53 protein-coding genes (2 of these 53 only partly in view) are annotated in these 57245 nt (G+C 66.4%); 44 read left to right on the top strand and 9 right to left on the bottom strand.

The features are described from left to right. Window positions 1-898, bottom strand: partial view of a MocR-like pyridoxine biosynthesis transcription factor PdxR gene (pdxR, locus tag G503_RS0103920; RefSeq protein WP_028026550.1) — the 5' portion only. The gene continues 500 nt to the left of window position 1, outside the view; 898 of the gene's 1398 nt are visible here — the first part of the coding sequence; its start codon is at window positions 896-898; its stop codon lies off the left edge, out of view. Between the two features lie 243 nt (window positions 899-1141). Between pdxR and G503_RS13595 the strand changes: the two genes are divergently transcribed. The 12 genes from G503_RS13595 (at window position 1142) to G503_RS0103860 (ending at window position 13003) form a co-directional block, all read left to right on the top strand. Continuing rightward, window positions 1142-1762, top strand: coding sequence for a 4Fe-4S dicluster domain-containing protein (locus G503_RS13595; RefSeq protein WP_051190892.1), 621 nt, complete (start codon window positions 1142-1144; stop codon window positions 1760-1762). Between the two features lie 79 nt (window positions 1763-1841). Further along, entirely contained in the window at window positions 1842-4382 is a 2541-nt protein-coding gene (locus tag G503_RS0103910; RefSeq protein ID WP_028026549.1) for a molybdopterin-dependent oxidoreductase, read from the top strand. A 4-nt stretch (window positions 4383-4386) separates the two neighbouring features. Then, a complete protein-coding gene (locus tag G503_RS0103905; RefSeq protein WP_028026548.1) occupies window positions 4387-4716 on the top strand; it encodes a nitrate reductase cytochrome c-type subunit in 330 nt (109 codons plus the stop codon). Between the two features lie 2 nt (window positions 4717-4718). Continuing rightward, complete coding sequence (locus G503_RS0103900; protein ID WP_235715485.1) at window positions 4719-4976, top strand: chaperone NapD; 258 nt, start codon at window positions 4719-4721, stop codon at window positions 4974-4976. After that, window positions 4973-5860 carry a 4Fe-4S binding protein gene (locus G503_RS13590; RefSeq protein WP_051190891.1) on the top strand — a complete coding sequence of 296 codons (888 nt, stop codon included), beginning with the start codon at window positions 4973-4975 and terminating at the stop codon, window positions 5858-5860. The genes G503_RS0103900 and G503_RS13590 overlap by 4 nt, the downstream gene beginning before the upstream one ends. A 135-nt stretch (window positions 5861-5995) precedes the next feature. Next, window positions 5996-7243: an ammonia-forming cytochrome c nitrite reductase subunit c552 gene (locus G503_RS0103890; protein ID WP_051190890.1), complete on the top strand. Its 1248-nt coding sequence runs from the start codon at window positions 5996-5998 to the stop codon at window positions 7241-7243. A 243-nt stretch (window positions 7244-7486) separates the two neighbouring features. Next, window positions 7487-8152, top strand: coding sequence for a cytochrome c maturation protein CcmE domain-containing protein (locus tag G503_RS0103885; protein WP_028026545.1), 666 nt, complete (start codon window positions 7487-7489; stop codon window positions 8150-8152). Window positions 8153-8155: 3 nt separating this feature from the next. After that, entirely contained in the window at window positions 8156-10390 is a 2235-nt protein-coding gene (locus tag G503_RS0103880) for a heme lyase CcmF/NrfE family subunit (RefSeq protein WP_028026544.1), read from the top strand. Next, window positions 10387-11100 (top strand): ABC transporter ATP-binding protein, encoded by a 714-nt coding sequence (locus tag G503_RS0103875; protein ID WP_028026543.1) that lies wholly within the window; start codon window positions 10387-10389, stop codon window positions 11098-11100. The genes G503_RS0103880 and G503_RS0103875 overlap by 4 nt, the downstream gene beginning before the upstream one ends. Beyond that, complete coding sequence (locus G503_RS0103870; protein ID WP_028026542.1) at window positions 11101-11859, top strand: heme exporter protein CcmB; 759 nt, start codon at window positions 11101-11103, stop codon at window positions 11857-11859. It abuts the gene before it with no gap. A gap of 175 nt (window positions 11860-12034) precedes the next feature. Beyond that, window positions 12035-12802, top strand: coding sequence for a cytochrome c biogenesis protein (locus tag G503_RS0103865; RefSeq protein ID WP_035021629.1), 768 nt, complete (start codon window positions 12035-12037; stop codon window positions 12800-12802). A 9-nt stretch (window positions 12803-12811) separates the two neighbouring features. Further along, window positions 12812-13003 carry a hypothetical protein gene (locus G503_RS0103860; RefSeq protein ID WP_028026540.1) on the top strand — a complete coding sequence of 64 codons (192 nt, stop codon included), beginning with the start codon at window positions 12812-12814 and terminating at the stop codon, window positions 13001-13003. Between the two features lie 365 nt (window positions 13004-13368). On the opposite strand, the gene G503_RS16270 is transcribed toward G503_RS0103860, so the two are convergent. Further along, the gene (locus tag G503_RS16270; protein ID WP_156891908.1) at window positions 13369-13686 is read right to left on the bottom strand and encodes a hypothetical protein; all 318 of its coding nucleotides are present in this window, start codon (window positions 13684-13686) and stop codon (window positions 13369-13371) included. Between the two features lie 303 nt (window positions 13687-13989). On the opposite strand from G503_RS16270, the gene G503_RS13585 reads away from it, so the two are divergent. Further along, complete coding sequence (locus G503_RS13585) at window positions 13990-14985, top strand: agmatinase (protein ID WP_051190889.1); 996 nt, start codon at window positions 13990-13992, stop codon at window positions 14983-14985. Window positions 14986-15173: 188 nt separating this feature from the next. Here G503_RS13585 and G503_RS13580 read toward each other — a convergent pair whose 3' ends face one another. Then, window positions 15174-16295 carry a DUF5692 family protein gene (locus G503_RS13580; RefSeq protein WP_235715484.1) on the bottom strand — a complete coding sequence of 374 codons (1122 nt, stop codon included), beginning with the start codon at window positions 16293-16295 and terminating at the stop codon, window positions 15174-15176. Between the two features lie 324 nt (window positions 16296-16619). Between G503_RS13580 and G503_RS0103840 the strand changes: the two genes are divergently transcribed. From G503_RS0103840 to G503_RS0103825, 4 genes are read left to right on the top strand one after another with little or no spacing between them, the layout of a single operon-like run. Further along, the gene (locus G503_RS0103840) at window positions 16620-17339 is read left to right on the top strand and encodes a cytochrome c3 family protein (protein ID WP_035021628.1); all 720 of its coding nucleotides are present in this window, start codon (window positions 16620-16622) and stop codon (window positions 17337-17339) included. Between the two features lie 10 nt (window positions 17340-17349). Continuing rightward, window positions 17350-17910 carry an FMN-binding protein gene (locus G503_RS13575; RefSeq protein WP_051190888.1) on the top strand — a complete coding sequence of 187 codons (561 nt, stop codon included), beginning with the start codon at window positions 17350-17352 and terminating at the stop codon, window positions 17908-17910. Window positions 17911-17915: 5 nt separating this feature from the next. Next, window positions 17916-19754 carry an FAD-dependent oxidoreductase gene (locus G503_RS0103830; RefSeq protein ID WP_028026538.1) on the top strand — a complete coding sequence of 613 codons (1839 nt, stop codon included), beginning with the start codon at window positions 17916-17918 and terminating at the stop codon, window positions 19752-19754. Between the two features lies 1 nt (window position 19755). After that, entirely contained in the window at window positions 19756-20520 is a 765-nt protein-coding gene (locus G503_RS0103825; protein WP_051190887.1) for a hypothetical protein, read from the top strand. 74 nt (window positions 20521-20594) lie between these two features. On the opposite strand, the gene G503_RS0103820 is transcribed toward G503_RS0103825, so the two are convergent. Both G503_RS0103820 and G503_RS0103815 read right to left on the bottom strand, forming a co-directional pair. Then, window positions 20595-21524 (bottom strand): MarR family transcriptional regulator, encoded by a 930-nt coding sequence (locus G503_RS0103820; protein ID WP_028026536.1) that lies wholly within the window; start codon window positions 21522-21524, stop codon window positions 20595-20597. 232 nt (window positions 21525-21756) lie between these two features. Further along, a complete protein-coding gene (locus tag G503_RS0103815) occupies window positions 21757-22731 on the bottom strand; it encodes an FAD:protein FMN transferase (protein WP_028026535.1) in 975 nt (324 codons plus the stop codon). Window positions 22732-22865: 134 nt separating this feature from the next. Between G503_RS0103815 and G503_RS0103810 the strand changes: the two genes are divergently transcribed. The 5 genes from G503_RS0103810 (at window position 22866) to alaS (ending at window position 31025) form a co-directional block, all read left to right on the top strand. Continuing rightward, a complete protein-coding gene (locus G503_RS0103810; RefSeq protein WP_028026534.1) occupies window positions 22866-23678 on the top strand; it encodes a UTP--glucose-1-phosphate uridylyltransferase in 813 nt (270 codons plus the stop codon). A 742-nt stretch (window positions 23679-24420) separates the two neighbouring features. Then, window positions 24421-25731, top strand: coding sequence for a replication-associated recombination protein A (locus G503_RS0103805; RefSeq protein WP_028026533.1), 1311 nt, complete (start codon window positions 24421-24423; stop codon window positions 25729-25731). Between the two features lie 144 nt (window positions 25732-25875). Then, window positions 25876-26718 carry a hypothetical protein gene (locus G503_RS13570; RefSeq protein ID WP_051190886.1) on the top strand — a complete coding sequence of 281 codons (843 nt, stop codon included), beginning with the start codon at window positions 25876-25878 and terminating at the stop codon, window positions 26716-26718. Window positions 26719-26755: 37 nt separating this feature from the next. After that, a complete protein-coding gene (locus tag G503_RS13565; RefSeq protein ID WP_051190885.1) occupies window positions 26756-28141 on the top strand; it encodes an AI-2E family transporter in 1386 nt (461 codons plus the stop codon). Window positions 28142-28388: 247 nt separating this feature from the next. Next, complete coding sequence (gene alaS, locus G503_RS0103790; protein ID WP_028026532.1) at window positions 28389-31025, top strand: alanine--tRNA ligase; 2637 nt, start codon at window positions 28389-28391, stop codon at window positions 31023-31025. A 303-nt stretch (window positions 31026-31328) separates the two neighbouring features. Here alaS and G503_RS0103785 read toward each other — a convergent pair whose 3' ends face one another. Next, window positions 31329-33077 (bottom strand): FAD-dependent oxidoreductase, encoded by a 1749-nt coding sequence (locus G503_RS0103785; RefSeq protein ID WP_028026531.1) that lies wholly within the window; start codon window positions 33075-33077, stop codon window positions 31329-31331. Window positions 33078-33402: 325 nt separating this feature from the next. Between G503_RS0103785 and G503_RS0103780 the strand changes: the two genes are divergently transcribed. From G503_RS0103780 to G503_RS0103690, 18 genes are all read left to right on the top strand, one after another. Next, a complete protein-coding gene (locus G503_RS0103780; RefSeq protein ID WP_028026530.1) occupies window positions 33403-34908 on the top strand; it encodes a helix-turn-helix domain-containing protein in 1506 nt (501 codons plus the stop codon). 149 nt (window positions 34909-35057) lie between these two features. Beyond that, window positions 35058-36665, top strand: coding sequence for a 5-bromo-4-chloroindolyl phosphate hydrolysis family protein (locus tag G503_RS15490; protein ID WP_156891906.1), 1608 nt, complete (start codon window positions 35058-35060; stop codon window positions 36663-36665). A 68-nt stretch (window positions 36666-36733) separates the two neighbouring features. Continuing rightward, complete coding sequence (locus G503_RS0103765; RefSeq protein WP_028026529.1) at window positions 36734-37882, top strand: toxic anion resistance protein; 1149 nt, start codon at window positions 36734-36736, stop codon at window positions 37880-37882. Between the two features lie 2 nt (window positions 37883-37884). Continuing rightward, complete coding sequence (gene ruvX / locus G503_RS0103760) at window positions 37885-38301, top strand: Holliday junction resolvase RuvX (RefSeq protein ID WP_028026528.1); 417 nt, start codon at window positions 37885-37887, stop codon at window positions 38299-38301. Between the two features lie 59 nt (window positions 38302-38360). Then, a complete protein-coding gene (mltG, locus tag G503_RS13550) occupies window positions 38361-39551 on the top strand; it encodes an endolytic transglycosylase MltG (protein ID WP_084636254.1) in 1191 nt (396 codons plus the stop codon). Further along, window positions 39526-40107, top strand: a complete 582-nt coding sequence (locus G503_RS0103750) for a YqeG family HAD IIIA-type phosphatase (RefSeq protein ID WP_235715483.1) — start codon at window positions 39526-39528, stop codon at window positions 40105-40107. Before mltG ends, G503_RS0103750 begins: the two co-directional genes overlap by 26 nt. Next, on the top strand, window positions 40104-41030 hold the full coding sequence (locus tag G503_RS0103745) for a shikimate dehydrogenase family protein (protein WP_028026526.1): 927 nt from the start codon (window positions 40104-40106) through the stop codon (window positions 41028-41030). The genes G503_RS0103750 and G503_RS0103745 overlap by 4 nt, the downstream gene beginning before the upstream one ends. Before the next feature lie 91 nt (window positions 41031-41121). Further along, window positions 41122-42561, top strand: coding sequence for an asparagine--tRNA ligase (gene asnS, locus G503_RS0103740; RefSeq protein WP_028026525.1), 1440 nt, complete (start codon window positions 41122-41124; stop codon window positions 42559-42561). A 93-nt stretch (window positions 42562-42654) separates the two neighbouring features. Continuing rightward, on the top strand, window positions 42655-43821 hold the full coding sequence (gene aroC, locus G503_RS0103735) for a chorismate synthase (protein WP_028026524.1): 1167 nt from the start codon (window positions 42655-42657) through the stop codon (window positions 43819-43821). Window position 43822: 1 nt separating this feature from the next. Beyond that, complete coding sequence (locus G503_RS0103730; RefSeq protein ID WP_051190883.1) at window positions 43823-44410, top strand: shikimate kinase; 588 nt, start codon at window positions 43823-43825, stop codon at window positions 44408-44410. After that, window positions 44392-45501 (top strand): 3-dehydroquinate synthase, encoded by a 1110-nt coding sequence (gene aroB, locus G503_RS0103725; RefSeq protein WP_028026522.1) that lies wholly within the window; start codon window positions 44392-44394, stop codon window positions 45499-45501. Before G503_RS0103730 ends, aroB begins: the two co-directional genes overlap by 19 nt. Before the next feature lie 63 nt (window positions 45502-45564). Beyond that, the gene (aroQ, locus tag G503_RS0103720; RefSeq protein ID WP_028026521.1) at window positions 45565-46002 is read left to right on the top strand and encodes a type II 3-dehydroquinate dehydratase; all 438 of its coding nucleotides are present in this window, start codon (window positions 45565-45567) and stop codon (window positions 46000-46002) included. An 80-nt stretch (window positions 46003-46082) separates the two neighbouring features. Further along, window positions 46083-47231 (top strand): M24 family metallopeptidase, encoded by a 1149-nt coding sequence (locus G503_RS0103715; protein WP_306812430.1) that lies wholly within the window; start codon window positions 46083-46085, stop codon window positions 47229-47231. A gap of 3 nt (window positions 47232-47234) precedes the next feature. Further along, entirely contained in the window at window positions 47235-47957 is a 723-nt protein-coding gene (locus tag G503_RS0103710) for a response regulator transcription factor (protein ID WP_028026519.1), read from the top strand. Window positions 47958-48056: 99 nt separating this feature from the next. Further along, entirely contained in the window at window positions 48057-48998 is a 942-nt protein-coding gene (locus tag G503_RS0103705; RefSeq protein WP_028026518.1) for an ABC transporter ATP-binding protein, read from the top strand. Beyond that, window positions 48982-49749 carry a hypothetical protein gene (locus G503_RS0103700; RefSeq protein ID WP_156891905.1) on the top strand — a complete coding sequence of 256 codons (768 nt, stop codon included), beginning with the start codon at window positions 48982-48984 and terminating at the stop codon, window positions 49747-49749. Before G503_RS0103705 ends, G503_RS0103700 begins: the two co-directional genes overlap by 17 nt. A gap of 57 nt (window positions 49750-49806) precedes the next feature. Then, window positions 49807-50616 (top strand): ABC transporter permease subunit, encoded by an 810-nt coding sequence (locus G503_RS0103695; protein ID WP_028026516.1) that lies wholly within the window; start codon window positions 49807-49809, stop codon window positions 50614-50616. Then, the gene (locus tag G503_RS0103690; protein WP_051190882.1) at window positions 50613-51545 is read left to right on the top strand and encodes a sensor histidine kinase; all 933 of its coding nucleotides are present in this window, start codon (window positions 50613-50615) and stop codon (window positions 51543-51545) included. The genes G503_RS0103695 and G503_RS0103690 overlap by 4 nt, the downstream gene beginning before the upstream one ends. Before the next feature lie 253 nt (window positions 51546-51798). Here the strand turns inward: G503_RS0103690 and G503_RS0103685 are convergent, their stop codons facing one another. After that, entirely contained in the window at window positions 51799-52686 is an 888-nt protein-coding gene (locus tag G503_RS0103685) for a LysR family transcriptional regulator (protein WP_028026514.1), read from the bottom strand. 211 nt (window positions 52687-52897) lie between these two features. On the opposite strand from G503_RS0103685, the gene G503_RS13545 reads away from it, so the two are divergent. Beyond that, a complete protein-coding gene (locus tag G503_RS13545) occupies window positions 52898-53878 on the top strand; it encodes a DMT family transporter (RefSeq protein WP_051190881.1) in 981 nt (326 codons plus the stop codon). A 98-nt stretch (window positions 53879-53976) separates the two neighbouring features. Here G503_RS13545 and G503_RS0103675 read toward each other — a convergent pair whose 3' ends face one another. Then, window positions 53977-54864: a DMT family transporter gene (locus G503_RS0103675; RefSeq protein WP_028026513.1), complete on the bottom strand. Its 888-nt coding sequence runs from the start codon at window positions 54862-54864 to the stop codon at window positions 53977-53979. Further along, window positions 54861-55631, bottom strand: coding sequence for a helix-turn-helix domain-containing protein (locus G503_RS15935; RefSeq protein WP_169628139.1), 771 nt, complete (start codon window positions 55629-55631; stop codon window positions 54861-54863). The genes G503_RS0103675 and G503_RS15935 overlap by 4 nt, the downstream gene beginning before the upstream one ends. A gap of 195 nt (window positions 55632-55826) precedes the next feature. Here G503_RS15935 and G503_RS16670 point away from each other — a divergent pair, with 195 nt between their 5' ends. The 3 genes from G503_RS16670 to efp form a co-directional block, all read left to right on the top strand. After that, window positions 55827-55982 (top strand): hypothetical protein, encoded by a 156-nt coding sequence (locus G503_RS16670; protein ID WP_235715482.1) that lies wholly within the window; start codon window positions 55827-55829, stop codon window positions 55980-55982. Between the two features lie 101 nt (window positions 55983-56083). Then, window positions 56084-56878, top strand: a complete 795-nt coding sequence (locus tag G503_RS13530; RefSeq protein ID WP_051190879.1) for a YczE/YyaS/YitT family protein — start codon at window positions 56084-56086, stop codon at window positions 56876-56878. Between the two features lie 126 nt (window positions 56879-57004). After that, window positions 57005-57245, top strand: the 5' end (the start) of a protein-coding gene (efp, locus tag G503_RS0103655) for an elongation factor P (protein WP_016308328.1). It continues 323 nt past the right edge of the window; 241 of the gene's 564 nt are visible here — the first part of the coding sequence; the start codon lies at window positions 57005-57007; its stop codon lies beyond the right edge, outside the window.

Genomic DNA, 57245 nt, shown 5'->3' with positions numbered 1-57245 from the left:
CGCGCCCGCGCCGGTCCATGGAGGCGAGCGGTGGCAGCGAGCGCTCGCGGTAGCGGAAGTCGCGGCAGTAGTCGTCCTCCAGCAGGTAGGCGTCGTGGCGCTCGGCCCACTTTAGCACTGCCTCGCGGGTGTCAGTGGGCATGACGCGGCAGGTGGGGAACTGGCTGGAAGGCGTGAGGTAGGCGAGGCGTGCGCCCGAGGCCTCCAGGTCGTCCAGAAAGGCGGCAGTGCCGAGTCCCACCCGGCATGGGGCCAGCGGGAAGCGCGATCGCTCGATGACCGTGCGCACGCCGTCGTAGCCTGGGTCCTCCATGGCCACTGCGTCGCGGACGGGGTCGAAGAGTGCGAGCAGGTTCTGCACGCTCGTCTGGGTGCCCCCCTGGACGACGATCTGCGCCGGGGTGCAGTCGATGCCCCGCTGGGTGGAAAGCCGCCAGGCGATGGCCGCGCGCAGGCTCTCCTCGCCGAGCGGGTCGTTGTAGGCGTCGCAGCCGGTGCTCTCCACCGACAGCAGGATGTCGTCGGTGATGGCGCGCCAGGTCATGGCCGGGAAGGTTCCGGGCTCCAAATCGCCGTAGGTGAAGTCGTAGCGGGCCCGGCTCGCCTTGGCGCCGATGAGCGGCTCGGCCAGCAGGGCGCCGCGGTCGGCATCGGCCTGCACGAAGGCGACGTTCTGCACGATGTAGCCCGAGCCTGGCCGGCTCTTCACGTAGCCCTCCTGGGCGAGCAGCGCGTAGGCGTTCTCCACGGTATTGCGGGCGCAGCCCAGATCGGCGGCCATGCTGCGAATCGGCGGCAGGCGCGAGCCCTCGGGCTGGTCGCCCTCCTCGATGCGGTGGCGCAGCTGGTCGAAGAGCTGTTGGTAAAGCGGCGTGTCCAGGCGGTCGTCCAGGTGCATGGCTCATCTCCTCGCAGGTTCGGCGGCGGCTCCATGATAGCAAAATGAGGAAATTTCATGAATGCGTCCCCATTGTTCAAAGAACCGTCCCCATTACTTTCGAGAAAATCGTCCCTAAACTCGTGTAGCGTCCCCAAATATTCAGGGCAGAGCGTCCCTTTCTCGAAAGATTGTCCCCCTTGTATGCTGGCAGCAGCAAGGGACGGAGAAGAACCGTCCCCAACACATCGGAGGGGGTGCGTTATGAGGATCGTCGCTGCTGCGGGAGCCGCCGCGGTGTTCGCCGCCGGCGTCGCCCTAGCTGCCGCCCCGCCGCCTCTGCCCCTGCTGCGGCCGCCGGGAATGGCGTCTCCGGCCGACTTCGCCGCGCGCTGCGTGCGCTGCGGCCGTTGCTTGGAGGCCTGCCCCTATCAGGCCATTCACGCCGCGCCGCTGAACGCGGGACGGGCGGCCTCCACTCCCTTCGTGAACGCCCGGGCCCAGGCCTGCCGGCTCTGCCGCGACTTCCCCTGTGCCGCCGTTTGCCCCACCGGCGCTCTTGCCGTGCCCGAGGAGCGCGCTGGCGCCGCCATGGGCACGGCCGTCGTGAACGAGGAGACCTGCCTGTCGTTTCAGGGCATGCGTTGCGAGGTGTGCTACCGCGCCTGCCCGCTCATCGACGAGGCCATACGCATCGACTACCGTCCGCGCGAGGGCGATGCCATCCACGCGGTGTTCGCGCCGCAGGTGAATGCCGAGGTGTGCCCCGGCTGTGGTTTGTGCGAGCAGCGCTGTCCGGTGGGCGATCCGGCCCCGGCCATCGTCGTGGTGCCCACGGGTGCCGACGAGGCGGCCTACCTGGCCCTGCGCAACGACGCCGTCTAGGGCGGCATCGGCGTCGCGGACGCCGCTGTTTCGGGAACCCGGGGCCGACGGCCCCTGAACCAAAGGGAGGAATCATTCTATGGAACTCACTCGACGCTCGTTTGTGAAGTCCACAGCCGTGGCCCTCGCCTCGGCCGCCGCCGCGGGCACCCTGGCCGGCTGCTCGTCGCTCGCCGGCACCGGCAGCGCCGCTGCGTCCGGCGAGGGCGTGAAGACCGTCGGCGTCTGCCGCTTCTGCGGTTGCGGCTGCGGGGTCATCGTGGAGGCCAAGGACGGTAAGGTGGTTTCGGTCACCGGCGACCCGGAAAACGGGTCGAGCCGCGGCCTGAACTGCGTGAAGGGCTACTACCTGGCCCGCGCCCTGTACGGCGAGGACCGCTTGACGGTGCCCCTTATCCGCGACGACAAGGCCACCAAGGGCACGGCGTCTGGCCTGCGCGAGGCCACCTGGGACGAGGCCCTCGATCTGGTGGCGACCAAGCTGCGCGACACCTGGAAGGCCGATAAGAGCCGCCTGGCCTTCTGGGGAAGCGGCCAGCAGCCCATCGTGGAGGGCTACTGCACGGCGAAGTTCTGGAAGGCAGGTCTGCTGTCCAACAACATCGACCCCAACGCGCGTCTGTGCATGGCCTCGGCTGTGGTGGGCTTCATGAACGTGTTCCAGACCGACGAGCCGGCCGGCTGCTACGCCGACATCGACGAGACCGACGTGTTCGTCACCTGGGGCGCGAACATGGCCGAGGCCCATCCCATGCTGTACTCGCGCCTGACGGCCCGCAAGCTGGCCGATAGCGCTGTGCGCCACTACGATGTGACCACCATGACCACCCGCACCTCGGCCTCGGCCGACAAGGTGCTCACCTTCCGCCCCGGCAGCGACATCGCCATCGCGAACGCCATCGCCAACTACCTCATCGTGAACGACAAGTACGATCACGCTTTCGTGGCCGATCACGTGCAGTTCAAGCAGGGCACCGAGAACATCGGCAACGCCACCGACGACGGCTACGACAAAAGCGAGATCGGCCAGGCTGTGGATAACGTGGAGCCCATCACCTTCGAGGCCTTCGCCACGCGTCTGGCCCCCTACACTCTGGAGTACGCCAGCGAGCTGTCCGGCGTGCCGGCCGAGGACATCCAGGAGCTGGCCGAGGTGTTTGCCGACAAGAGCCGGCGGGTGCTGAGCCTGTGGACCATGGGCGTGAACCAGCACAACCGCGGCACCTGGATGAACCACTGCATCTACAACATCCACCTGCTGACGGGCCGTTACGCCCTGCCCGGCGACGGCGCCTTCTCGCTGACGGGGCAGCCCACGGCCTGCGGTACAGCCCGCGAGGTGGGCACCTTCTCGCACCGCTTGCCTGCCGATCTGGTGGTGAAGAACCCGGATCATCGCCGTTACACCGAGGCCGTTTGGGACCTGCCCAACGGGTATCTGGACGCCATCGAGAAGCCCGGCTATCACACGGTGAAGATGTTCCGCGAGCTGTCGAAGGGCAACATCGACTTTCTGTGGAGCGCCCACAACAACTGGGCCGTGTCCATGCCCAACCTCACCCGCTTCCTCGGCAAGGGCGATCTCACGGGCGTAAACGACGCTTTCATCTGCGTGGCCGAGGTGTACCCCACCCTTTCCACCCAGTACGCCGACGTGGTGCTGCCCGCGGCCATGTGGGTAGAGCGCGAGGGGGCCTTCGGCAATGGCGAGCGGCGCACGGCCGTGTTCGAGAAGGCGGTGGACGCGCCGGGCGAGGCGAAGTGGGACCTGTGGATGCTCATGGAGATCGCCAAGCGCGTGCTCGCCGGCGAGCAGATCGGCGGCGAGGACGCCTTCGACCATCTGTTCGGCGCCTGGTACGACGCTGAGACGGCCGCCTTCAAGGGCACCGATCGGGAGGTGTGCGCGAGCATCTGGGAGGAGTACCGCACCTTCAGCAACCCCGACCTGAACCCCGATGCCGCCGCCATCAACGCCGAGGCGAAGCTGAAGATGGAGGCCAAGCAGCTGGCCCCCTACGAGGAGTACATCCACAACCACGGCCTCACCTGGCCCGTGCGCGAGGTGGACGGCCAGTGGCTGCCCACGCTGTGGCGCTTCTGCGACGGCAAGCAGGAGGACGGTTTCGACCAGTACGGCATCGAGGCCTACGGCGAGAGCGGCCTGGCCGGCGGCGTGAGCTTCTACAAGTCGGCCGACAAGAGGCCCTCGGTGGTGTTCCGCCCCTGGGAGCCGCCGGCGGAGGAGCCGAGCGAGGAGTACCCGTTCTGGTTCTGCACGGGCCGTCTGCTGGAGCACTGGCACACTGGCTCGATGACCCGTCGCGTGCCCGAGCTCGATCGCGCCCTGCCGGAGGCCCTGCTGGACATGAATCCCGCCGACTGCGAGCGTTTGGGCGTGACCGATGGCGACCGCGTACGTGTGACCTCGCGCTTCGGCACCTGCGACATCACGGTATCCACGGCCGGCCGCACCCGGCCTCCGGCAGGCATGGTGTTCGCGCCGTTCTTCGCTGAGGAGACGCTCGTGAACCTGGTGGTGCAGGACACCTACTGTCCGCTGTCCAAGGAACCGGACTTCAAGAAGACCTGCGTTTCCATCGAGAAGATTGAGGGGTAGACCGATGAAGAAGACCAATCTGATGGCCGCCGCGGTGCTGGCGTGCGCCTTGGGTGGCGCGGCCCTGGCGGGCTGCTCCGGCGCTGCCGAGGCCGGGCCTGTCTACAACCCCGGCGAGCCGCCGCTCATGCCGGCGCTGCATGAGGGCCGCTTCGAGAGGTTGGGCGCTAACGGCTGCTACGGTTGCCACGGCTCCAGCGATACGGCCGAGGTATTCTTGGCCCAGGCCGCGCCCCTGCCCGAGGATCACTATGCCGGCGGCGACAAGGCGAGCCGCCAGATCGACGGCCCGCGGGCCGAGTGCCTCACCTGCCATCCCGTGGCGGTGGACTAGCCATGGGGGCGCAGGGCGAGAAGGTGGTCGTCTCGTCGCTCGTGGTGGAGGCGCGGCCGCCGTCGGTGGAGGCCGTGGCCGCTGCCCTGGCACAGATGGAGGGTGTGGAGGTGCACGAGGTGAACGGCTACAAGATCGTCGTCACCATCGAGGCGCCCTCCACCGGCGCCTCCCATGAGATATCGAGCCGCTTCATCCAGATCCCCGACGTGCTGAACGTGAACCTCGTGTACGTGAACTTCGAGGATGAAGTGCTATGAGGATAACTCTGGTGCGGCGAGTGGTGCAGGTGCTTATGCTGGTGCTGTTCTGCCTGCCGCCGCTGCTGGCGGGATGGGGGCTCGCGGGGCTGTACGCGGGCGGCGATGGGGAGGTTGCCACACCGGCCGAAGGTGTGTTCTTCGGGAGTCTGTCGGCCTCCAGCTTGGGTCCCGTGCCGCTGTTCGACCCGTTGGCGGCCTTGGAGCTGCTGGCCGCCAACGGGGGCGCGGCGATGGCGGCCCTGGCGGGTGCGGGTACGGTCGCCCTCGTGTACGCCCTGGTGCGGGCCCGGGCTTTCTGCGGGTGGGTCTGCCCGGTGAACCTTATCGGCGAGGGGGCGGATGCCGCCCGACGCCGCCTCGGTATCGCGGTGCCCGAGCGCGTGGTTGACCGCCACGTGAAGATCGCCGTGGCGGCGGCCGTGGTGGCGGCATCGGCGCTTGTGGGCTTTCCCGTCTTCGAGACCGTCTCTCCCATCGGGGCGGTGAACAAGGGGCTCGCCTTCGGCGGGTTTGCCGGGGCGGGTACACTTGTGGCCATCGTGATCGCCGAGCTCTTCGTGAGCCGGCGCGTGTGGTGCCGCTCGCTGTGCCCGCTGGGCGGCCTCTTCCAGGTCCTCGGCCGCGCGGGCCAGGTGAACGTGCACATTAACCACGACGCCTGCGTGCACTGTGGTCGATGCGAGGAGGCGTGTTTGGCCGATCCCGTCATTTTGGCGCCCGCGCTCTCGGGCGACGACATCATCGTGCGCGCCGGCGACTGCATGGCCTGTGGCGCCTGCGTGGACACGTGCCCCGCTCGGGCGCTGAGCTTCTCTCTCGGCCGCCTTCCCGCGCGGGCGCAGACCCGGCGGGAGGAGCGCGATCCCGTGTCAGAATCCTAGGAAGCGTCGGGTTGGCCCTCGCTCCGTCCCCACCAATGAGCGGAGAACCGTCCCTTTTCGCGGGAGGCCCCCTCGCGGTAGTCTCGTGTCAACGGAAGCTGCGCCGATGAGCGCGGCCGATCAAAGGAGGGAACCATGAGAAAGTCGACGATGCGCATCGCTGCCACGGCCGTAGGCACGGTGGCGCTGGTGGCGGCCCTGGCCGCTTGCGCGCCCGCGGGATCCGGCAACCCGCAGGAGCCCGTGACAGGCGCCGCTCCGGTCGAGACCCCCGAGGCCGACGAGTTCGGCGTCGTGCTGGCCGACAGCTGGAAGGACATCTACCCGGGCCAGTACGCCACCTACAAGGCCAACGAGGCCAACAGCCCCGAGGGTAAGATGAACTACCTGGAAGAGTACCCGGAGCTGGCCACCATGTACGCCGGCTATGGCTTCGCCAAGGGCTACGACGAGGCCGCGTCCCACAGCTACACGCTGCGTTCCATCTCGGAGACGCCGCGCGTGAACGACAAGACCCTGGCCAACTGCATCACCTGCAAGACGCCGCAGTTCACGGCCATGGTGAACAGCGAGGGCGACGAGGTGTACGCCCGCCCCTTCGCCGAGGTGCTCGCGCAGATGAGCGAGCCCATCAGCTGCTACAACTGCCATGAGAACGACCCCACCCAGGTGGTCGTCACCCAGCGGCACTTCGCCCATGCCATGGGCTCCGATGCCGAGCAGGTGCCCGTGGAGGCCCAGACCTGCGGCCAGTGCCACAACGAGTACTACTTCGATCCGGACACTAAGGCCACGAGCAATCCCTACGAGGGGCTGGCGGCCATGGACGCCGAGGCCATCTTGGCCCACTACGACGAGATGGGCTTCAAGGATTGGGAGCACCCCGAGACCGGCGCGCCCATGCTCAAGGCCCAGCATCCCGAGTTCGAGACCATCTACGGCGCCGAGCAGTCTTCCATGGCCAAGCAGGGCTACAGCTGCGCCGATTGCCACATGGCCCCCGTCTCCGACGAGAACGGCGAGTACAGCTCCCATGAGCTGGTGAGCCCCCTGGAGAATCCCGCGATCACGGAGCAGTGCGGCAGCTGCCACAAGGACATCGCGGGCGAGGTGCGCGGCTGGCAGAAGGAGGTTACCGACCGCGAGCACGCTATCGCCGCCGACATCAAGCGCTACACCGACGAGCTGGCCGCCCAAAAGGACAGCCTGGATGCCGACAAGCTGGCCCAAGCCCAGCAGATTCAGCGCCATGCGCAGTTCTACTGGGACTACGTGATGGTGGAGAATTCCGAGGGTGCCCACAACTACAAGGCCGCCCACGCCAACCTCGACAAGGCCGAGGCCCAGTTGGAAGAGGGTTTCGCCCTGCTCGGCATCGCCTAGGTTCGGCTCATTCATCCACTCGCGCGGGAACCCTCCCTCCTGCGCTTCGGCCCGGCGCGCATCCTTCAACGGTGCGCGCCGGTGCTGTATCCGCCCCATTGCGAAAGTGTTGCGTTTGCGCTGATCTGCTGATTTTGGCGTAATTTATCTTCGCGCGCGCGAGGGCTTCGGCGATACTGGCCGATGGTATTTTTCAGACCGTCGGGGAGGCCGGTCTGGCTCATCGACGGAAACAGGAGGATTATGAACGCGAAGATGAAGAAGAGGATGATCGCCGTCTCCGGTGTCATCGTCATCGTGCTCATCCTGGTGCTCGCCTTTGTGGGCGGCAACACCGCGGCCACCACGCTTTCGGTGGCCGAGGCGGCCGAGAACCCCCAGGCCGGCCAGAAGGTGCAGGTGTCAGGCAATGTGGTGCAGGATTCCTTCAGCACCACCGACAACGTGCTCACCTTCAAGATCTACGACCCGGAGGGCGATCCGGCCACCCAGCTGGAGGTGCGCTACGACGGCGCCGCCTCGTCCACCTTCGGCAATGACGTCACCGCCATCTGTACCGGCAAGATCAACGAGGCCGGCGTGCTGGAGTGCAGCAACCTGGTCACCAAGTGCCCCTCGAAGTACGAGGACGGCGCCGATGCCCTCATGGTGTCGCAGCTGCTCGGCTACGGCGATGACGTCATCGGCAAGGTGGTGAAGGTGTCCGGCACCGTGAAGGCCGGCACGCTGAGCGCCGCCGGCCAGGGCGATCGCTTCGTTATCGTGGATACCGCGGACGGCTCCGAGCTGCCCGTCGCCTTCGACGACGCCCTGTCGGAAGACGTGGCCGACGGCACTGCCGTGGTGCTGACCGGGGCCCTGACCGAGGACGGCAAGTTCGCCGCCACCGACGTTGCATTGGAGGGCTAGGCCATGTCGATGATCGGACTTCTGGGGCTGCTCGTCGCTTTCGCGGGCTGCGTCATCTCCATCCTGTGCCTCGGGGTGGCCCATCTGCTGCACAAGAAGCGCTCCTTCGAGCGCGCCGAGACCCTCGCTTGGGGCGGTCGCGTGGCCGCGGTGCTCACGGCCGCGGCGCTCACGGTATGCTGCGCCGTGCTCGTGTGGTGCTTCTTCACCGGCGACAATTCCATCCAGTACGTGCTGGACAACCGCTCGAATTCTACGAGCCCCGAGGCGTGGCTGTACAAGCTGGCGGGCCTGTGGGCGGGGCGCCAGGGGTCGCTTCTGTTCTGGGCCTGGCTCATCGCCGTGTTCAACGCGATGCTGGTGTTCGCCACCCGCAAGGATGCGCGTCCGCTCGACAACGGCGCGCTGTGCATCTCCCAGCTCGTGCTGACCGCCTTCGTGTCGGTGCTGCTGTTCTCCGAGAGCAACATGCCCTTCCTCGTGACCGACGCCCGGTTCTTCAGCGAGGACGGCGCCTTGTCGACCATGGCCTCGGCCCGCTCCATGAACGCCCTTTTGGAGCACTGGGCCATGGCCATCCACCCGCCGACGCTGTTCATCGGCTACGCGGGCCTGACTATTCCCTTTGCCTACGCCGTAGCGGCCCTTATCGTGAACGACGACTCGGCCCTGTGGGTGAACCGTTCCACGAGCTACCTCATGTTCTCCTGGCTTCTGCTGGGCATCGGCATCGGCCTGGGGGCCGTGTGGGCCTACGTGGTGCTCGGCTGGGGCGGCTACTGGGGCTGGGACCCGGTGGAGAACGCGAGTCTGCTGCCGTGGCTTGTGGGCGTGGCGCTCATCCACTCCTTCACCGTGTACCGCCAGCGCGGCGCCTTCAAGCGCTGGAGCGTGTTCTGCGCCTGCCTCACCTTCTGCTTCGTGGTACTCGGCACCTTCATCACCCGCTCGGGCCTCGTGCAGTCGGTGCATGCCTTCGAGGGCGACCCGGTGTCGCTCGTGATGTTCGGTGCCCTTATCGTGCTGTCGCTTCTGGCCGGCATTGTGGGGCTGTTGCTGCGCCGTCGCAGCTTCGGCGCGGTGAACGCGGCCGACGACGACATCGAGTCCATGATGTCGAAGGAGGCGGCCTACTACGTGAACAACCTGATCATGGTGGTGTTCGCCGTGCTTTTGGCCTACATGACCGTGTCCTCGGCCCTGCCGAGCTGGCTGCCCTTCGGCGGCCAGTCGCTGTCGGCGGGCACCTACAACGCTATCGCCCGGCCGCTTGGCGTCGCGTACCTGGCCATTTTGGCCGTCTGCCCGCTTCTGGGCTGGCGCCGCACCGACAAGAAGGCCTTCTGGCGCGCCGCCCGCGTGCCCGGCCTGTGCGCGCTTCTGCTGTTCATCGTGCTGATGGTGTACTTCGCCACCTACCTGCTGCCCAGCTACAACGCCATGATCGCCATGGGCGGCACCACGGCCGAGGGTCTGCTGGAGCAGGGCGCCCCGTGGTACTACAACGGTCTGGCCGTGGTGGGATTTGCCGTGGCGAGCCTGCTGTTCTTCAACGCGCTGTTCATGGCCGTTCGCTCGCTGAAGCATGTCGGGGCGGGGAAGATTCGCCGTCGCCTCGCCCTGTTCGGCGGTTCGGTGGCCCACGCGTCCATGGGCATCATCCTGGTGGGCCTCATCGGCTCGGCGATGTACGTGACCGAGATCACCGGGTATTTGACCTATGACGAGGAGGCCGACGGCACTTCGGACACTTTCATCATTCAGGATTTCGAGCTGGTGTACAAGGATAACTCCATCGACGAGCTGGGCAACGGCAACGTGCGCTATGCCCTTACCTTCGATGCCTACAAGGACGGCCAGTTCGTGGGTACGGTGAATCCGGCCGTGCAGCTGGTGGGCGCCACCCAGCAGCAGAAGCTGGAGGCGAGTGTCATTGGCTTCCCGCTGGAAGATTTGTTCGTGGTGTACCGCGGTGTGAACGACGCGGGCGACTATTCCATGGACGTGCGCGTGAACCCGCTCATCTCCTTTGTGTGGGTGGGCTTCGGGCTGCTCATGGTGGGCTGCCTCATCCCGCTGTTCGCCAAGCGTGCCTCCAAGCGCGAGGATGCCGACGCCGATGACGCGCCGACGAGTGTCTTGGCCGCTACGGCCGGGGGGGACGCTGCCGCCGGGGCCGAGGAGGCTGGCGCGGCCGATGCTGCCGCTACTGCGGCCGATGCGGGGGAGGGCAAGTGAACCCCGCCATTACGGTCGAGCATCTAACGAAGTCGTTCGGGGGCCGCAAGGCTGTCGACAACGTGTCCTTCACGCTGCCCGAGGGGGCCTTCCTCTCGGTGTTCGGCCCCAACGGCGCCGGCAAGACCACGCTTCTGCGCATGCTGGCCACCCTGGCGCGTCCCACCGAGGGCGCCATCACCCTGGCCGGCATTAACCTGAAGGAGGAGCCCGAACAGGCCCGCGAGGCCATCGGGCTCATCTCCCACAACCCTATGCTGTACCCCGACCTCACGGCCGAGGAGAACCTGCTTCTGTACGCGAAGCTCTACGGGGTGCGCGACCCGCAGAAGCGCGTGGTGGAGCTGCTGGACGCCGTGGGATTGAAGCACCGCCGCCTCGATCGGGTGCGCACCTTCTCCCGGGGCATGACCCAGCGGGTGTCCATCGCCCGGGCCTTGGTGAACGACCCGTCGGTGGTGCTTTTGGACGAGCCCTATTCGGGTCTTGATCCTCACGCCATGCGCATCTTCGACGAGCTCATCGACAGCGTGCGCGAGAACCGCACCTTCGTCATGGTCAGCCACGATTTGGACAAGGGCCTCGCCCTGGCGAGCCACGTGCTGGTGCTCGCTCGCGGCCGCGTGGTGCACTTCGGCGAGAAGGACCAGATGAGCCCCGACGAGTTCGCCGACCTGTACCGCACCACCGTGGGAATGGGGGTGAGCTAGATGGAACGCGAATCGGAATGCCGCACGGCTGAGCGCGGAGGGACAAGAAGCACTCTTTGCAAAGCTCCCAGCACCTGGACGCAGTACAAGACCCTGCTCGCCAAGGACCTGAAGGCGGAGTTCCGCACCAAGGACATGGTGGTGTCCATGGGCATCTACGCCTTCTTGGTCATCGTGGTGTTCGGCGTGGCCCTGTCCTTCGCCCGTCCCGGGGCGGAGTTTCTGGAAGTGTCCGGCGGCCTTCTGTGGGCGCTCGTGGTGTTCACATCGCTTCTGGGCCTGAACCGCTCGTTTGCCAAGGAAACCGAGAACGGGTGCTTGGAGGGCCTGCTTTTGGCGCCGCTCGACCGCGGTGTGATCTTTCTGGCCAAGGCGACGTCGAATTTGGTGTTCCTTGTGCTGGTGGAAGTGATCGCCGTGCCGCTGTACTGGGTGTTCTTCTCCAGCTTCGCGGCCCCGGCCGAGACGGGCTGGCTGCTCGTAGCGCCGCTCGTGCTCGGCAGCATCGGCATCGCCGGCATCGGCACCATGCTGTCCACCATCACTGCCGCCACCCGCGGCAAGGACGTGATGCTGGCCCTGCTGTTCGTGCCTGTGATCTTCCCCTTGCTGTACGCCTGCGTGTCGGCCACCACCTGCGCGCTCGTGGGCGGCGATGTGTTCGCCGACGGATTTCTCACCTCGCTGGCGCTCGGCGCTGGCTACGATGTGGTTATGATTCTCGCCAGCTGGGTGCTCTACGATTTCGTGGTCAACTGAAGGAGACGACCTGATGCTGCGGTTCCGACAGGCACCCGCCCTTCGCGTTCAGAGCTTACCTTCGCGGCACGAAGGCCGCTCAGCCGCTCCTCAAGCGAATTGCAGGCACCTGTCGCAACCTCGCTGACTTATGCTCAACCGGTACTATGGGAAATAATTTTAGAGAGGAGAACGAGTGTCAAGTAAAACGTTGAAGCTGCCCGAGGCGGGGCAGTGGCCCGACAAGCTGGTGGCACCAGCGCTCATTGCGGGTGCGGTGCTGACCACCATCGGGTTCCTCATGGCGTTCTTCTACGTGGCCCCCGTGGGCGGTGCCACAGTGAACGGCGCCGAGCTCATCGGGGATGTGATGGTGTCCCAGAAGATGCTCCTGTCCCAGAAGATCTTCTACTTCCATATGCCCGTGGCCATCACGTCGTTTCTCGCCCTGGGCTTTGGGTGCTACTACGCTGTGCGCTTCCTCATGACGAAGAACCGGCGCTTCGACACCTGCTCGCGCATCTGCCTGGAAATCGCCCTGCTGTTCGTGGTGCTCACCATGATCACCGGCGAGATGTGGACGCGCTTCGAGTGGGGCGTGTGGTGGAGCTGGGAGCCGCGCCTGACCACCTACCTCATCCTCATGCTCATCGTGATCGCCTACTTCGTGCTGAGAAGCTCGGTGGACGAGCCGGAGCGCCGCGCCACCTTCGCCGCCGTGGTGGCTATCATCGCCACTATCGACGTGCCCATCTGCTTCATGATCACGCGGCTCATTCCCTCGTCCATCCATCCGGTGGTGCTGCGCGAGGGCGGCATGAGCCCCGAGATGGGCCTGTGCGTGGGCCTGTGCGCGCTCGGCATGATGCTTGTGGGCTTCGCCCTGTACCGCGCCCGCTTCAATCAGGTGCGCCTCACCCAGCGCGTTGACGCGCTCAAGGAAACCCTCGATGACGAACGCTAGGAGATAGCCATGAATCCCATTCTTGCCGATATCTATTCCACCATCCTGCCTTCGGCCCCCTATATCATCGCGGCCTATGCGCTTTTGTGGGTGGCCCTGCTCGCCTACGTGCTCATCATCTTCCGCGGTACGAAGAAGGCCACCGCCCAGCTCATGCTGCTGGAGGAGGCCGTGGCCGACCAGCAGGCGAAGGGGGAGTAGAGCCGCTTGCCCGCCATGGCCCGTTCGAGCGATGGCGGCACACGAAGACCAGCGTGTGCTCAGTCCGCGCGCTCGATGTTGGCCAAAAGTCGGGCAATGCGCAATGATTGCAGCCGGCTCAGGCTCCCTAAAACCCAGCTCCCGCTTCCAAGCGGGAGCGATGTCGATCGCGCCCGCTTCTGTTTTCGCCCCTACAGCCAGATAGCGTCAATGGGCGAAGCGGCGTCGGAGCCAAAAGGGGCAAGCGCGCCGCTGCAGGACGCCGCGACGATCCAGGCCCGGTAAAGGCCGAGCGCCCAGAACGGGCCCTCCTGTCGCAGTGTCATCGGATATGTTGCGGTCGTACCCTGCTCTTCTCTCAAAACTCATGGCGTTGTGCCGGTTTCAGGGGGACGGGCGCTGAAAACGGCACTGGATTGCGAAAAGTAAACGGGCGGTGCCTGCTTTTCGCAATCCAGTGCCACTTCCCCTGAGCGTTGCCGATGTTTTCCCTGGTGGAACGTTGCCCGCAGGAAGGGTGCCAGCGATTTGGGAGGAGCGCCGTGTACTTTTCGCAATCCAGTGCCGTTTTCGGCGATATTTATTTCAATCCGGCCAACCCGGCGGGCGATGACCGCTGACACATCCTCCACCAGCGCCAGAGCATCGGGCACGATATCGATTGCGTCCGCTGCTGCTTTCACCGCCCTTCCTCGCGCAGGGTGACACTTCTGAAAATATGGGAATGCAACGGCACGACTTCTCAAAATTTTTGAGAAGTTGCTCATGCATTGAAGATAATGCCTGGGGAAGGGAGGCGTTGCGCGGGGCGGCCGCTTGTGCCCGCGGTGGTGGCGGGCTACAATGGGGCCGGCTCGATCAGCGGGTCTGCCTTCGCTCCGTCAGGCACGGGCTCCTCCGGCAATGATGGGTGGGTGGGCCGCCCTTGTCCCGTCAGGTGAGACCTGGCCCTCTGGCGATGTCGACGGGCGGAAAGCGAGGGCACCATGGCCTTTGACGAGCGGTATTCCAGTACTTCCTTCACCACCGACCCCGGCAACTTCTTCGATCTGCCCTTTGCGGGCATCGCCACCTTCATGAAGGTGCGGCTGTGCCCGAGTTTGGATGACTTGCGTCCGGGCGATGCCGACGTGGCCGTTCTCGGGTTTCCCTACGATCTGGGAACGAGTGCGCGCTCGGGGGCTCGCATGGCGCCGCGGGCGGTGCGCGATGCCTCCACCGTCTACGCCGATGGGCTGCGGGGCCTTTACGATCCGGTGCTCGACGAGATGTTCCTCGACGAGGGGCAGATCATCGTCGACTGCGGCGATGTGGACGTGAGTCCCTGCGGAAGCGACCAGGCTTTCCGCAATTTGGAGACGGCGGTGCGAAAAGTCCTTGACCTCGGAGCGATGCCGGTGGTTATCGGCGGCGACCACGCCACGCCCATCCCCATCTTCCGTGCGTTGGACCGCTTTAGCGACCTGTGCGTGGTGCAGGTGGACGCTCACCTGGATTGGACGGACAGTTACGGTGAGTTTCGGGAGAGTCACAGCTCGCCCATGCGGCGGGCCTCGGAGATGCCGCATATCACCTCCATGGTGCAGTTCGGCCTGCGAGGGCTCGGCAGTTCGGGGCCGACCGCCTTCGCCGATGCGCGCCAGTGGGGTAGCGTGCTCGTGCCGGCGCCCCAGGTGCACCGTGACGGCGCGGAGGCGGCTTGCTCCCTCATTCCCCAGGCGCCCTGCTACTACATCACCGTGGATATCGACGGTCTCGATCCCTCCATCTGCCCTGGTACCGGCTCGCCCCAACCGGGCGGTCTCCTGTACGACCAGGTGCGAGAGATCATCCGTGCCGTGGCGACGCGGGGCCCCATCGTCGGATTCGATGTGTGCGAGGTATCGCCGCCCTATGACTGGGCGAACCAGACTTCCCTCTATGCGGCGCAGCTCATCTTGGACGCCATCTGCTTCGCGACGAAGGGGATGGCGTCCCGCTAGCCTGTCGGGTGGGAAAGGGGCGCCTCCGGAGAAGCGCCCCGGCTCCTCCAGAGGCGCTCTCTTAGCGGTCGAGTGCCTGACAGAAGGAGCGGTTTCCTTCGGTGACGAGGGCTCCTGAACAGCGAGGGCCCGCGACGGCGAACGTCGCGGGCCCTCGACATGGGGATGGAAACGGCTGGGAGGAGCAGCTATTTGCGCTGCGGGGTGCTGACTTCTTCGACGGCGACGTAGACGTAGCCCGGCTTGCCCTCGGTGGGCAGCTCGTTGTAGGCTACCATCTCGGCGATCTCGGCCGGGGTGGCGGAAGCGGGTTCGGTCTCCAGCAGGTAGGGGGTGGCGGCGCGGCGCTTCATGGCGGCCACGTAGTCCTTGGTGCCCACGAACACTTCCTGCTTGTAGGGGTTCACGCCGAGCTTCTTCGCGCGGTACATGATGTAGGCGAAGGCGGCGATGTTAGCGCCCAGAGCCAGGAGCGACACCACGAGATTCACGTTGGGGTCGTTCACGGAGTTCGCCGCGAAGATGGAGTCGTTGGCGAACATGGGCACCATCTGGCAGAACATGCACCACATGGACAGCGTGAAGGCGCGGTTCTGGATCCAGCCGCCCTTGTTCCAGATGAGGCCGGCGATGGTGGGGGCCAGCAGCAGGGCCACGCCGCAGTACCAAGAGTGGGTGGGCAGGCAGTTGTAGGTGTAGCAGAAGTTCCACAGGTCATAGGCGATGATGAATACCCAGGTCATGTCGGGCCACAGCATGTCCTGGCGCTTCTTCGAGATGTAGATGCCGAACCAGCCGGTCATGCACGCGATGTTGATGATGCCGGCCACGCCGTTGAACACGTTGTGCCAGCCGCCGTAGAGCGTGACGCCCTCGGTGGACACCCAGGTGGTGCCCCAGGCGCGAAACGCGCTCTCGAAGTCGCTGACCACGGCAATGAGGATGTTGATGGCCACGATGACGAAGGGGAAGGCCTTGAACCAGTGGGAGCGGCCGATCTTGCCCCAGGAGTACTTCAGGGCCATAAAGCCGATGCAGCCGGCCGTGGCGGCGTACACCTTCGCGTAGTGGAACCAGCTGTTCATGTCGGTGTGGGTGGGGTTGGAAAGCGCCCATTCGGCGCCGGCCGCCGCGCCGATCTCCACGGCGAGGCAGTAAACGGTCATGGCGCCGCAGACGCCGAAGAACATGAACATGCCGCCGGCCTTGGTGCGCCGGGCGAATTCGTTCAGCAGGATGAGCAGCACCAGCACCAGCACGAGGCCGAGCCATTGGTAGGCGGCGTTGGGGCCGTACACGTCGAAGAGCATGGGGATCCCTCCTTGATCGATGGGACGGAAAGCTCATCGCGGCTGGAGCACGGGTGCGGCGCCAGCGGGGTGACCCAGCCGCGATGGCTGCGCAAGTTCGTCTTGCGGTTGTTGAGGTGAACCATACTCGCCTTTGTTTCTTCAGTCAATATCCATAAATTATCAATTTGATAGTAATTGACGTATAGGGGATAGTCGTCAATATTTCCTTGATATACGGGTAAAACGCTGCTATGCTGCGCCCCAATAAGTTCATGAATGAAAATAAAAGAAAACTTTCATGAAGAAATAACAGTCCCGCACGAACGAATGATTGGAGGAATCATGAGTCAGGAAGAGAAATCCTCGGGCGCGCTGCGGGGCGCAGGGGAGGCGCATGCGGGTGGCTCCGGGACGTCCTTGGATGCGACGGGCGCGCCGGTCGGCTCGGGTGCCACGGCTGCCGCCGATGCCGGTGACCCGACGGCAGCGACGGCCCCGCGGCGCGCGCGGCGGAAGTGGCCGATCGTGGTCGGCGTGGTCGCAGCGGTGCTCGTGGTGGCCGGCGCGGGCTTCTGGGTATGGCACGAGCAGCCGTCGTTCTGCAACGCGGTGTGCCACGAGCCCATGGACGCCTACGTGGAGGGCTATTATGACGACCCTTCCCAGATGGCCTACGCCCATCAGTTGACCGACACCACCTGCCTTCAGTGCCATGAGCCGAAGCTGGACGAGCAGATCGGCGAGGCGCTGGTGTGGGTGCGCGGCGACTTCGCCCTGGGCGAGGACGGCAAGCTGGCCACTGTGGGCGTGCGCGCCGACACATCAATGTGCGCTACGGCCGACTGCCATGATCTGGGCGAGGTGGTGGCCGCCACCGAGAACTGGGGCGGCGAGGAGGGCGTGAATCCCCATAACTCCCATCAAGGTTACGGGCTCGACTGCAGCAGCTGCCATACGGCCCATGGCCAGTCCTATATGTACTGCAACACCTGTCACGACTACGAGGTTCCCGAGGGCTGGGCGGCGCCGGTGCGCAGCCAAGCCGCGGGGGACGCACGCTAAGGAGGGCGCGATGAGAACGAGCAAACTGACTGCAGTGGCCTGCGGGGCCTGCGCGCTCACGCTGGGCCTGTCCGGCTGCGGTGCCAGCTTCGAGGGAAGCGGATCGAAGGACGCCGCCTCGGCCGAGCAGCTGGCCCTGCGCGAGCCCGATCCGTGGGCCGTCGAGCTTCCCGCCGATGGCAACGGACGGGTGGAGGGTGACGTGGCCGATGGCGTGTATACGGGCACGGGCCGCGGCATGGAGGGCCTCATCACCGTGACGCTGCTAGTGGATGACGGCCGCATCCAGTGCGTGGGCATGACCCAGGAGGGCGAGAGCCAGTCACGCGGCGGCTACGAGGCCATCCGCGACGGGAAGTACGCCGATCTGATCGAGGCGGCCCAAGGGCCCGACATCGACGTCATCGCCGGGGCCACCATTACCACGGCCGGTGTGAAGCAGGCCACCGCCGATGCCCTGGCTCAGGCCGAGGCGGCCGCAGCGGGGGAGGCGGCCGGTGCCGACGGCTCTGCTGACGCCCCGACCCCTTCCGCAGATTCCCCCTCGTCCGATTCCCCGAAGGAGGCGTAACCGCTATGGATAAGAACACGGTATCCGCGCCTGGTCTCTCGCGGCGCGACTTCTTGGCCACGGGCGCGTTGGCCACCGCTGCCGCGGCGGCCGCGGCCCTCATCGGCCCTGATGCGGCCCACGGGGCCGAGGGGCGCATCGGCGACTGGTCGGCTGACGGCGCGCCCGAGGGCGTCCCGGCCAGCGACGTTACGAATGCCAGCGCCGCCGACGGCACCTACCGCGAACACAACCCGGCGTGCTTCCCGGCCAACGACGCGAGCCCCATTCCGCCGCGCGAGGTGCCCGCAGCCTGGGACTACGAGTGCGACATCTGCGTGGTGGGCGCCGGCGGGGGCGGCCTGAATGCCGCGGCCCGCGCTGCCGAGCTGGGGGCGGCCACCATCTGCGTGGAGGCACTGGGCCTGCACGGAGGCAACGCCCAAGAGGCGGGCATGTGCGGCATCCTCGGCGGCTATTCCGGCCAGAACGCCAAGCAGTTCGCCTTCCCGAGCTATCCCTTCGATCCCCAGGCCCTGACCGACTGGGCCATGGACGAGTACCACTACGCCGCCGACCCGAAGCTCATCTACCGTCTGGCCTCCGAGGGCGGCAAGTCCCTCGACTGGATGGCCGACTGCGGCGTGCAGTGGCGCCTCGGCGAGGTTCCCGTGTACGTGGCGCCGAAGAATGCCACGCTGGATCATCACGTGCTGAAGATGAAGGACGCCACCGACGCCATGTTCGCCTATGGCCAGCGCCACGGGGTGGACTACAAGTTCCAGAGTCCGGCCGAGGCCCTCGTGCAGGACGACGACGGCCGCATCGTGGGCGTGGTCATCAACGAGGGTTTCCAGCAAGAGCGATTCATCCACGCTAAGCGCGCCGTCATCCTCACGGCCGGGGGCTTCTGCAACAACAAGGCCCTGCTGGACAAGTACATCCCCACGGCGGCCATGGGCTGTGCGTCGAGTTATCTTACGGCGAGCGAGACCGGCGAGTGCTTCCGCATGGGACTGGGGGTGGGGGCCGACGTGTCCGGCTTCAACAGCTCGGCCTCCTTCGACGGCGGCGTGGACTGGCAGGCCGAGGGGGGCACCTGGGCGCGGTTCCTCTACGACGGCATGACCCAGCTGTCGCGCCAGCCGTGGCTGACCATCGATCGGTGCGGCAACCGCCTGCGCTACATGGACTCGCGGGTGGGTGAGGACGGCGCCAACGCCATCTACGCCCTGGGCGACTTGGCCACTATTCAAATGACCCCGCCGGGCCACCGCTCCTATATCGTCTTCGACGCGAACTACGAGGACCATCTGGCCGGATTCGCCCAGGAGCACTGCCGCAAGCTGCTGACTCCCGATCTGGAGCAGATCGAGAAGGTGCCCGAGCACTACCGCGACTGGCACCACGGCGTGGCCGACGCCATCGAGGCCGACGTGCTGAAGCGCCGCGACACCTTAGAGGAGCTCGAGGCCGATCTGGGCCTGGCCGAGGGCGTGCTCACCGAGGCGGTGGCGAAGTGGAACGAGGCGTGCGAGCGGGGCGAGGACGACTTCATGTACCCCATGCCGCCCGAGTGGCTGCACGCCATTACCACGCCGCCCTTCTACGGCTGCCGCATCGGCGGTAACCTCTACGGCACCAAGGCGGGCCTGCTCATCAACGACCAGATGCAGGTGGTGGGCACGAGTGGCCGCGTCATTCCGGGGCTGTACGCCGGCTGGCACACCGCGGGCGGCGCCTGCGGCGAGAACAGCTACATCGGCGACCCTATCTTAGGATCGCTCATGGGGGACGTGGGCCTGGCGTTCTGCGGCGGGTACCTCTGCGGCACCTTCGCGGTGGAAAACGAGATGGGAGACTAGGATGGATGACATGAAGAAGATGGCGCGGCCCTTTGGATGGCTGTTCGCCCTGGCGCTGGTGATCGCCGTGCTCGGCCGGGTGGGGCTTGCCATCGCCGGGGCCACGGGCGTGCTCGCCTTCGACTACATCTCGGCGTCGGGCGTGCCTATTTTGGACGTGATCTGCTCCATCCTCACGGGCTCGGCCTTCGTGGCCTTCCTGTTCGCGGCGGGGCTGGCACTCGTAGTGTCCACGGCCGGGGTGGTGCTCTACGGGGCCCTTGCGGCCCGTGGCGACGCCCGCCCGCGCCCGCTTTCGGCCTTCCTGTGGGGCTGGGCCACGGCCTTGGTGGCCCTGGTGTGCCTGGTGATCGTCGTGTTGGGCATCCTATCGGCGGTGCAGGTGGGCTCTATGAGCTCGAAGCTGCCGGGGGCGCTGGCCTTGGCAGGCGCCCTGGTGGCCTTCGCGGCCTTTTTGGGCACGCTGCTGGGAGCGGCCTCGCTCGTGGTGTGCGCCTGCGTGGCCCGGGCGCGGACCGGTCGCAGTCTGGGGGCGAGTCTTGTGGTGGCCGCTGCCGGCTGCGGTGCGGTGGTGATGCTGCTCACCGTGGGCACCTTCGGTGCCCTTAACACGGCGGCGGTGAGCTTGCCCGCGCTGGGTGCGTGGCTTGCGGCCGACGTTGCGGTGAACCTAGCCCTCCTGTTCGGGGCCGGGGCCTATCTGGGCAAGCAAGAGCGGCGGGAGACGGCCGAGAAGCCCCGCGCCGTCGCCGCGGCCCGCGGCTAGGCCGGGCTCGTCGCTGCGTTTTGCCGCGGGCTGCATTGGGCATCGGCGCCGCGCCGTCGTTGCTCCTTAGAGAGCTATATTTCCTGGAGCAGGTCGTAGGCGGCCTGCTCCTTTGCTTGACGGCGGGCGTCCAGCTCGGCTACGACCACGTGGCCGACGCGCTCGATGGCCTCGCGCTGGCCGGGGGTGAGGTTGGCCCACAGCTTCGTGGCGGCCAGTTCGTTCACCGTGGCGCTGATGAGGAATCCCTGGTAGACGCCCTCGTCGGTGAGGGCCACGTAGACCGCCTTCTTGTCGGCGGGCGACTTCAGGCGTCGGGCCCAGCCGCGGGCGACGAGGCGCTCGGTGGCTCGGGCGGCGTTCACCGGCGACAGGTGCAGGGCGCATGCCAGTTCGCCGACGCGCTCGGGGCGGTCGGTCTCGCCGAGGCGCTGCACGATGCGGCACTCGTTGAACGACGCGCCCGTGGCCTCGCGCAGGGTGCGCTCGGTCTCGGCGCGCAACAGCTCGATGGACACGAGCGAGCGGGTGGCCGGGAAGCGCTGAGCGCGGCCCGGGTCCAGCGGCGGCTCGATCTGGGCCGCGGCCGACACTGCTGCCTCCAAGATGGTGCGGTAGGTGGGGTCGTCGGTGGGGAAGTGCTCGTAGAGACTCGCGATGAGCGACTCGTTCACCGCCGCCACGTGGGCCTCGCCGGCCTCGGTGGCCGCGAGGAAGCGCGTGCGACCGTCGGCGGTGCCCGGTGCGCGGGTGACGAGCCCCGCGGCGGCCAGCACATCTACGGCCTGGGTGACCACGTTGGGCTTCATGCCCAGAAGCTTGCCCAGCTCGCCCTGGTTCACCGCCTTGCCGGCCTGCAGCAGTTTGGTGAGCACTCGGTACTGGGTGATGTTCAGGTCGCTGGCTGCGGCCAGGCCGCGGGTGAGGGCCTCGTGGGCCATCTCAAAGGCTACGAAGTAAGTGGAATCCAGGTTGAATTTGTCCTTGGCGGGGGTGGGCTGCACGGGCGAGGGCTCCTTCGGCCAACTAGTTCATTTCGGTAACAATCAGTGTAACGCCGCGGGCGGGCGCTGCCGGCGCTGGACGGAAAGCCCCAGAACATGGTCACAAATGGGAGGGGCGGTCGGGTGTGCGGCGGGGCGGCGCGGCCTGTTTGCGGGGGGGGCCTCTGCTGGGCACGGCGGGGTGGCGTGCGGCGCGCTCGGGGAGGGCTCGCGCGGCCCGCTGCCGAGCTCCCTAATTACGGGCCGCTGCGATGCGGCCGTCACCGTCGACGAAGAAGGCCTGGAGGATCTCGGGATGGCGCTGCACGAGGGAGCAGCCACGTTCGCGGTCCAAGGCGAGCAGGGTGGTGGAGAACCCCTCGGCGTCGATGGATCGCTCGCAGATCACGGTGACGCTGGCCACGTCGGTGACGACGGGCATGCCCGTGCGCGGGTCCAGGATGTGGTGGTAGAAGGTGCCGTCGGGGGCGGTGAAGCAGCGCTCGTAGACGCCGCTCGTGACCGCTGAGCCGCCGCGTAGCGGCACGGCGCCGATGAGGCGCGCCGGGTCGCGGGGGTCGCGCACGCCGACGTTCCAGGCCTCACCCGAGGGCTTGGTGCCGCAAACGGCCACGTTACCGCCCAGGTTCACGATGATGCCGTCCAGGCCGTGGGCGTCCATGGCCTCGATGAGCCGATCGGCGATCCAGCCCTTGGCGATGCCGCCCGCATCCACGGCCGCCGCCGGGTCGGCCAGTTGGGCGAAGTGGCCCGTGGCGTCTTCCCGCAGCTTCAATTGGCGCCAGTCGACGTGGCGCACGGCCTCGGCCAGCTCGTCGGCGTCGGCTACCACTCCCTCGTGGAAGTTCCACAGGCGCACGGCCGGTCCCACGGTGATGTCGAAGACGCCCTCGCTGGCCGCGCAGTAGGCGAGCGCCCGCGAGAGCAGGTCGAAGGTGAGCGGGTCGATGGCCACTTCCGCCCCGACGGCGCCGTTGATGCGGGCAATGTCGGAATGGGGCAGGGTACGACTGAACAATCGCTCGTAGGTGCGGCAGAGTGCCCGAGCCTCGCTAAAGGCCGCCTCGCAGGATGCCGCCTCGCCGTAGGCTTCGATATCGATCACGGTGTTGAAGGCGAGAAAACGCACGCCGGCCGGCCTGCCGCCTGTGGCCGGCCGCATCTCGCAGAACGCCTCGTCGGGGATGACGTCGCGGGTATCTTCCATGTGTTCGCTCATGGTGCCAGTATAGCCGACCTGCGGCCGCGCCGACTGTAGTATCATGGGCCGCGACGAAATTGCGAGACATCGGGGCGGCGCCGGCGAGGCCGGCCCGCACCGACCGACGAGAAAGGCGCTCGATGAAGGCACTGATTCCCGCAGCGGGCCTGGGTACCCGCTTTCTGCCGGCCACGAAGGCCCAGCCCAAGGAGATGCTTCTGGTGGTGGACCGCCCTGCCATCCAGTACGTGGTAGAGGAGGGCCTGGCCTCCGGTGCCGACGAGGTCATCATCGTCAACAGCCGCGAGAAGAAGGCCATCGAGGACCACTTCACCCCCAATCCCGAGCTGGTGGCGCTGCTGCGCGAGCGCGGCAAGGACGCCTATGCTGACGCCGTGGAGGCCGTAGGCGACTACAACGTGAGCTACGTGTACCAGGAAGAGGCCCTGGGTCTGGGGCATGCGGTACATTGCGCCGCCGAAGCCTGTGCCGGCGAGCCCTTCTACGTGCTGCTGGGCGATGTGCTCGTGCCCGACAACAAGATGCTGCCGGCCATGAAGGCGGTCTCCGACGCCCATAACGGCGCGAGCGTCATCGCGGTCATGCCCGTTCCCGACGACCAGGTGAGCCGCTTCGGCGTCATCGCCGGTGCGGCCGTGGCCGATGACGTGTGGAAGGTGGACTCGCTCGTGGAAAAGCCGGCGCTTCAGGACGCACCGAGCAACCTGGCGGTGTTCGGCCGCTACCTGCTGAGTCCGCGCGTGATGGAGCTTCTGGCCGATGTGAAACCCGGCGTGGGCGGCGAGATCCAGCTGACTGACGCGCTGGACGCGGTGCTGCGCGAGGAGGAGATGTACGCGCTCGTGATCGATCCGGCCGACGGGTTCGACACCGGCACTGTGGAGAGCTGGCTGGAGACGAACAACATTCTCTTCCAGCGCAAGAACGGGTAGGTGACACCTCGTCAGCAGCGTGGTATCATAACGCTTTGACGCCTCGTTATGGCTGGTCGGAATTCTTCTCAAATCTGACAAATTGCTTAATGATGACCCTGTGAATCCACAAGTTCACCACCTTCGCGTCATAGGGAATTCAAGGGTGGTTGTTATACTGAGCCCAGCAAGTGAGACAATCCCCTCCGATCACTTGCCTGCTTTGTCTCTGAAAAGCAGAAAGCGGCTCCTGAGAGAGTCGCATCCCCCCTCCTTCTGGCCCGGCGGCCCCCTCCGCCGGGCCGCTTCTTTTTTTGCGCGAGCTGCGCGCTGGCGCTCGCAGCTCGCGGCCGATTCTGCTTCGGGCGCGGGCGGCTCGCCCTGGTTCCGGCGGGACGTCGCTCGGGCAGGCCGGCTGTATGCGCTGCGGCGGCGGAAAAGTTGGCGCAAATGCTCGGTTTGGTCCCCTCGGCGCTGTCGCAAAGGGGCACTTTGGTTCCCTCGGGTGGCAAAATCCCAGGTCGGAATTTCTCTGTGACGGAAGCACGGGAACCAAACCGCGTATTTGCGCCATGTTTTCGCTCGGCCTTACTCGCGGCTCGCTGACGCTCGCGGCTCGCTGACGCTCGCGGCTCGCTGACGCTCGCGGCTCGCTGACGCTCGCAGCTTGTGGCCGATATCCCCAACCATCTTCTAATACATTTGTTCGAAAAATCTCGCATTTGACTCGAGAGCGAGGCGGGCTTGGTGGTACCATAGGCCCATGGATACTTTATTTACTGCTATGGAAAACGACAAGCGCAGCGCCGTGGCGCCTTTGGCGGTGCGCATGCGGCCGCGCACGCTGGATGAGGTAGTGGGTCAGGGCGAGGCTGTGGGCGAGGGCAGCTGGCTTCGGGCCGCCATCGAGAACGATAGCCTCAGCTCGGTCATTCTGTTCGGGCCGGCGGGCACGGGGAAGACGTCGCTGGCCCACGTGATCGCCGAGTCCACCAAAGCCACTTTCGTGGAGGTCTCGGCCATCGGCGGCACGGTGTCCGATCTGCGCCGCGAGATCGACGCCGCCGAGAAGCGCCTCGTCATGAGCGGGCTGCGCACCATCCTGTTCGTGGACGAGATCCATCGTTTCAACCGCAGCCAGCAGGATACCCTGCTCCATGCCGTGGAGGACCGCCTGCTGGTGCTTGTGGGCGCCACCACAGAGAACCCTTTCTTCGAGGTGAACTCGGCCCTGATCTCGCGCTCGCGTGTCGTGGAGCTGCATTCCCTGGCCGACGATGAGATCGCCGAGCTTACGGCCCGCGCGGTGGATGACGACCGTGGTCTGGCCGGCGGCTACGTGCTGGAAGAGGCCGCCCGCGAGGCCATCGTCACCCTAGCCGGGGGCGATGGGCGCGGGGCGCTCACTACGCTAGAGTTGGCCGCGGGCATGGTGGCTCCGGGTACGCGCGAGGCGCCGGTCACCATCACCGAGGCCATGGTGCGCACGGCCACGCCCCATCGGGCACTGCCCTACGACAAGAATAAGGACATGCACTACGACATCATATCGGCGTTCATCAAGAGCATGCGCGGCAGCGACCCCGATGCCGCCGTGTACTGGCTTGCCCGTATGATCGACGGGGGAGAGGACCCGAAGTTCATCGCCCGCCGTATGTTCATCGCCGCCTCGGAGGACATCGGCAACGCCGATCCCCAGGCCCTGCTCGTGGCCGAGGCCGCTTTCCGTGCCGCCGAGGTCATCGGGTATCCCGAATGCCGCATCAACCTGGCCCAGGCCGCCATCTACCTGGCCCTGGCTCCGAAGTCCAATGCCGCCGAGGCCGCCATCGACGCGGCGCTCTCGGAGGTGCGCCACGGTCCGGCCCGCAAGGTGCCCGACTATCTGCGCGACCGTCATCGTCCCGGCTCCGAGAACTACGGCCAGTACAAGTATCCTCACAGCTATCCGGGCGGCTGGGTGGACCAGCACTATCTGCCCGAGGGACTCGAGCGCGGCTGCTTCTACCAGCCCAGCGAGCGCGGCTGGGAGGCCTGGCGCATCGATGCGGCGGCCCGCGATCGTCATAGCTAGGCTTTCATCGGGTGTGACGCGCGGTCAACACCCGTTTACGGAATGGCTACTGTGTGGGTGCCTTCTGTGAAATTTCGGACGGCCTTATTAGAATGGGCGGGGTAATAGTATAGTCAGGTCTTCGGAAATATAAGGAGGCTCATCATGGATTTCGCTGCTATCATCGATGTGGCGCTGCCCGTTGTCTACGTGCTCGTGGGCGCGGTGCTCGTTTGGTTCGTCGTGGAACTGGCTTTGACCATCCGCTCCACCCGGTCTACCATCGACGATGCCCATAAGGAACTGACCCCCACCCTGGAAAACGTGGAGAAGATCACCGCCCAGGTCGAGCCTTTGGTCGGTAACGTGAACACGCTCATCACCGAGCAGGTGACCCCGCTCATGGAGAAGGCCAATGCCATGGCCGAGGAGGCGCGCCCGGCTGTGGGTCGCGTCGATCCTCTGGTCGAGCGCCTGTCGCTGACAGTGGATGCGGCGAACTTGGAACTGATGCGCGTCGACCAGATCCTGGAAGACGTCACCCAGATCACCGATTCTGTCTCGAAGGCCGCTGGTGCCGTGGATACGGTGACGAGCGCCCCCATCGATCTGGTGAACACCCTGACGGGCAAGCTGCGCAACCGCTTCAAGCCGCGCTACGCCTCCGATGAGTCGGTGCGCCTCGGCGGCGGCTCCAAACCCGAGGGCGCCCCCGACCGCTCGGCCACCGTGGCCGATGCCGTGAACGCCGTGAGCGGCGCGGCCAGTGCCGTGGTGTCCGAGCAGAAGGCCCGCCGCGCGGCCCGCAAGGCCGACGCCGCTGCCCGCGAAGCTCGCGACGACGCCTTCGAGAGCCAGCTGGGCAGCACTGCCGAGACTCTGACCAACGCCGCGGTGTCCGCCACCGATGCCGACACCGATGCGCCCGCGGCTTCCGATGCCATCGATCCCAATGCCGCGGCCGCCCACGCGGCACCGGCCGAGAAGGGCCCTTACACGGTTCAGTAGTTCCGCCTCCCTCTGAGAGTTTGCCAGGTGATTTAACATGAGCGATCCTACGCGCCCGACGCCTTCGACCCCCTGCGGCCCCGAGGCCGCGCCGGTGGCCCTCACGCCGCGCGAGCGGATGGCCCGGGTGCGCTTCCTCGATCTGTGGTCGGTCATCGCCGCCCTGATACTGCTCGGCGGCGTGGTGTGGCTCATGGGCGTGCTCGCCGTGCCCGTGGCCATCCTCATCTGGACGCTCATCATCGTGTTCTGCCTGCGCGGCGTGGTGAACGGGCTGGAGAAGCACCGCGTGAACCGCGCCGTGGGTACCACGGTCGCCTACCTGTTGATGGCCTTGGTGCTGTTGGTGGTGGGCTTCTTGCTGTTCTCGCCTATGTTTGGCCTGAACGCGCAGTTCAACAACTTGCTCACCAGCATGCCGCACTACGTGGACGCCATTACCGCCTGGGGCAACGACCTGTACTCCCGCTATGCCCAGTTCTTCGAGGACGACACGGTGAGGGACCTCATTCTCGAGGCCCAGAAGGCCGCTGCCACCTGGGCGGCCGGCATCGCCTCGGGCGCGGGCAGCGGGGTCATGGCCTTCGGCACCACCTTGGCCAACGGCCTTATGGCCCTGGGCTTCGGCCTCGTCATCGCGTTCTGGGTGCTCATGGAGCTGCCGGCCATCGGCCGCGAGACGCGCCGCCTCATCGGTCCCAAGCACGCGGAAGACGCGGAATTCTTCCATGCCACCTTCACCCGCGTCATGGGCGGCTACATCAAGGGAACGCTCTTGCAGTGCGCCATCATCGGCGTGGGCTGCGGGGTGCTGTTCGGCTTCATCGGCGTGCCCAACGCTGCCGTGCTCGGCCTCATCACCGGCGTCATGAACATCATCCCCATCATCGGTCCCTGGATCGGCGGCGCCCTGGCCGCCATCGTGGCCATCTTCACCGGTCCCATGACCGCGGCCATCGCGCTCATCGGCACCATCGTCATCCAGCAGCTGGTCTACACCTTCATCTCGCCGAGGATCATGGCGAACTCCGTGGACATTCATCCGGCGCTGACGCTGCTCGCCTTGATGGTGGGCTCGGCCCTGGGTGGTGCCATGAGCGGGCTTCTGGGCTCGCTTGTGGGCATGCTCGCCTCCATTCCGCTTGTGGCCGTGGCCAAGTCGGTGTTCGTATACTATTTCGAGAAGAAGACGGGCCGGCACCTGGTGGCCGAGGACGGTGTGTTCTTCAAGGGCACGCCCGAGAGCACCGATAAGGTGAATCCCATTGCCGATGCCACCTCGCCCACCAACACCACCGGCTCGATGAAGCCCATCCGCCTGGAAGATATGGCCGGCATTACCGACCGGCTGCCCCGCATTCGCCGGGTGCATCCGGGTGATACCGGCGGCAGCCATTCCCGTCACCACAAGCGGCGCAGGTAGAACCCTGCCCTTGCAGTCCATCCAGCGGCCCCGCACGCAGAGTGCGGGGCCGCTGGCGTTGGGCTCGGCTCCGGGCGGGTTCGCGGCGGCCGCGGCGCTGAGGTGTCGCGTGTCCTGCGACCGAGCGCCGGCAATCCCGGGCGTCCCAGGGCTGTGGAGATGGTGATGCGCGGCCAGGCGTCCGCATTTGCGCTATAATCCTCGGTTGGATATTTTCGGCACTCCGTAAAGGACGGATGGAACATCTATGCAGTACATGACAACCGCTGAGATTCGCGAGAAGTACCTCGCTTACTTCGAGGAGAAGGGCTGCAAGCGCATGCCCTCGTCCTCCCTCATTCCCGATGACCCGTCGCTTCTGCTGACGAGTGCGGGCATGGTGCAGTTCAAGCCCTACTTCCTTCAGCAGAAGCAGCTGGAGGCGCCCTATATCGGCACGACCACGGTGCAGAAGTGCGTGCGCACCAACGACATCGACATCATCGGCACCACGGGCCGCCACCTGAGCTTCTTCGAGATGCTCGGCAACTTCTCCTTCGGCGAGTACTTCAAAGAGGAGATGTGCGCCTGGGCCTACGACTTCTCCGTGAACGTGCTGGGACTGCCTCCCGAGCGTCTGTACTTCACCGTGTTCGAGGACGACGACGAGACCATCGAGATCTGGAAGAACCTGGGCGTGCCCGATGACCATATCTCCCGCCTCGGCGAGGACGACAACTTCTGGCGCGCCGGTCCCACGGGCCCCTGCGGCCCCTGCTCGGAGATCTACTACGACCAGGGTCCCGACTTCGGCTGCGGCAGCCCCGACTGCGCGCCGGGCTGCGACTGCGACCGCTTCCTGGAGTACTGGAACTGCGTGTTCACCCAGTACGACGGCCAGGAGGACGGCACGCTTTTGCCCCTACCCAAGAAGAACATCGACACGGGCATGGGCCTGGAGCGCATGGCCGCCATCATGCAGGGCGTGCAGTCCAACTACGAGACCGACGTGCTGCGCAGCCTCGTGGCCGTGGGCGAGCGTTTGTCCGGCCGCACCTACGGCGAGGATGCCGAGGTGGATCTGGCCCTGCGCATCATCGCCGACCATTCCCGTTCGGTCACCTTCATGATTGCCGACGGCATCCTACCGGGCAACGAGGGACGCGGCTACGTGCTGCGCCGCCTGCTGCGCCGCGCCATCATGAAGGCCCAGCTCATCGGCATCGAGGGTCACTTCCTCAACGAGTACGTGGACGAGATCGTGCGCCTCATGGGAGATGTGTATCCCGAGATCGTGGAGAACCGCGAACTGGAGCGCGGCCTCATCATGGCCGAGGAGGATCGCTTCGGCGCCACCCTGCGCCAGGGCCAGGCCTACCTGGAAGAGGCCCTGGGCAAGCTTGCGGGCGACACGCTTTCCGGCGAGGAGGCCTTCACCCTGCACGACACCTACGGCTTCCCCGTGGAAGTGACTCAGGAGATTGCCGAGGGCCGCGGCGTGAAGGTGGACATGGAGGGCTTCGAGCGTTCCATGGCTGCCCAGCGCGAGCGCGCTCGCGCGGCCGGTGCCAAGGACGCCGAGGCCGCCTGGTCCACCTACGGCGGCGTGTACGCCGACCTACTGCGCGAGCTGGGTCCCACGGCCTTTGTCGGCTACGACGCCACGGCCGCCGAGACGCGTGTGGTCGCCCTCGTGCGCGACGGCGAGCGAGTGGACGGGCTGGCCGCCGGGCAGACCGGTGAAGTGGTGCTGGCCGCCACCCCCTTCTACGCCGAGATGGGCGGCGAGGTGGGCGACACCGGCCTCATGGAGAACGGTGTCGGCCGCGTAGCCGTGCTGGACACCCGCGCTCCCGAGGCGGGGCTGTTCGTGCACGCGGTGCGCGTAGACGAGGGCGCCCTGGCCGTGGGCGATACGGTGGTGGCCCGCGTGGACGCCAATCGCCGCGCCGCCATCGAGCGCAACCACACCGCCACGCATATCCTGCACGCCGCCCTGCGCCGCGTGCTGGGCGATCATGTGAAGCAGGCCGGCTCCTATGTGGGCCCCGACCGCCTGCGCTTCGACTTCACCCACTTCGAGGCCTGCACGGCCGAGCAGCTGGCCGAGGTGGAGCGCGAGGCCAACGACCACATCATGGCCGCCGTGCCCACCACGATTTACGAGACCTCCCTGGAAGAGGCCCGCGCCGCCGGCATCACGGGGCTGTTCGGCGAGAAGTACGGCGAGGTCGTGCGCGTCGTGGAGGCCGGCGAGGCGTCCCGCGAGCTGTGCGGAGGCTGCCATGTAGGCAATACTGCCGAGATCGGCTTCTTGAAGATCACGAGCGAGTCCTCCGTGGGCGCCAATGTGCGCCGCATCGAGGCCGTGACGAGCTTTGGGGCGCTCGCCTACGTGAACAAGGTGGAGGCCGAGCTGAAGGAGACCGCGGCCACCCTGCGCGTGCCTCCCTTCGACGTGTCCGAGCGCGTGGCTGCCGACCAGAAGGTCCTGAAGGACTTCCGCACCAAGGCCAAGCGCGCCAAGGAGATGGTGGGCGGCGATGTGTTCAACGAGCTGCTCGCCCAGGTGCAGATGGCCCCGGCCGGCTACCCGGTCATCATCGCGCGGACCGAGGTGCGCGACGGCGGCCAGCTGCGTAATCTGTGGGACGTGCTCAAGAGCCGCATGGAGGCGCCCGGAGCGATCGTGGTGGCGGGCGTGAAGGACGGCAAGCCCCTGCTGTTGGCGGCCGGCACCGACGAGGCCGTGGCCGCGGGCTTCGACGCCGGCGCGCTCATCAAGGCCATGGGCCCGGCAGTCCAGGGTGGTGGCGGCGGCAAGCCCGCCATGGCCCAGGCCGGCGGCAAGAACGCCGAGGGTATCGATGACGCCCTGGAGATCGCCCGCAACATGGTGCTGTAAAAGTACCGTTCGACGCGCAACTGTTACGAGTGAGGGCGGCCTTGGGCCGTCCTCACTCGTGCTGCGTCCCGTTTGGCTCTCTGGATTTCCTCATGCTCGCTGCGCTTGTATCGCTGCTTCGGACTATGCGGCTTTTTCGGGGAGGACGAGACCGACTGCGATATGCGTCAACTATCCCGAAAACACCCAGCTCCGAATTTCGGAACCAGATGTTTTCGGGAGTGAACCGGGCCGTTGCGCCTTGCAGCGATCCGGTCCATGATGAGCCCTTGCGAGAGGATTTCGAGATCCTAGCGGCTTCCTTTACAGATTGCCCAGGTCGCGACCGAGCAAATAGGGCAACGTGCAGCAGCATGCGCCAAGGTTTTGGCCGGGCAGGCCGAAGTTGTAGGTGCCGGCGAAGAAGTCGCCGATCATGGTGCCAACGCAGTAGAGCCCCTCGATGGGAGTGTCGTCCTCCTCGCAAATCTGAAGGTCCTCGTTGGTGCGCAGACCGCCCATGACGCAGAGGAAGGTCGACCCCACCGATTTGGTCCCGTAGAACGGCGGTGTACTGATGGGGAACAGCAGGCTGGGGTTGACCTGGTACTCTTCGTCATAGCCCTGGGCGGCATAGGCGTTGTAGCGCTCGATAGAGGCCAGGGCCTCCTTCTTGTCGATACCTCCGAGCTGGTCGAGCAGCTCTTCCAGCGTGTCGGCCTTGAAGTAAGATCCGGACTCCACATTGGCCTCCCATGAGGCAATCAGCTCCTCGGGAGTGAGCGGTTTTGCGGGAGTTACATTTCCGTAGGAGCACCCGAGGGTTTCCCATTCCTCTTGGGTGCGGGCGTAGGCGACGTCCCAGATACCGAACGCGGTTGCCTCGGGCTGGTTCAGCTTCGACATGGCGCCGAAGGCGAAGTTGGTGTTTTCGTTCTGGAAGCGCTTGCCGTTGAGGTTGAGGTTGATGCCCCAGAAATTGTCGATGACCGCATGGGTCGGTCCCGCGGTGCCCCCATTGATGGCGCAGGGATTAGGGTACACCCTTTGCCAGGCTGCGCCAATCCAGAGCCCCATTTTCTGGCCGTCGCCCGGCATGAGGCCCGAGTAGTCCATGCCGGCATCGAAATTCAAGTTTTCTTCACCGAAGGTGAGCACATCCTTGAATTTCTCGTATGCGTACGGAGCGTATTTGGCCATCATGTCTCGGTCTTTGGAGAAGTCGCCCGTTGCCAAAACGACGGCCTTTGACGCCTCGTACTTCGCGTAGGAGCCGTCTTCGCGTTGGCAGATGACGGCACTGACGCGACCGGTGTTGTCGTCATCCCGAACGAGTTGCACGCCGCGGTTCTTATAGTAGATCTGCTGCCCCAGATCGTTCACGAGAATGTCGGCATAGGCGGCGGCGCAAAGGGGGGCTCCCTGGAACACGCCGAGCGGGTTCTCGTCATTCCAGAAATTGTGCACGGACGGGGGTGCGGCCAGCGTGCCGTCGGGGTCGGCATAAGGGGGCTCCAGGTTCACCTTCAGTCCCTTGTTGGTCATGTGATCGATCATCCAGTCCATGGATTCGCCGCTATGTCGCAGCCAGCGCGACCACTTCATCTTGTCCATGCAGTAATAGCCGGCGAGCTGCTCGATCTTCACATGCTCGAGGGCATCTTTGGGCGTATAGTCGACGCCCATCTCCTTCTGGTATTTTGTGCCGATGGCCTGGTTTGAGCCGCCGCGCGAGATGGGCATCGTGCCAGCGCTAACGACGATGACTTCGCATCCGCTTTCGGCGGCGGACACGGCGCAGCACAGCCCCGAAATACCCGAGCCCACTACGACCACCTCGGTAGAAATGGTCTCGGCGAAATCGGTGATGGGGTCGGGAGCAATCTCGAAGCTCCACTGACCCTCGTGGACGGTGTCTGCGGTGAGGGCGGTGTCTGATGTTTCTGCGAGACCCACGTCTCCGTCTTTGGCCGACGAAGACGTGGGGGCGCATCCCCCTAGGATTCCGCCCAAGGCACCGACGGCGCCAACGGCACCGGCGCTTTTGAGAAAGTTGCGTCTGCTCAGTTCCATAATATGCTCCTCCTGTTTTGCCCGTTTCGGCGCGGGCGTCTTACGGTGTCTAGAAACGAGACGGGGAGGCCGCGCGCAGAGGAGGGGGTTGCGCTCGATCTGCGTCGTCTCGTTTCAGACTGCTTGCAACCATAGGGGTTCGTCGTGCGCTTGCATTCGCCCGAAGTGTGGGCTCTTGACCAGCAGGGTTCGCATGAAACGGGTGATTTCGAAGAAATGCCTGGTGGCAAGTGTTGATTGACATCCGAGCGACTGGTTCTGACCGCTTGCTCCGGGGATGATTGGAGTAGAATACTCCATTGAGAAACGAGGGGAGGGGCGTTGCATGCAACAGAAGACGGTAGTGCACGTAATCATGATGAGTGCCGGTTATGCGTGCTTTCTCGCGCTCAATTCCTTCTCGTTGTGGGGTTTCTCTCTTTTGCCTGAAACGATCTTGGGTCGAGAGGCGGCCGAGTGGTGGAGCCAATCGCTCTCGTGCGCAAATGCGCTCTCGTTTTTGGTATTAGCCATTATGGCCGCAAGGCTGAATAGTTGCCGTGCCCGCTTTGGCCAGATAACGACGGTGCTTGCCTGCAGCCTGTTCGTCGTCGCATTGGTATGCGGAGGGTGCTTCCTTCTTTCCGCCGTCCCCGCGATTCTGGTGATTGGCGGTGCTGCCATGGGGGCCGCTACGACGTGCGGCTTCTTCTGCTGGGTACACGCCCTTGCCGCCGAAGGGGTTGAGTCGGCTCAGATTAAGATCATCTTGGGATCAGTACTTTCGGCTGTTCCCTTCTTAGCGTTTCTTACGCTTGACTCTTCTATTATCGCGGCGGCGTTTTTCCTCCTGCTTCTTCTGAACATGGCTATTTTGATTGGTTTGCGCAAAGCCAGTGCTGGTGAGCCTCCAGCGGGCCGAGGGGGTCTTTCTTCCGACACGAACGAAGTGGTTTCTTCAAGGAGTGGCCTTGATAGCACCTCCTCGGCTGTCGCAATGCTGAAGAATGGACTGAGTGCGTTTTGGAGGCCGTTGCTCTGCGCCGCGCTTGTGGGGTGCATGGCTCCGGCTGTTTCGCTGCTGGGGAGCGCGGCGCTGGGTGAAATGCCGTTTGCTTGGCGGGCGCTCATGGTCCATTCTGAAAACGTTCTCGCGGCCGCACTTCTCGGCGTGGTGTGGATTGCCCTGCGTCACAAAGTGAATATGGTGAAAACTTTCACCGTGCTGTTTCCTCTTCTCATCACCCTATTCCTGCTCTTTTTCGTCTGGCCTCCCGTTCGCGCGATTATTCCCTATGCCGGTGGTGTGGTATTTGTCGTTTGCTCTATGACGATGTTTGTTGAGAGCATTGCCAAGGCGGAGGAAACTCATAGCAATCTCGGAGTTGTGTACGGCCTATTTGCAGGCGTACTGTATCTGTCCCACTATCTGGGTTCGCTTGCTTTGGCACATATCGATGGCGATGCCCTATCTGGCGAGACGGCCATGATGGCTGTCTCGGCTGTCCTGTTGTACGGATGTTCTCTCGTGATGTTCTTCGTTGCGCGGAAGCCTTCAGCTGCGCCTGAGTCTGCGTTGCCGGTTTCGGAGAATACGCAGTGTGAGGCCTCGCCGTTTTCCGCTGATCCAAGTGAGCGAAAAACCCGTGCCCTTGCGGCCCAGGTGGGTCTTTCGGAACGTCAAACAGAAGTGCTTGCCCTTTTGGCCCGCGGCTATACGCTTCCCGCCATCGCGAGTGCGCTCTATCTTTCCGAAAACACGGTGCGCACGCACACCAAAAAGATCTATGCGGCCCTGGATGTCCATAGCAAGCAGGAGCTTATTGAACGAGTAAGCAAGGAGGACGGCTGATCCGCGTCTGCAATCGCTTCACCGCTTTTCATGCGGCCCCTTGCTGATTGCGTGGGATGGGCGGCGGTGGGCCTAGTCCGTGGTAATATGGCGGGGAAAATGACGATGCGCGGCTTGGGGCCGCGCCAGCAGGTTGGGAGTTTTGCCGCATGAATCCGCAGAGTCCGGGAACGGGAGGGCCGCAGCGGCCCCGCAACGGCGCCGGCCGGCCGCAGCAGCCGGGTGTTCCGCAGCAGCCCGGGCCCGAGTACGTGTACGAGACTCCCGACGAGTTCCAGAATGCGAGCGGTGCGGGCTGGGGAAATCCCGCGGGCGGCGGCGTCCCCAACGGGGCCGGCCCTGCGGGCTCGCCCGGTGGCGCGAAGGCATCGGGCCCAGGTTCCGCCTCGGCGGGGCCCTGGGCGACCCGCCCCGGCGCCAGCCCGGTGCCCGGCATGTCACCCAAGGACTTCGAGCGTTTGTGCCACTCGGTGGACAAAGCGTTCTCCCAGTTCGCCAAGGCGGTGGAGAAGGGTGCCTGTGAGGTGGCCGAAGCCCTGGGATCGAAGCCCGAGGACAATCTGAAAGCCTACGAGGAGATGGCCCGCAAGCGCCAGGCGAAGGCCCGCAAGCGCCAGGCCAAGCGGGAGCGCAAGGCGGCCGAGGCCCAGTACCGCGCCGCCCAGGCCCAGGCAGCCGCCCAAGCCCAGACTCGGCCTCCGGCCAACGGCGGCTGGGGCATCCCCGCCGCTTCCGCTCCCGCGCCGGCCTACCCCGGCCCCACGGCCCTTGCCAAGGGGCGGTTCCGCTCGTCCGGCGGCTTGACGGCGTCCGGTGTCATCATGACGGCCATCGGCGGCGCGTGCACCTTCGCCTTCGGCATTTTTACGGCCGTGGGCATCGTCACGGGGCTGGCCGCGGGTCCGGCCGGCGTGGTGACGGCGGTGTTGTTCGGCACGCTCACGGCGGCCGGGGCGGCGCTGCTGGCCGGAGGCATCGATCGCTTGCGCACGGCCTCGCAGCTCAAGTCGTTCCGGCGCGTCTTTGGCGACCGCGAGGCCTGCACCTTCGACGACATTGCCGACCGCGCCCTGATCAGCCGGCCCAAGGCCCGCGCCCAGGCGCGCAAGCTGATCAGACGCGGGCTCATTCCCCGGGGGCGCATCGATGAGGAGGACACCACCCTCATGGTGACCGACGACGCCTATCGCCAGTACCGCGCGCTCCAGCAGCATCAGCGCCAGATCGCCGAGAGCCAGCGCGCCGCTGACGCAGCCCGGGCCGCCGAGGCCGCCGCGCGCCAGAGCCGCGAGCGCGACCTGAGCGACCGCCTCACCCCCGAGCAGCGCGCCTTCATTGTGAAGGGCCAGGACTACCTGGCCCAGCTGCGGCCGCTGGACGAGGCCATCGATGACGCGGCCGTGAGCGCGCGCATCGTGGCCATCGAGGAGGTGGTGGCCCGCATCCTCGCCCGAGCCGAGGAGGAGCCCTCCGTCATCGACGGCCTCGACCGCCTGACTGCCTACTACCTGCCCACCACGGTGAAGCTGCTCGCGGCCTACGAGAGCCTGGAAGAGCAGCCGGTGCAAGGCGAGAACATCTCTTCCTCGCGCCGCGAGATCGAGCATACCTTGGGAGTGCTCCACGGCGCCTTCGAGAAGCTCCTCGACGACACCTACCAGGACCTGTCCCTCGACGTGTCCGCCGACATCTCGGTGCTCCACGCCATGCTGGCCCAAGAGGGGCTGACCGAGGGTCCCTTCGACGTGAAGCCCTGACCGACCCGCGACTTTCGCCCGGGGCGCGTCCGCCCCGCCGACCGCCCCCGTTTTCGAAAGGAACTCCCATGAACGACGAGCTGACGAACCTCACGAACATTCCCGCTCCCACCCTCACGCTGGACCCGGTGGTCGAGGACACCGCCGTCAAGGCGTCCATCATCGAGGTGGAGGCCCCACCCGCCCCCTCCCTCGCCGATTCTCTCTCGGCCGAAGAGCTGGCCCAGGTGGACGCCTTCGCCCAGCAGATCGACATCGCCAACTCCCAGCAGGTGCTCACCTTCGGGTCGGGCGCCCAGAAGAAGATGGCGTCGTTCTCGGAGACGGCCCTGTCGAAGGTGCGCACCCAGGACTTGGGCGAGGCCGGCAACCTGATCGCGTCGGTGGTGACCGAGCTGAAGAGCTTCGATACCGACGATGAGGAAAAGGGCCTCTTCGGCCTGTTCAAGCGCCAGGCGAACAAGATCGTGGCCCTGAAGGCCCGCTACGACAGCGCCGAGGCCAACGTGGACAGGATCGCCCAGGCCCTGGAGGCCCACCAGGTGACCCTCATGAAGGACGCCGCCACCATGGACAAGCTCTACGAGCTGAACCTCACCTACTTCAAGGAACTGACCATGTACCTGTTGGCCGGCCGCCAGCGTCTGGCCGAGGTGCGCGAGGGCGAGCTGGCCGCGTTGGCCGCCAAGGCCCAAGCGTCGGCTTCCACGGAGGACGCCGAGGCGGTGCAGAAGCTGTCGGCGGCCTGCAACCGGTTCGAGAAGAAGCTCTCCGACCTTGATCTGTCCCGCACCGTGGCCATGCAGATGGCTCCGCAGATCCGTCTCGTGCAGAACAACGAGATGCTCATGATCGAGAAGATCCAGACGACGCTGGTGAACACCATCCCGCTGTGGAAGAGCCAGATGCTGCTGGCCTTAGGGCTGGCCAACAACGAGGCGGCCCTGCGCGCCCAGTCCGCCGTCACCGACATGACCAACGAGCTTCTGCGCAAGAACGCCGAGAAATTGAAGCAGTCTACGGTGGAGGTGGCCCGCGAGTCCGAGCGGGGCATCGTGGACATCGAGACTCTGAAGGCCACCAACGAGAACCTCATCCAGACCTTCGACGAGGTGATGAAGATCCAGGCCGAGGGCCGCGCCAAGCGCGCCGAGGCCGAGGTGGAGATGCGCCGCATGGAAGCGGAGCTGCGCCAGAAACTGCTGGAGGTGCGCTAGCCGTGCGCGTCATGGCGCTCGATATCGGGGAAGTGCGCGTGGGGGTGGCCGTGAGCGATCCCGGCGAGCGGGTGGCAAGCCCCGTGTGCGTGCTGCCGGCCGCCGAGGTGACGGGCGCGGCCAAGCCCTTCCGGCGCCTGCTGGAAGATTGGGAGCCGGAGCTGCTCGTCTGCGGGCTGCCCCGCACCCTGGCCGGCGAGGAGGGCCCCCAGGCGGCCCGCATCCGCAAGGTGGCCGCCGCCATCAGCGCCGCCTGCGGCATTCCCCATGTTTTCGCAGATGAGCGCCTGAGTTCGGCCGAGGCCAAGCGGAGTTTGCGTGAAAAGGGCCTAAGCGAGCGCGAGATGCGCGGAAAAGTGGATATGATAGCCGCGAGTTTGTTTTTGCAATCGTGGCTCGACGAGCGCGCCCGCGCCTAGGGGAGGCGCCGCGCCGGCATCCCGCCTTTCGGTCGGCCATCCAGGAGAAAGGCTGTCTCGTGGCCCTTCACAAGAAGACCGTGACCTATTCCTCCCGTCCCACCCATGCGGCCCGCGCGGCCCATGCCAAGGGCGATCGGGAGTTCCGCACCTACGACACCAGCGCCATCATGCCCAGGCGCGATCCGAAGCCGGCCATCTTCGTGGCGGTGCTCATCGTGATCGTGCTGGCCGTGGGCGCCTTCTTCCTCTTCCGCGGCTGCACGCCCCAGGTAGAGCTTCTGCCCGAGGGTCAGTCGGTGGAGGTGACCATCGAGGAGGGGGAGAGCGCGTCGTCCATCGGCGAGGCGCTCGTGGCGGCGAAGCTGGTGGCCACATCCCAGGATTTCGTGAACGAGGTGAACCGCCTGGAGGCGGCCTCCTCGCTCATTCCCGGCACCTACACCTTCGCCGGCGGCAGCACCCCCGAGCAGCTGGTACAGACCATCATGGCCGGTCCCGCCTTCGTGGGCGATAAGCTGGCCGTGCCCGAGGACATCACCCGCGAGGCTTTGGCGGCGCTCGTGGAAGAGGCCACGGGCGGGCGTGTGACGGCCCAGTCCTTCCTGGATGCCTCGTCGGATGCCAGCACCTACGCGGGCGACTACCCGTTCCTGGAGACGGCGGGCATCAACTCCCTCGAGGGCTTTTTGTTCCCCAAGACCTACGGCGTGACCGAGGACATGGACGCCGAGGCCGTGGTGCGCATGATGCTGGACCAGTTCGCCAAGGAAACGGCGAATTTGTCCTACGCCTTCCCCGAGAGCCAGGGCCTGAACCTGTACCAGACGGTGACTTTGGCCTCCATCGTGGCGAAGGAGTCCTCAGACGACGCCGAGGTGCGGGCCCATGTGGCCGGCGTGTTCTACAACCGCCTGGCATCCGACCGCCCCTACCTGGAGTCCGACGCCACCACCGCCTACGTGGTGGGCCACGACCCCACGGGCGAGGAGGTGCACGCCGACGATCCCTACAGCACCTACACCAACGAGGGTCTGCCGCCCACGCCCATCTGCTCGCCGGGCCTGGCCAGCTTGGAGGCCGTGTGCGCGCCGCTGGAGACCAACGACATGTTCTTCTACTTCGCGCCCGATGAGAACGGCGTGGTGCAGCACTACTTCAGCGAGACCTACGAACAGCACCAGCAGGCCATCGCCGATCATTCCGGCGGCACGGGCAATGCCGATGCCGGCGACGGCGGCTCCAAGTAGGCCGACCGCCCCCGTCGCGCCCATGGCCCTGCTCACTCCCGACCGGTACTTCTCGCGCATCACCTGCGTGGACATCGACCGCGATCTTATCGGCTGCGGCCGCATCCACGTGCTGCTCGACATCGACAACACCATCCTCGCCCGCGATACCCGCGAGATTCCCCGCGACGTGGGGATGTGGCTCGGGCGCGCCCGGGAGGCCGGGGTGGCGTTCTGCCTGGTGTCGAACAACTGGCACGACACCCCCCATCGCTTGGGCGCGGAGCTTATGATGCCCGTGGTGGCCAAGGCGATGAAGCCCCTGCCGCCGGCCTTTCTCGCGGCTATGCGGAAGCTGGGGGCGACTCGGCGCGACACCGTGGTCATCGGCGACCAGCTGGCCACCGATGTGCTGGGGGCCCACGTTGCGGGCCTTCCCGCCTACATGCTGCAGCCTTTGGTGGAGCAGGATCTGCCCCACACGCTGCTGCTGCGCAACGTGGAGCGCGCCATTTTGGGCGATCGGGCGCCGGAGCCCGTCGCGAACATCCAACAAGCGGAAGGAGAGCGGCCGTGACCGAGCATCTGTACATCCTGGGGCATCCCATCGGGCATTCCAAGTCGCCGGTTATGTACAACGCCGTGTTCAAGCGGGCGGGGCTGCCCTGGGTCTACGGGGCCCGGGATCTGCCCGAGCCGGCCCAGGCCGAGCGCTTCCTGGCCGAGCGCGACTTCCTCTCCATCAACATCACCACGCCCTACAAGCCGGCGGCCCTCGCGGCGGCCGACGTGCAGGCGGCCTCGGCCCGTCTAGCCCACGGGGCCAACGTGCTGGCGAACAAGGGCGGCACGCTTATCGCCTACAACACCGACGGCCAGGGCTGCGTGGCCTCTCTGGAGCGCGAGGGCGTGACGTTCAAGGGCGCGTCGGTCGTCGTCTGCGGCACGGGTCCCACGTCGCTGTCCATCCTGCACGCCGTGGCCCAGGCGGGACCGGCCGAAGTGGTGCTTGTGGGCCGCAGCGTGGAGCGCTCCCACGAGGTGCTGCGCACCTATGCGGACGAGCTGGGGGAGATGGTGGGCCGCATCGTGGACATGCCGGCCCTGCGCGAGCACCATCTCAGCTTCGCCGAGGTGTATAAGCAAGTGAACTTCCGCTACGGCAGCTACGACACATCGCGCCAGGCCATCGCCGGGGCCGACATCATCATCGACGCCACGCCCCTTGGCATGAACGAGGGCGATGGAGCCCCCTTCGATACGGCCCTGCTCCGTGCGGACCAGACGGTGTTCGACGTGGTGTACGGCCACGGCGAGACGGCCCTGGCCGCTGCGGCGCGCGAGGCCGGCTGCACCTTCTTCGACGGGGCGGGCATGCTGGTGGGCCAGGCCGTGGTCACCGTGGGCATCCTGCGCGACATCACCGAGACGGCCGCCCTCGATATTCCCGAGGACGAGCTGTTCGCCATCATGGCCGATGCCGCGGGGTTCGATCGGTAGCATTCCGAGCGCGGGGGCATAGGCGCGGGCGCGTCGTCCTGCTATCATAGCCGGAACGGAAAACACACCTACGGGGAAAGGTCGCGCATCTATGAACCGCATCAAGATCGCTCAGCTCTACGCCGACGCCGGCGCCTTCGAGGGGAAGGCCGTCACGGTGGCCGGATGGGTCAAATCGGTCCGCGATATGAAGAATTTCGGCTTCGTCACCTTGAACGACGGCAGCTGCTTCAAGGACCTGCAGGTGGTCATGGACCGCGCCACCTTGGAGAACTACGACGAGATCGCCCACCAGAACGTGTCGGCGGCACTCGTGGTGGAAGGGGCGCTGAAGCTCACGCCCGACGCCCCCCAGCCCTTCGAGCTCGCGGCGGCCTCCATCCGCGTGGAGGGCACCTCCACGCCGGACTACCCGCTGCAGAAGAAGCGGGCCACGGTGGAGTTTCTGCGCACTCAGCAGCACCTGCGCCCGCGCACGAACCTGTTCCGCGCCGTGTTCCGCATCCGCTCGGTGGCCGCCGGGGCCATCCACCGCTTCTTCCAGGACCGCGGCTTCATCTACGTGCACACGCCCATTATCACTGCGAGCGACTGCGAAGGTGCCGGCGAGATGTTCCGCGTGACCACCATCGATCCGGCCTGCCCGCCGCTCGTGAGCGTCGAGGCGGCCGCGGCCAGCGAGGGCGCCCTGGTCGCCGGCGAAGTGGATTGGAGCGCCGACTTCTTCGGCAAGCCGGCGTCGCTCACCGTGTCCGGCCAGCTGAACGCCGAGAACTTCGCCATGGCCTTCGGCGACGTGTACACCTTCGGCCCCACCTTCCGGGCCGAGAACTCCAACACCGCCCGCCACGCCGCCGAGTTCTGGATGGTGGAGCCCGAGATCGCCTTCGCCGATCTTGAGGACGACATGGAGCTGGCCGAGGCCATGCTGAAGTACGTCATCACCGAGGTGATGGAGCGCTGCCCCGATGAGCTGGCCATGCTGAACAAGTTCGTCGACAAGGGGCTCATCGAGCGCCTGACCCACGTGGCCGCCTCCGACTTCGCTCGCATCACCTACACCGAGGCCGTGGACATCCTGCTGGCCGCCCAGGCCGCCGGCCGCGCCTTCGAGTACCCTGTGGAGTGGGGCATCGACCTGCAGACCGAGCACGAGCGCTATCTCACCGAGGAGCACTTCGGCTGTCCCACCTTCGTGACCGACTACCCGGCCGCCATCAAGGCCTTCTACATGCGCTTGAACGACGACGGCCGCACCGTGGCCGCCATGGACTGCCTCGTGCCGGGCATCGGCGAGATCGTGGGCGGGTCCCAGCGCGAGGAGCGCCTGGAGGTGCTCGAGCGCCGCATCGCCGAGTTGGATATGGAGGCCGAGCAGTACCGCGCCTATCTGGACCTGCGCCGCTTCGGCACCTGCTCCCACGCCGGCTTCGGCCTGGGCTTCGAGCGCTTGGTGATGTACCTGACCGGCGTGAGCAACATCCGCGACGTCATTCCACACCCCCGTACGGTGGGAAACGCCGAGTTCTAGGGGTTTGCGCTGCTCACCGGGTATCCGAGTGCGCTACAATAGCGCGCGTACGTTCGGGGCGCGCACGCGCCCCCTTGGTGAGGAAGCGAATCTATGGAATACATCACAGCGGGAGAGAGTCACGGGCCGAATCTCACGGCCATCGTGACGGGCGTGCCGGCGGGTCTGCCGGTGTCGGTGGAGCACATCAACGCCGATCTGGCGCGGCGCCAGGCCGGTTACGGCCGGGGCGGCCGCATGGCCATCGAGAAGGACACGGTGCAGGTGACGAGCGGTGTGCGCTTCGGCCGCACCATCGGCAGCCCCATCGCCCTTACGGTGGCTAACCGCGATTGGGAGAACTGGACCGATCGCATGGCGCCCTTCGGCAGCGCTCCCGCTGATCTGGTGCGCGAGGTGTGCCCGCGCCCGGGTCACGCCGATTTGGTAGGCGTGCTGCGCACCAACACCGACGACTGCCGCAACATCTTAGAGCGGGCGAGCGCCCGCGAGACGGCGGCCCGCGTGGCCGCCGCCGGCATCGCCCGGGAGTTTTTGGCCGAGCTGGGCGTGGATGTGATGAGCTACGTGGTGTCGGTGGCCGACGCGTCCATGGCCGATGAGACCATGGCCGATGCCGCCGAGCACAAGCCGCTCGATATCGAGTTGTCGGAGATGCGCTGCCCCGATGCGCGGGCCACCACGGCCATGAAGCGCGCCATCGACAAGGCCCGCGACGCGGGAGAGAGCCTCGGGGGCACCTTCCGCATCGTGGCCACCGGCCTGGTGCCGGGCCTGGGCACCTACGCCTGCGGCGCCGATCGCCTCACTGCCCGCATCGGCGCGGCCCTGTTCTCCATCCCCGCTATCAAGGGCGTGGAATTCGGTCTCGGATTTAAGGCGGCCGATCGTCCGGGCAGCCAGGTGCACGATCCCATCGTGCTGGAGGGCGGCGATTTCGTGCGCTCGTCCAACAACGCCGGCGGCCTGGAGGGCGGTATGACCAACGGCATGCCCCTGGTGGTGACCGCGGCCATGAAGCCCATTCCCACGCTGATGCAGCCGCTCGGCACGGTGAACCTGGATACCCTGGATGCGGAAGAGGCGTCCAAGGAGCGCTCGGATGTGTGCGCGGTGCCCGCGGCCGCCGTGGTGGCCGAGGGGGAGGTGGCCTTCGCCTTGGCCAACGCCTACATCGAGGCCTTCGGCAGCACCTGCATGGCCGACATCAAGGCCTCCATCAAGGCCTACAAGCAGCGCCTGCGCACCATGGGGCGCTAGCATGGGCGGGAGAAACCCCGGCGCTGCGCGCCGCGCACCCGAGCCCGAGTCGCTCACCCTGGTGCGCCCCGTGTTCTTCGTCGGCTTCATGGGGGCGGGCAAGACCTCGGTGGCCCGCCGCCTCGCGCGCAGCTGCCGCGTGGCCTCTGTGGACATGGACACCTACATCGAGCGCCGCGAGGGCAAGCGCGTGAAGGACATCTTCGCCGAGTCGGGCGAGGCGGGATTTCGCGCCATCGAGACCGAGGTGCTGCGCGAGCTGGGCGCCAAGCCCGATCCGCTGCTCGTGTCCTGCGGGGGCGGCGTGGTGGTCACGCCCGAGAACCACGAGGTGTTCCGCGAGAGCGGCTTTGTGGTGTATCTGCACGTGACCGCCGATGAGGCCGCCAGCCGCATCAGCGACGTGTCCACCCGCCCGCTGTTCCAGAACTTGGAAGCGGCTCGGGCCCGCGCCGCTGAGCGCCTGCCCCTGTACGAGGCTGTGGCCGACGTGACGGTGGACACGGCGGGCAAGTCGGTGTTCGCCATCGCCCGCGAAGTGCAACGCATTCTGGAAAAGGAGGGTATCCTGTGCCCGCAACCAAAGTAGTCGTCAACATCCCGGGCGAAGTGCCCTACGACGTGCGCATCGGCGATGCGGTGCTGGAGGGGCTCGGCACCTCGCTGAAGCGCCTGCCCGCGGTGGCCGACGCGCCCCATCTGCTGATCCTGACCGATACGAACGTGGCTCCGCTGTATCTGGACGCGGCCAAGGCCTCGCTGAAGATCGCGGGCTTCCGCGTGAGCGACGTGGTGGTGCCGGCCGGCGAGGAGGCCAAGTCTGTGGCCGTGGCCGGCGAGGTGTGGAACGCCATGGCGGCCTTGGGCCTTACCCGCGACTGCGCCGTGGTGGCCCTCGGCGGCGGTGTCGTGGGCGACCTGGCCGGTTTCGTCGCCTCCACCTACATGCGCGGCATCCCCTTCGTGCAGGTGCCCACCACGCTTCTGGCCATGGTGGATTCTTCGGTGGGGGGCAAGACCGGCGTGAACCTGGAGGCGGGGAAGAACCTCGTGGGCACCTTCAAGCAGCCGGCCTATGTGGCCGCCTGCACCGCCACCCTGGCCACGCTGGATGAGCGCGAATGGGCCTGCGGCTGCGCCGAGATCGCCAAGGCGGCGGTCATCGATTCCGACGAGTTCTTCTTCTGGATGATGGATCATGCCGAGGCTATGGTGGCCCGCGCCGACGCCGTGGTGGCCGAGGCCATCGCGCGCTCGGTGGTGTTCAAGGCCAACGTGGTGGCCGCCGACAAGACCGAGAGCCGCGGGGTGCGCGAGTGTTTGAACTACGGCCACACCTTGGGTCATGCCGTGGAGGCGCTGGCTGGCTTCGGCACGTTCTCCCACGGGGCGGCCGTGGCCGAGGGCATGCGCTTCGCCGCGCGCCTGGGGGCAGACGTGGTCGGCACGCCGCCCGAGTTGGTAGAGGCCCAGGGCGAGCTGCTGGACGGTCTGGGGCTGCCTTCGCTGGCCTGGTCGGCGCCGGCCGAGGAGATGCTTGCCGCCATGAAGCGCGACAAGAAGACCCGCGGCGGCCAGGTGCGCTTCGTCATGCCCCGCGACGTCGGCGCCTGGGAACTTGCGGGAGTGGACGACGCTGTCATCTTGGAGCATCTGCGCGCCTGGGAGGCGTCGAAGTAGCGTGCGCTTGGTGCGAGCGCCCGGCATCGGGCGCGGCGCACCGTGTGCGAGAAAGGCATCGAAGTGAAGAAGATCCTGCTGATGAACGGCCCCAACCTGAACATGCTGGGGCACCGCGACCCGAAGTTCTACGGCACCGACACCCTGGCCGCTATCGAGGCCATGGTGGTGGCCTATGGGGCCCATCACGGCGCCCAGGTGGACTGCTTCCAGTCGAACCACGAGGGGGCCCTGGTGGACAAGCTGCACGAGGCCCACGGCCGCTACGACGGCATCGTGTACAACCCGGGCGCCCACACCCACTACTCCTACGCGCTCCACGACGCGGTGGAGTGCATCGACGTGCCGGTGGTGGAGATCCATCTGTCGGATATCTCCCAGCGCGAGGAGTTCCGCCGCATCTCGGTGATCGCCCCGGCCTGCGTGGGCCAGGTGAAGGGCCTCGGCAAGGAAGGTTACCTGCGCGCGCTGGATATGCTGTTGGAAGAGGCGAGCGAATAACGGTAAGGTAGGTCGGGAGGGCGGCGGGACGCCCCCGCCTCCGCAACGGCCTACGTTTACTCTGTTGGGAAAGGACAACCATGACCGTCTTCGATGAACTGCACAACCCGGTGGCCTGCGAGTGGCATGTGGGCCAGTTGCTGCGCGCGATGAACCAGCGCCGCGACGGGCGCCCTTCGCCCATTTTAGTGCGCGACACCGCCAATATCCGTTGGCTCACCGCCTTCGACGGCGTGTTCGACGACGAGGGCGCCCACGCCCTGTACGTGGCCCCCGACCGGGTAGTGCTGCACACCGACTCCCGCTACGTGAAGGCCTGCGAGCAGGCGGCCCGGCGCACGCCCATCCGGGTGGACGACACTCGCGAGAGCCACGCTTCCTTCGTGGCGCGGCAGTGGAACGGCTCGTGGCTCCACGGCATGCCCGGGGCCGAGCTGCAGATCGAGGACACCATCACCCTGGCTGAGTACCGCGCCCTGCAGAAGGCCTTCCCGACCGATTTCCCCATGGGCGAGACCGACGGGGTGGTGCGCCGGCTGCGGTCGGTGAAGGAACGCTACGAGGTGGCCCGCATGAAAGGGGCCCAGTCCATCACCGACGGGGCCTTCGCCCATATCGTGGAGTTCATGCGCCCCGGCATGACGGAACGCGAGATTCAGCTGGAGCTGGACGAGTGGATGCTGCGCCACGGGGCCGAGGGGCTGGCCTTCGCCTCCATCGTGGCCACGGGCGCCAACGCGGCGAATCCCCATGCGGTGCCGGGCGTGGCCATGCTGGAGGCCGGCCAGTGCGTGGTGCTCGATTTCGGGGCGAAATCCTACGGCTACTGCTCCGATATGACGCGCACGGTGTTCGTCGGCGAGCCCGACAGCCAGCTGCGCGCGGCCTGGGATGCGGTGCGCGCGGCCAACGAGGCCGTGGAGGCGATGCTGCGCCCCGGTGTCACGGGCAAGGAGGCCCACGAGCGGGCCGAGGCGGTGCTGGCCGAGGGCGGTTTCGCCGGGGCCATGGGCCATGGGCTCGGCCACGGCGTGGGGCTCGAGATCCACGAGGAGCCGGTGCTGTCGCTGCGCAACGAGGAGCCGCTCGTCGCGGGCAACGTGGTCACCGTGGAGCCGGGCATCTACGTGGCGGGGAAGTTCGGCATGCGCCTGGAGGACTTCGGCGTCATCACCGAGAACGGCTTCGAGGTGTTCACGAAGTCGACCCATGATATGGTGGTCATCTAGGCCGTGGTGGCCGGCGCGCGCATACTGGTGGTGGAGGACGATGCGGCCATCAACCGCGTCGTCTGCTCCTATTTGGAGAAGGCCGGCGCGATGTGCACGGCGGCCTTCTCGGGCACCGAGGGGCTGATGCACCTCGCGGGCGGTGCGACCTTCGACCTGATCGTCACCGATCTTATGCTGCCCGGCGCGTCGGGGGAGGAGGTGGTCGCCGATGCCCGGGGGCGAGGCGTTCCCGCTATCGTGCTGTCGGCCCGGGCTACGGTGGCCGATCGGGTTGATTTGCTGCGCATCGGCGCCGACGACTACCTTACGAAGCCCTTCGATCTGGAAGAGCTGCTGGCCCGCTGCGAGGCGGTGCTGCGCCGCAGCGCTTCGACCGCCCGCGCAGCGTCTGTTCCTTCTCCTTCTGCTGGCGCGGTCGCCCCGCCGCTGCGCTTCGGTGCTTGGGAGCTGGACGGGGCGGCCCGTCGCTTCACCGCGGCCGGGATTCCCGTGCGCCTGACGCGCACCGAGTACGAGATCGTCCGCGCGCTCATGGCCGAGCCGCGCCGCGTGCATACCAAGCGCAGCCTGTCGGCGGCGGCCGCCGGCGACGAGGTCGCCCTGGAGGACAAGACCGTCGCCACCCATATCGGCAACGTCCGCGCCAAACTGCGCCCCACGGGCACCGAGGACTACCTGGAAACCGTCTGGGGCGTCGGTTTCAAGTTGCGCGACGGGGTCTAGGCCCGATCTTGGAACTTTCTTGGAACTTCGCCGGAGGTTTCTGAAAACGCGGCCTCTAGGATGAATGGCACCATGACACCTAGGAGAAAGGACGCGACTATGGACGCATTGCGCTGCACCGATCTGACGCGGGCCTTCCGCGGCAAGCGCGCCGTGGATGCCGTGTCGCTGGCCCTGCAGCCCGGCGACATCTACGGGCTCGTCGGTCGCAACGGCGCGGGCAAATCCACGCTGCTGAAGATGATCGCCGGGTATCTGGCCCCCACGGCCGGCACGGTGGAGGTGTGCGGCGAGGCGCTCGGTCCCTGCCAGACGAGCTCGCGCATCGGGTGCCTCATCGAGCACCCGGCCGTCAATCCGGCGCTTACCGGCGTGCAGAACGTGACGGTGCGGGCCATCGCCCAGGGGCTGCCCGACCCGAAGCGCGCCGCGACCGAGATGGTGGAGGCCGTGGGGCTGGGCGAGGCCGGCCGCGACCGGGCGAAAGGCTACTCGCTCGGTATGAAGCAACGGCTGGGACTGGCCTTGGCGCTGGTGGGCCGGCCCGACGTGCTGCTTTTGGACGAGCCCTTCAACGGCCTCGATCCCGAGGGGGTGCGCCTGGTGCGCCGCCTGCTGACGAGCGCCGCCGAGGAGCGCGGGACGGCCATCGTGATCAGCTCGCACGTGCTCGACCAGCTGGAGCGCACGGTGACGCGCTACGGTGTTATCCGCGCCGGCCGCCTGGTGGCCGAGATGACCGCCGCCGAGGTGGAGGAGGCCTGCGCCGATTACCTGTGCGTGGAGACGGCCGATGCGCCCCGGGCCCTCACCGTGCTGGAACAGGCGTGTCCCGAGGCGTGTTTCACGGTGATGCCCGACGACGCCATCCGCGTGACCGGGGCGGTGGAAGCCGAGAAAGTGGGCCGCCTGCTCTTGGAGGCCGGCGTGCCCGTGAGCGGCCTGTACGTGCACGCGCGCGACATCGAGGACTACTTCGTAGAGCTCATGGGCGGCACCGGCGCCGTGCGCGGAACGCGGGGCGGTGAGAACCGTGGGTAACCTCGTGCGCGCCCAGTGGTTTCGGCTGCTTCACGGGTCGAGCAGCGGCCTGTTCGCGCTGACCTTGGTCGCGGTGGCCGGTTTCGTCGTCGTGCAGTTCACGGCCTATTGGGATGATTGCGGCACCTTCCGCGCGGTGCTCGGTCGCGCCTCGGTGGTAGAGGTGTACTGCGTGTTCGTCGCGCTGTACCTGGCGGCGTTCTTCGCAGAGGACTTTCAGTACGGCACCGTGCGCAACCTCATGGTGGGAAAGGGCTCGCGCAGGGCGTGGGCGCTATCCGCGCTCGTGGTGACCTTCGGGTGTGCCCTGGGCGCCATGCTGCTGGGCGCCGTGGTGACCGGAGTGGTCTACGGGCTCATGGGCGGAGCCCCTGTTGCCTTCGATATAGGCGAGCTGGCGGCCTGGTGGCTCGTGGCGTCGCTTCTGGCGACCGCTTTCTCTGTCGTGGCAGTTGCGGTGACGGTGGTGGTGCCCTGGGCGCCTCTGACGACGGCCGTTGTCGCAGCGACGCTGCTGACTTCCGGGTTGGGGTACTGGTTCTGCCAGGCAGCGGCGGTCGGTCTGCCGGCACCGCTGGCCTCTTTCGTGACTGAGGGCGTGCTGCCGCTGACGCTGACGGCCCTGCGCTTGTCGCTTCTGAACGGCGCGCCGATCGAGCCGTGGTGGTTCGCCGATCTGGCCTTGGTCTTGGTCGCGAGCGTGATCATCATCGCGGCCGCTCTGAACCGCAAAGAGCTGAGGCAATCGTGAGCGGGCGGCTGGGACCTGCGCCGTTGGGGCGCCGTGCGGCGTGTGCCCAGGAGGGTGGTGGGCGCGATGATTAACCTCGTGCGCGCCCAGTGGTTTCGGCTGATGCGGAATCGCGCTTTCTGGGGGCTGCTCGCAGTGTTCGCGGGCGTGGTGCTCGTGGCCTCGCTGCAGGTGACCGAGCGCGGGCTGTACGAGGAGGCCTATCGCAACATTCCGCTGCTCGCACAGCACAGCCCCGCGGCGATGGTCTCGATGACCATGGATGTTGAGGCGGTAATGGGCGAGTTCTGGACACCGCAGCTCCTTGCGCTGATCATCGCGCTGCTGAGCGCGGGTTTCTTTGGCGACGACTTTCGCTTTCGCGGGACGCGCCTGTTGGCCGCGGGGCCGCATTTCCGGGCGGCCTATGTGATCAGCGCGCTGTGCATCGTCCTCCTGTCCGCGATGATCTTTCTGGCAGCGGCCATGGCGGCAACCTGGGCGGGCTTGCTGCCGAACCCGGGTCTGGGCGTTTGGGTGGATGGCGGTCGCTTCGGGCGCTGGGCGCTGGAGCTGATGATCATCGCGGCGACTTACGCCCTGGTGGTCCTTGCCGTGGTGGCTGCCACGGGGCGAACGGGCTGGGGCGCCCTGGTCGCGGTCCTTCTCTCCGGCGGGGTAGCGTCCACGGCGCTTCTGAGCATTTCCTGGGCGCTCGGGTGCGAAGAGGTCCTGCGGCCGCTCATTGCCGCGATGCCCGCAGCGCAGCTGGGGCAGCTATCCATCGAGGGCGTCACGCCCGGTGCCTTCGATATATTGCCGCTGCTGGGATGGTTGGCGGCTGCGGCGGGGTTGTGCTGGGCGGTTCTGCGAAGGAGGGCGCTGTGATCTGGTTGGTTGTGCTGGCCGCGACGGTGACGCTCGTGTCGCTGGGCGTCGCCGTGGCGATGGAACGGCAGATGCGGGAGATGGCGCGGAACTTGGCGACACGCGGGCAGAGCGCGCGGCCCCTGACGCTGCGCTTTCCCACGGGGGCTGCGCGCGAGCTGGCTCGGGAGGCCAGCGAGCTCATCGACGAGGCCTACGAGGTGCGTCGGGGCGCTGCCGAAGAGCGGCGCGTGCTCCAAGAGAACCTGGCCTCGTTCTCCCACGATGTGCGCACGCCTTTGGCCGGCGCCCAGGGCTACTTGCAGCTGTACACCGTGGCCGGCACTGCGGCCGAACGCGACGAGTGCGTGGCGGCCGCCGTGGAGCGTCTGGGGGCGATGCGCGGGTTGGTTGACGCGCTGTTCGAATACGCCAAGGCCGACGACGGCGGCCTCGAGCTGGTGCGCGAGCCGGTAAACGTGGCCGATGTGGTGGCCGCCTGCGCGGCCGAGCGATACCCCGCCTTCGCTGAGCGTCGGTGGCAGCCCGATATCTCCCTCGACGAGGACGTGGTGGCATTCACCGACCGTGAGGCTCTCGCCCGCATTGTGGGCAACCTTCTCGGCAACGCGCTGCGCCACGGCGCGGCCGCCCCGCGGGTGGCATTGCGCCGCAGCACGGGGAAAGGCGAGGGCGGCCGGGAGGAGTTCGCCCTTTCTGTGGCCAACGAAGCGGAAGGGTTGGAAGATATCGAGGCGGGTCGCCTGTTCGAGCGCTTCTATCGGGGCGACGCGGCGCGCCGTGCCGGGGGCAGCGGCCTGGGGCTGGCCATCGCGGCGAGCCTTGCCGACGCTCTGGGCCTCAGCCTGCAGGCTGCCATCGACGGCGATACGTTTACCGTCACGCTTTCCGGCCCTCTGGCCGCGCCGGGCGACCAAAATAACGTTTGAGCGAGGGTGGCGGCGCGCAGAAGCGACCGAAATGACGTTTGAGCGAGTTTTTCGGGACTCGGGTGTCCTCTTCGGCTCGCCCAAACGTCATTTCGGTCGCTTGGGAGACGGGAAGGTCGGGGCGACGCAGGCGCTGGCAGGCGGCGCAGGTGCTGACAGGCGGTGGCAGGCGCTGGCGGGCGCTGGCAGGTGCTGGCAGGCGGGGTCTTTCGGCAACCCGCGGGAGGGGCGAGCGGGGCAGCTGCGTCGGCGCTCAGGCGGGGTAGCGTTCGGCCACCCAGGCTTGGGCGGTTTCCACGAAGGCGTGAGTGGCGGCCGATGCCGTCTCCCAGGATCGCACGGCCAGCGAGATCTCGCGGGCGCATTCGCGCTCGGCGGCCAGCACGGCCAAGGGGAATAGCGGCCGCGACAGGATGAGGCTCGGCAGCACCGAGAATCCCAAGCCAGCGCTGACCATGGCCATGACGCCGTAGTCGGAGTCCACGGTGAAGCGCACGTTGGGGGTCACGCCGTTGGCCTCGAACAGCGCCTCCATCTCCGAGGGCCGCGCGTTGCCTTGGAGCTGCACGTAGGGCTCCCTCGCCAAAGCCTCGGTGGGGAAGACCGGCGCATCGGCCAGGGGGTGGTCGGGCGGTAGCACCACGAGTAGCGGGTCGGTGTGCAGGGCTATGGCATCAAGGTGGCGGCGGTCGGGGGCGATGGAGAAGGCACAGTCGGCGCGGCCCTCCCATACGGCGTCCACCAGCTCGTCCTCGTCGTCGATGCACAGCAGCTTCAGATCGATCTTGGGGTAGCGGGCGAGGAAGGCCTTGGCGATTCCGGGGAACCACTCGATGGCGGCGCTCGTGAAGGCGCCCACGCGCACAAGGCCCCCTTCGCGGTGGGCGAGCTCGCGTACGCGGGTGGCCAAGGCCTGCTCGTCGGCGTTGATCGCCTGCACAAGTTCGAGGATATCGCGGCCCTCGGTGGTGAGGTGCACGCCGCCGTATTCTCGCAGGAACAGGGTAAGGCCCAGCTCCTTTTCCAGGGCATTCACGAGATAACTGATACCGGCCTGGGTATAGCCCAATTCCTCGGCCGCTGCCTTGAAGCTGCCGCGGCGGGCGACGGCGAGAAACGCATCGTATTTCTGATTGGCCATAGAATCGCCCTTTTCGGTGGTGCAGTTGCATCATTATAAGACTTTCTTGAAATGTTTGACAAGAACTCTCGTTTTACTTTCATTTACAAGAGCCTTACTATGGCATCCGTTCCTGAAACAGAGAAAGAAAGCCCCGCCAGGGGGTTTGAAATTGACGCCTTCAAGAGGTGGCCGCCCCGTGCGGCCGTCTTCGCGAGCGAGAGGGGGAGAGATGGATCGTTGGAAGACCGCACGCTGGCCCTTCGTGGTTTTCGTGCTCATCGAAGTGGTCATTTTCGGGTCGGGAAGCGCGGTGACGAAGTTCGCCTACGAGTCTATCTCGCCGCTGTGGTGTCTGGCCGTGCGCTTCGGCCTGGCGTCGCTCGTGTTTGTGGCGCTGTTCGGGCGCCGTATGTACAGCCGCTTGCGCACCGTGCGCGTGCGCGCCTGGCTGCCCGCGGCGCTGTGCATGGCCCTGTCGTATCTGTGCTGCAACGTGGCGCTGGACCTGACGACGGCCACCAACGTAGGTTTTTTGGTGGCACTGCCCGTGGTGTTCACGCCGTTTCTGTCCATGCTGGCCGAGCGCACGCGCTATCCGCGGGCGATCATTCCCTTCCAGGTGGCTGTGGCCGCAGGGCTGTATCTGCTGTGCAGCCAGGGCGGCAGCCTCGCCTTCGGCTTGGGGGAGATTATGGCCCTGGGCTCGTCGGTGGCCTTGGCCGGCGCCCTGGTGCTGGGCAAGCGGGCCCTGGCGGAGCTTGACGCCATCACGGTGGCCGGCACTCAGATCGTGGTGTCCTTCGGGCTCTGCCTCGGGTGCGCTTTGGCCTTCGAGGCGCCGGTTAACCTGGCGGACGTGCAGCCAATGGCCTGGGGCATCATCGCGTTTCTGGCGCTTCTGTCCACCTGTCTCACGTTCTTCTTGCAGACCGTGGCCCTCGATCGGCTCTCGTCCACCACGGTGTCGCTGCTGCTGACCGGCGAACCTGTGTTCACGGCGCTGTTCGCCTACTGGTGGCTGGGCGAGACCCTGTCGGTTACCGGTTTGGTAGGCGCTGCGGTGATCGTGGTCACGGTAATCGCCGCCACCTACGTGGACGGTCGCAAGAGCACCCCGCGCACCGAATCCCCGGCTCGTGCGCCCCGTCGCCGCGGCCCGGTGTTCGTGCCCGCCAAGGCCGCGGCCCTGTTCCCCGCGCTGATACGCTAGGCTGGTTGGAGCGCGCTCGCGAATGGCAGGCATTCGCAGGATAGTCGCAGGGACGGGCTTCAGGCCGCCCGCGCCGCCCGTGCGGATGCGGCCGAGCGCTAGGACGCGTCGCGTCCCGAGGAGTTCGACAGCGCGAGGCCGCCGATGGTGAGCCCAAGGCCGCCGACGATGGGCGCAGTGAGCGGCTCGGCGAGCACCGCGACCGAAGTGGCGGCGGTCACGGCCGGTACAAGGTAGATATAGGTGCTCGTGGTGACGGCTCCCAAGTGCTTCACGGCGAACCCCCAGGTAACAAAGCAGGCGGCCGAAGCGCCGAGGCCGAGGAAGGCCAGGTTGCCGGCGTTCACGGGATTGGTCAGCGCAGGAAGATCCGGTAGCGGTCCGCCGAAGGGCAGGGCGACCAGCATGAACAGAAGGCCCCAGCCGAAGATGCGCTTGGTGGAGGCGAGAGTCTCGTAGCCCGCTTCGGCGATGGTCGCCACGGTGGTGGAGTAGATGGCCCACACCAGCGCTGCCGCCAGGGCCAGCCCGCAGCCGATGAGGTTGGCCGCCACGTCACCGCCCACCGCTCCGCCGCTTGCGAAGCTGACCAGGGCGATGCCGGTCATGGCGATGACGAATCCCGCAGCGAAACGCAGTGTGAGCGCCCCGCGATGGCCTCGCGCCAGGGCGATGATCGCGGTGAACAGGGGAGAGGTGGCCACGATGACGCCCACGGCCGTGGCGCTCGTGAAGGTGAGCGCGATGTTCTCCATGAGGAAGTAGCAGGCGATGCCGGTGAGCCCTGCGCAGGCGAAGAGTCGCTCGTGGCGTCGCTCGCGCAGGCGCAGCCGGTGCGGCCGCAGGCAACACAGGGCCAGAAACCCCAGGACGAACCGTATGAACAGGATCCAAAACGGCGAGAAGTCCGCCAGCAGCACCTTCGTGGAGACGAAGGTCACGCCCCAGACGAATACCGTAAACGCCGCGAGGATATGGGCTTTCACGAGACCGCCTTTCGGTAAGCGCTCGGGGTGATGCCGAAGCGCTCCTTGAAGACGCGAGTGAGGTGGGCCTGGTCGGCGAAGCCCGCTTCCTGGGCGGCATCGGCGCAACGGGCGCCTGCGGCCAGGGCCCGGCGGGCGGTCTCGGCGCGCAGGGCGGCGAGGTACCGCATGGGGGTGATGCCGAAGGAGGCCTGGAAGGCGCGCAGGGCGCCGTATCGCGAGGTGGCGGCCACGGCAGCCAGGTCACTCAGGCACACGGCATCGGCGCGGTGGGATTGCAGGTAGGAAGCCATGGCCTGGGCCGCGCCGGGGCGAGCCGCAGGTTCGGAGACACGCGCGAGCTGGCAGAGCAGCAAGGTGAGCTGCTCTTCGGCGGCTGCTTCGTCGATGACGGGCGCCTCAAGCCGGGCGATGAGACCGGCGAAGCGCGCGGCCGCCGTGCGGTCGGTCACCGCGGGTCCTTCCAAGGCGGGGCAATCGGGCCAATGCAGCAGGGCCAGGCTATCGTAGACGAGGGACTCTTCGCCGCAGGGAACGCACCCGTGGGGCTGCTCCGGGTTCAGGGCCAGCAGCTGGCCGCTGGCGAGCTCATAGCGCGCTTGGCCACAGGTCATGAGCCTCTGCCCTCGACGCATGAGGCCGATGACGGGATAGTCGTGAACGTGGGGCGTAAAAGGCTGGTCGATACCGCGGAAGCGCCGCATCTCTACCGCACCCCCTAAGACGCGCCGCACCGATTCCCGTGGTTGTTCTATGAGCTGTTTCATAAGGCTTCCATGATACCTGCCTCGCCGCCCAGGTTCTTGCACGAAATTGCGCAGCGGCCGCTGGGGTGCGACAGTGTTGCATTCGGGCTGCGCAGCTGCCAGGCTGGAGAGGGAGCAGCGCGCCCGCTGCGGCATCGTCCGCTCCGATGGACAGTGGGCGATCGGGGGCTCGTCGTCCATGAGTGCGATGGGGGGATGCTGGTGCTCATGGGGCATCTTCTGCTCGAGGAATACGGCGAATGCGCACACGCGCCCATTCACATTCATAGAAAGACCCAATGGCCGCACGCCCTGCGCGAGCGGCCTTCCTCGCTGTTCGCCGCCGCGCCCGCACTTGTCTTCGTGCTATAACGGAAAGCGTTGTAACGGCACGAATACGAGAGGACGGTGATACGATGGCGATGCGGTCGAAGATCAATCGAGGGAACGAGATTCGCACTAAGGGCAAGTCAATGGGGCGCGAGCGCTCCGGTGCCGCCCAGCCGTCGTCGCGTCCCGCGCCCCGCGCGGCGCTGTTCATGGCCGGCCGCGTGGCGCTCATGCTGGCGGGTATCGCGGTGATGGCCTTGGGCATCGATCTGGTGGTGAAGGGCAACTTGGGCAATTCGCCCATTTCCGCCTGCCCTTACGTGGTGAGCCACGTGCTGCCCGACATATCCTTCGGCACACTGATGCTGGTCTGGCAGTGCCTGCTCGTGGTCACCCAGATCGTCATCTTGCGTCGCGACTTCCACCCGATCGACCTCTTGCAGCTGCCGGTGTCGGTGTTCTTCGGCTTGTGCATCGACGTGTTCGTGGTCCTGCTAGCCCCTCTGTCGGTATCCAGCTACCTGTCGGCGTGGCTGTACCTGGCCGTGGGCATTTTGGTGCTCGCCGCCGGCATTGTGATGACGGTCGTTTCCGGTACGGTGATGAACTGCGGCGAGGCCGTGGTGCAGGCCGTCGTTGCCAAGACCGGCATCCGCTTCGGCACGGTGAAGGTGAGCTTCGATCTGACCTGCGCCATCGTCGCCACCGTGTTGGGCTTGGCGTTTCTGGGCTATGTGGAGGGGGTGCGCGAGGGCACCGTGGTCTGCGCCATGTTCACGGGCATGGTGGTGAACCTGTACATGGCCGGCTACGGCAAGCTGCGCGCCGCCCGGGCCGCGCGCTGCGAGCGCCGGGCTGTAGTCGGGGGTGCTTCGGCGCCGTGCGAGGATGCGCGCGAGGCGGCGGGAGCCTGGGGGGATGGAGCGGTGCTCGACTAGGGATGCGTTCTTTCCCCGAGGACTTTGCAGCGGGCCTGCAAGATGGCTATAATGTAACGGTTTGATTCAGGCGCGACGTGCGAGCGTAGCAGTTTCCGCGGCGCGTGACCATGAAAGGAAGCATCCGTGGCAAGCATTTCTACCGCCGATTTCAAGAACGGCATGTGCATCATCAACAACGGCAAGATGTGCACCATCGTCGAGTTCCAGCATGTGAAGCCGGGCAAGGGCGGCGCCTTTGTGCGCACCAAGCTCAAGGACATCAAGACCGGCCGTGTGGTGGACTACACCTTCAACGCCGGCACCAAGTTCGATTCCGTGCGCCTGGAGTCCAAGAAGATGCAGTACCTGTACAACGACGGCGCCG

Source organism: Adlercreutzia mucosicola DSM 19490 (assembly GCF_000422625.1).
GTDB lineage: Bacteria > Actinomycetota > Coriobacteriia > Coriobacteriales > Eggerthellaceae > Adlercreutzia > Adlercreutzia mucosicola.
This window is presented reverse-complemented; position numbering and strand designations above follow the sequence as displayed.

Excerpts from the sequence above, each read along its gene's own strand:
- G503_RS13595 (WP_051190892.1), top strand. The coding sequence starts at position 1,142 with ATGAGGATCGTCGCTGCTGCGGGAGCCGCCGCGGTGTTCGCCGCCGGC.
- G503_RS0103910 (WP_028026549.1), top strand. The coding sequence starts at position 1,842 with ATGGAACTCACTCGACGCTCGTTTGTGAAGTCCACAGCCGTGGCCCTC.
- G503_RS0103905 (WP_028026548.1), top strand. The coding sequence starts at position 4,387 with ATGAAGAAGACCAATCTGATGGCCGCCGCGGTGCTGGCGTGCGCCTTG.
- G503_RS0103900 (WP_235715485.1), top strand. The coding sequence starts at position 4,719 with ATGGGGGCGCAGGGCGAGAAGGTGGTCGTCTCGTCGCTCGTGGTGGAG.
- G503_RS13590 (WP_051190891.1), top strand. The coding sequence starts at position 4,973 with ATGAGGATAACTCTGGTGCGGCGAGTGGTGCAGGTGCTTATGCTGGTG.
- G503_RS0103890 (WP_051190890.1), top strand. The coding sequence starts at position 5,996 with ATGAGAAAGTCGACGATGCGCATCGCTGCCACGGCCGTAGGCACGGTG.
- G503_RS0103885 (WP_028026545.1), top strand. The coding sequence starts at position 7,487 with ATGAACGCGAAGATGAAGAAGAGGATGATCGCCGTCTCCGGTGTCATC.
- G503_RS0103880 (WP_028026544.1), top strand. The coding sequence starts at position 8,156 with ATGTCGATGATCGGACTTCTGGGGCTGCTCGTCGCTTTCGCGGGCTGC.
- G503_RS0103870 (WP_028026542.1), top strand. The coding sequence starts at position 11,101 with ATGGAACGCGAATCGGAATGCCGCACGGCTGAGCGCGGAGGGACAAGA.
- G503_RS0103860 (WP_028026540.1), top strand. The coding sequence starts at position 12,812 with ATGAATCCCATTCTTGCCGATATCTATTCCACCATCCTGCCTTCGGCC.
- G503_RS13585 (WP_051190889.1), top strand. The coding sequence starts at position 13,990 with ATGGCCTTTGACGAGCGGTATTCCAGTACTTCCTTCACCACCGACCCC.
- G503_RS13580 (WP_235715484.1), bottom strand. The coding sequence starts at position 16,295 with ATGCTCTTCGACGTGTACGGCCCCAACGCCGCCTACCAATGGCTCGGC.
- G503_RS0103840 (WP_035021628.1), top strand. The coding sequence starts at position 16,620 with ATGAGTCAGGAAGAGAAATCCTCGGGCGCGCTGCGGGGCGCAGGGGAG.
- G503_RS13575 (WP_051190888.1), top strand. The coding sequence starts at position 17,350 with ATGAGAACGAGCAAACTGACTGCAGTGGCCTGCGGGGCCTGCGCGCTC.
- G503_RS0103830 (WP_028026538.1), top strand. The coding sequence starts at position 17,916 with ATGGATAAGAACACGGTATCCGCGCCTGGTCTCTCGCGGCGCGACTTC.
- G503_RS0103825 (WP_051190887.1), top strand. The coding sequence starts at position 19,756 with ATGGATGACATGAAGAAGATGGCGCGGCCCTTTGGATGGCTGTTCGCC.
- G503_RS0103815 (WP_028026535.1), bottom strand. The coding sequence starts at position 22,731 with ATGGAAGATACCCGCGACGTCATCCCCGACGAGGCGTTCTGCGAGATG.
- G503_RS0103810 (WP_028026534.1), top strand. The coding sequence starts at position 22,866 with ATGAAGGCACTGATTCCCGCAGCGGGCCTGGGTACCCGCTTTCTGCCG.
- G503_RS0103805 (WP_028026533.1), top strand. The coding sequence starts at position 24,421 with ATGGATACTTTATTTACTGCTATGGAAAACGACAAGCGCAGCGCCGTG.
- G503_RS13570 (WP_051190886.1), top strand. The coding sequence starts at position 25,876 with ATGGATTTCGCTGCTATCATCGATGTGGCGCTGCCCGTTGTCTACGTG.
- G503_RS13565 (WP_051190885.1), top strand. The coding sequence starts at position 26,756 with ATGAGCGATCCTACGCGCCCGACGCCTTCGACCCCCTGCGGCCCCGAG.
- alaS (WP_028026532.1), top strand. The coding sequence starts at position 28,389 with ATGCAGTACATGACAACCGCTGAGATTCGCGAGAAGTACCTCGCTTAC.
- G503_RS0103785 (WP_028026531.1), bottom strand. The coding sequence starts at position 33,077 with ATGGAACTGAGCAGACGCAACTTTCTCAAAAGCGCCGGTGCCGTTGGC.
- G503_RS0103780 (WP_028026530.1), top strand. The coding sequence starts at position 33,403 with ATGCAACAGAAGACGGTAGTGCACGTAATCATGATGAGTGCCGGTTAT.
- G503_RS15490 (WP_156891906.1), top strand. The coding sequence starts at position 35,058 with ATGAATCCGCAGAGTCCGGGAACGGGAGGGCCGCAGCGGCCCCGCAAC.
- G503_RS0103765 (WP_028026529.1), top strand. The coding sequence starts at position 36,734 with ATGAACGACGAGCTGACGAACCTCACGAACATTCCCGCTCCCACCCTC.
- G503_RS0103750 (WP_235715483.1), top strand. The coding sequence starts at position 39,526 with ATGCCGGCGACGGCGGCTCCAAGTAGGCCGACCGCCCCCGTCGCGCCC.
- asnS (WP_028026525.1), top strand. The coding sequence starts at position 41,122 with ATGAACCGCATCAAGATCGCTCAGCTCTACGCCGACGCCGGCGCCTTC.
- aroC (WP_028026524.1), top strand. The coding sequence starts at position 42,655 with ATGGAATACATCACAGCGGGAGAGAGTCACGGGCCGAATCTCACGGCC.
- G503_RS0103730 (WP_051190883.1), top strand. The coding sequence starts at position 43,823 with ATGGGCGGGAGAAACCCCGGCGCTGCGCGCCGCGCACCCGAGCCCGAG.
- G503_RS0103715 (WP_306812430.1), top strand. The coding sequence starts at position 46,083 with ATGACCGTCTTCGATGAACTGCACAACCCGGTGGCCTGCGAGTGGCAT.
- G503_RS0103705 (WP_028026518.1), top strand. The coding sequence starts at position 48,057 with ATGGACGCATTGCGCTGCACCGATCTGACGCGGGCCTTCCGCGGCAAG.
- G503_RS0103685 (WP_028026514.1), bottom strand. The coding sequence starts at position 52,686 with ATGGCCAATCAGAAATACGATGCGTTTCTCGCCGTCGCCCGCCGCGGC.
- G503_RS13545 (WP_051190881.1), top strand. The coding sequence starts at position 52,898 with ATGGATCGTTGGAAGACCGCACGCTGGCCCTTCGTGGTTTTCGTGCTC.
- G503_RS15935 (WP_169628139.1), bottom strand. The coding sequence starts at position 55,631 with ATGAAACAGCTCATAGAACAACCACGGGAATCGGTGCGGCGCGTCTTA.
- G503_RS16670 (WP_235715482.1), top strand. The coding sequence starts at position 55,827 with ATGCTGGTGCTCATGGGGCATCTTCTGCTCGAGGAATACGGCGAATGC.
- G503_RS13530 (WP_051190879.1), top strand. The coding sequence starts at position 56,084 with ATGGGGCGCGAGCGCTCCGGTGCCGCCCAGCCGTCGTCGCGTCCCGCG.